Genomic DNA, 53,362 nt, shown 5'->3' with positions numbered 1-53,362 from the left:
CTTCCGCGCCCCCGGAATACGCCCCCATCGCCCCCTGCCCGGCTCCCGCTCCATCCCCCGTTCCCATTCCCGCTCCCGCTCCCGCGCCCGATCCCGTTCTCGCAGGACGTGCCCCGTCCGATCCCCCGAGCACCCCAGACGTCCCAGGCGCCCCCGAACCCCCGCGCCCCCCAGACAACACTCCCTCCGCCCCGAACATCCCGCTCCTCGCGGCGGCCGACTCTCCGTCCGGTTCCCCGCCCAGTTCGTCGCCCACTTCGTCGCCCGGTTCCCCGTCCAGTTCGTCGCCCGCCGGGGCGTCCCCCGGCGTGCGTTCCACCAGGCGCCCCCACGGCACACCGCAGGCGCGGGCCGCGGCGTCGGCCCATTCCTGCTCGGCGAGGTGGCCGACCGCGCCGGCGCCGACCGCTTCGGCGAGGCGGCCGACGAACGTCTCGCGGGCGTGGTCGGTGAGACCGACGGCGCCGGCCCCCACGTAGACCGGGCGCAGCCGGGCCGTGGCGCGGTCGATGTCGGCGGCGACGCGACGGTTGGCGGCGCCGCGTTCGGCGGCGATCTGGCCGATCGCGGCGCGGACGTCGGCGACGCCCTCGCCGGTCAGGGTGGAGGCGCGCAGCACGACGGCGCCGGCCTCTCCGTGTTCGCCGACCGCGAGGCCGTCCTCGTCGAGCAGGCGGCGCAGGTCGTCGAGGACCTGGTCGGCGGCCTCGTAGGAAAGCCGGTCGGCCTGGTTGAGGACGACGAGCGTGACGTCGGCGTGGCTGGCCAGCGGCCGCAGGTAGCGCTCGTGCAGCAGCGCGTCGGCGTACTTCTCCGGGTCGACCACCCACACGACGACGTCGACCAGCGCGAGCATGCGGTCGACCTGGCGGCGGTGTTCGCCGGTCGCGGAATCGTGATCGGGCAGGTCGAGGAGGATGAGACCCTCGAAACCGGCGTCCGACCCGCCCGGCCGGGTGTGGACGCCGTCCAGCAGGCTGCGCCGGGCGAACCGCGCGTGCGGCGCGATGCCGAGCCGGTCCAGCAGACCGACCGATCCGCGCGGATCCCAGGCGCACGCCACCGGCGCCTCGGTCGTCGGGCGCCGCACGCCCACCTCGGACAGTTCGAGGCCGGTCAACACGTTGAACAGCGACGACTTCCCGCTGCCGGTCGGCCCGGCCAGCGCGACGACGGTGTGGTCGAGGGAGAGCCTGCGGCGTTCGGCGATCCGGTCGAGCAGTTCGCCGGCCTCGGCCAGCGCGTCCGGCTCCACCCGGGTGCGGGACAGGCCGAGCAACTCGCCGAGCGCGTCGACCCGCCGCTGCAAGGGGTCACGTCGCGGTCCCGCCACGCCACCGCCCGGTCGCGCGTTCCGCTCGTCCCGGTACCCCTCCGCGTAACCGACGGTCCGATCATCCTCCCGCGCTCCCCACCCCGACACCCGTCCCGCCTCCCGCAGCCGCCCGGCCTCCCGGGGCCGCTCTCCGTCCCGGTCCCGGAAGCGCTCCCCGTCGCGGTCCCGAGGGCGCTCCCCGTCCCACGTCCGCGCGCCGCCCCGGGTGCGCTCCCCGTCCCGCGGTCGTTCCTCGTCCCGCGTCCGCTCCCTCTCCCGCGTGCGCCCGTCCTCCCTTATGGCCCGTTCACCGTCCCGCGTGCGCCCGTCCTCCCTTACGGCCCGCTCCCCGTCCCGAGGGCGCCCGCCCTGCCCCACCACGTCACCCGTTCCGGCCCGTCCCGCGTCCCGCCCGTTCACGCGCCCCGAAACGCGCCCCGGCGCACCGGCCGACGTTCCCACGCCCCCGGAACGCGCCCCCGTACCACCGGCGCGGCCGATCCCCGTACCACCGTCGGAAGCACGCCCCGTACCTCTTTCGGGGCCTGTTCCCGCCCCTCCGCCGAAGGACGTTCCCGCATCTCCGCCCAAGGAGCCCCCCGCGCCCCCACCGGAGAAGGAATCCCCTCCGCCCAAAGAACCCCCCGAGCCCCCACCGGAGAAGGGGTCCCCTCCGCCGAAGGAACCTCCCGCGCCCCCTTCGGGGGACGGTTGCGAACTGCCGCCGGCGAAGCCGGACCTGGTGGTCACCGTCGCTCACCTCACCTTCTGGAGTACCGAAAATGTCGAGATGAGGTCCGCCTGCTGTCCCGGCGCGACCTTCAGCGCGTCCAGCGGCGCCAGCCGCCGTTCGCGTTCGGCGAGCAGCAACCCGCTCACCGCCGCCTTGAGTTCGTCCAGGGCCCGGTCCTGCATGCGGACGGCGACCAGCGCGCCGAGGAGTTCGGCCAGCCGTTCGCCGGCCGGGGCGGCGCGCCGGCCGCCGAGCAGCGACACGCCCAGCAGGACCGCGACGTCCTCGGGGTCGACCGGCGCGCGTTCGCCGTCCCGGGCGAACCGCACCTCCTCGTAGGCGAGGTCGGCCAGCGCCGTGCGCCAGCGCGCGACCCGGGCGCCGATGCGGAACGCGGCCGCCGCGGTGTCGACCCGGTAGGGCGGCGCGACCGCGCCGGCGCGATCCCTGCGCCAGCATGCGCCCGCCTCGTCGTCGGCCGCCGCGACCGCGGTACGCACCAACGCCGCCAGGCCCTCCGCCAGCGCCTCCTGAACCGCCTCGGGCCCGCACCCGGGGTAGCCGCGCCACAGCGCGTACGCCTCGCCGGTCAGCGGTTCGCCGTCCGCGACCGCCGACCCGACCAGGTCGGCGGCGCCGGCGAACGCCTCCACCACGTGCCCGGACAGCCGCACCACCGCCGCGTGCTGCGCCGCCGACGCCCCGGCCAGCGCCGGGATGCGGCTGCGCAACGACTCCAGTACGCCGGTCGCCGTCCGGTGCGCCACGACATGCCGCGCCGCCGGGTCCTGCGCCACGTGCCGCAGCCACTCCCCCAGCTCCGCGACCGCGCTGCGCGGCAACAGCCCGCCGCCGCCCGCCGATTCCGGCAGCTCCGGCACGGTGAACCGCGGAACGTCCCCCAGCCCCGCCCGGTTCAGCATCAGCCCGTAGTCGTGCGCCACTTCGTCGGCGATCTGGTGCGGCACCCGGTCCAGTACGGTCCCCAGCGTCACGTCGAACTCCCGTGCCGACCGCAGCAGATTCCACGGCAGCGCGTCGCTGTACCGCGCGGCGGTGGTCACCAGCACCCACACGTCCGCCGCGCCGATCAGCCGCGCCGCCAGATCGCGGTTGGCCGCCACCAGCGAGTCGATGTCCGGCGCGTCCAGCAGCGCCAGTCCGCGCGGCAACGTGTCGGCGACCTCCAGCCGCAACGCGCCCGGCGAGCCGTCGTCCGCCCTGTCGAAGCCGTCCGGCCCGTCGAACTCACCGGTCCCGTCAAAGCCACCGGTCCCGCCGAAGTCGCCGGTCCCGGCTGAACTCCGCGCGGGATGAACGTCGTACGGTCCGACGATCCGTTCGATCCGGTCACCGCCATAGCCCGCATCGCGGTGAGCCCCCTCACCGTGGAGGGGATCGCGCCGGCTGACGTCCCGGCGGAGGGGATCGCGGTGGGGGGTGTCGTAGGGGGCGGTGTCGCGGTGAACGGTGTCGTAGGGGGCGGCGTCGTGGGAGCCGCCGGGCGGGCCGGGGTCGTAGCCGTCGGGGCGCAGGCGGGCGGTGAACCGGCTTGCGGCGCCGGGCTCGTCGCGCCGAAGGCCGGGCAGGACGTTGCGGGCCGCGAAGTAGGCGCGGTCCTGCGGATGGCAGACGAGGACCGGAGTACGCGTCGTCGGCCGCAGAACGCCCGCCTGCGTCACCCGCCGGCCGACCAGCGAGTTGACCAGTGTGGACTTCCCCGCCCCGGTGGACCCGCCGACGACGACGAGCAACGGCGCGTCCGGCGTGCGCAACCGCGGCAGGAGGTAGTCGTCCAGCTGCGCCAGCACCTCGTCCCGGCTTCTGCGGGCCCGCGACGCCCCCGGCAACTCCAGCGGAAACCGCGCTTCGTCGACCCGCTCCCGCAACACCGACAGCGCACCGATCAGCCCCGGCTGTACGTCAAGGATCGCCACATGCGAAGAATGCCCAATTTTGAGCGTTTTTTGAAGCATGACCGGGCCCGCCCGCCTCATTCGGCCCACCCCTGTCCGCACACCCCTCCCGTCGCACTGGCATCCTGGGGGACCGAGGCGGCAAAAGGGATGCATGGGGCCCGTCAAATAACGACTGCACAACACCCGGCGCCAGATAGGTCAAAAGCCGTGCAGGATTCACCCGCCCCTGCGATTATCAGAGCGCTTCACGGAACCTCCACAACGTGGCACGGAGGTGAAGCAACCGGTCTTACGTCCGAAGCGCTCTATCCTTGTCCCCGGCAAGGTCACGGACCCCCGGCCCCCGGCCGACCCCGACCCCCACCGCGGGCCCGGACACCGCCCTCGGCCGCAACCCGGCCCCCGTAGCTCAGTGGATAGAGCAGGCGCCTTCTAAGCGCTTGGCCGCAGGTTCGAGTCCTGCCGGGGGCACCACCTTCTCCTGCCCAGCAGGAGAATCGTTTTCGCAGGTCAGCAGGCACGTTCCGCCGCCCGGCGCAAGCCGGAACGGACGACCTGGCAGGGGCGGACCACTCCGGCAACCTCCGGCTCCGGCCGGGTGCTGCGGGGGACCACGGACACCACGCGGACGAGACCTCAGGGCACGACGAGGAAGACCACCGCCGACCCCGGACCACCCCGACGTGCACCGCACACAGGCCGACAACAGCACCGGCACGCCGTTCCCGGCCCACCCCGCCACCTGTGCCGGCAGAACGCCATCGTTCAACCCGGTGATCAGACAGACGCACCGCAGGCCGCACGTCCACTTTCCCACCGGCGCGTCGGCTTGGCGAGATGTGAAGACCACCCGCCGGGCCCTGCCTCACGCCCACGGGCTCCCCCCGCAGGCGCGGAGGTAGCCCCCGGCAACACAGGAGCGTGCACGGTCCGGCCGTGTGGTCTCCGCACCCGCGGGGCTGGTCCCGCGACATACACCGCGGTGACGTCCAAGGCCCGGTGATCCCCGTACCAGCGGGGGTGATCCCGAGTCGACGGCCACCGTACCCGCTGTTCGAGTTCGTACTCGATCTTGGTATTGAGTAGGTGAGGCGGACGACCCGCTCGATCGATTCGCAGAGTACGGCGGCAAAGCGGCGGTAGGGACTGCCGGCCTCGGACAGAAGGTCGGCGATGCCGCCGTCCCGGGGGATGGGGACGGCGAACCGCTCGTGTGCCCGGCTTCTGTCCCGGGCTGTGCGGGTGAGGCGAGGGTTGCCGCAAATCCCGGAACCGGGACGATCCGCCGCTGCGGCTGGGTGGGGCAGCAACGTGGGTGTACTCAGTCGAGCTTCGAAGGTTGAGTCGAGATCCCGCCGTTCGGCACCAAGCTCTCGTGGTCGAACCGAATGAAAACATCGTTGATGGCGAGTAAATTGGCAGGTCAGTTAGTGTCGGCCCCGCGCAAGCGGGGGTGTTCCCTCGATCATGGGCCCGATGGGCGGCCACGACCTGTCGGCCCCGCGCAAGCGGGGGTGTTCCGACGCACGGTTGGCCGCCGAGGGCTGCGAGACGGTCGGCCCCGCGCAAGCGGGGGTGTTCCGAGTCGAACTTCGGCCGGCTGATGGCCCAGGACGTCGGCCCCGCGCAAGCGGGGGTGTTCCGCGCCCGAACTTCGGCCAGCAGCCGCGCCAGATGTCGGCCCCGCGCAAGCGGGGGTGTTCCCGCCGACCGGGAGGAGTCCCCGGCCGGGTCGAGGTCGGCCCCGCGCAAGCGGGGGTGTTCCCCAGTACGCCAATCTCCACCCACTCCTCGGCCGGTCGGCCCCGCGCAAGCGGGGGTGTTCCCGCCGACCGGGAGGAGTCCCCGGCCGGGTCGAGGTCGGCCCCGCGCAAGCGGGGGTGTTCCCCCCACGCCGCCGCCCAGCAGGGTGCCGATGGAGTCGGCCCCGCGCAAGCGGGGGTGTTCCCTCGGTACCGGGGTCGACGCCCAGGTATTCGGCGTCGGCCCCGCGCAAGCGGGGGTGTTCCGCGCCGGGGGTGGTGTCGTCGGCCGGTCGGATGGTCGGCCCCGCGCAAGCGGGGGTGTTCCGCTGCTGTGGGTCGGCGTCATGCGGTTCATCAAGTCGGCCCCGCGCAAGCGGGGGTGTTCCCGATGACGGCGGTGTCCGCCTCTGTGTCATCGGGTCGGCCCCGCGCAAGCGGGGGTGTTCCGAGCACGTCGGCGACGTCCAGCGTCAGTGACGAGTCGGCCCCGCGCAAGCGGGGGTGTTCCCGCGACGTGGCCGTCGACTACCGGATGCAGGCCGTCGGCCCCGCGCAAGCGGGGGTGTTCCGCCCCGCCCGGAGATCCCGCGCGAGGCGGACCGGTCGGCCCCGCGCAAGCGGGGGTGTTCCGGTCGAGCACATCGGCTCCGACTTCGAGTCGGTGTCGGCCCCGCGCAAGCGGGGGTGTTCCCCGACCACCCCTACCAAAAAGCCTGGTCAGAACGTCGGCCCCGCGCAAGCGGGGGTGTTCCTCCTCGACCACCACCCCGGAGCGGGGCCCGGGTGTCGGCCCCGCGCAAGCGGGGGTGTTCCGGCATGTCCGACATCTGGCACGTGATCAAGTCTGTCGGCCCCGCGCAAGCGGGGGTGTTCCCAGCGCCCGGCCTGCCCGGCCTGCTCGACCTTCGTCGGCCCCGCGCAAGCGGGGGTGTTCCCCTCGGGCACGTCATCGGTATCCCGGCAGCACGGTCGGCCCCGCGCAAGCGGGGGTGTTCCCCAGGAGGCCAACCTGCCGGAAGGCGAGCGGCTGTCGGCCCGCGCAAGCGGGGGTGTTCCCCACCAGGGGTGGTTCCGGGGTGGTTCCGGGGGGTCGGCCCCGCGCAAGCGGGGGTGTTCCCGCGACCGATCCCGACGCATCGGCGTCGAACTCGTCGGCCCCGCGCAAGCGGGGGTGTTCCACGGGTCGGACTGGACGAGGCGGACGGTGATGCGTCGGCCCCGCGCAAGCGGGGGTATTCCCGGGGCGGCGAAGCGGGCGCTCAAGGGGGCGCGGGGTCGGCCCCGCGCAAGCGGGGGTGTTCCCCGACACCCTGGTCGTCAGCCTGGTCGTCACCGGTCGGCCCCGCGCAAGCGGGGGTGTTCCCCGGTCACGGACCGGCGTCTGTCCCTTGCCGATGTCGGCCCCGCGCAAGCGGGGGTGTTCCCCCACGTCCCTGAGACCGAGCGGGCGCATGCCCGTCGGCCCCGCGCAAGCGGGGGTGTTCCCCGATACCGCCGCATCGCCTACGGCACCTGGCAGTCGGCCCCGCGCAAGCGGGGGTGTTCCCCTCTGCCGCTGGTCAGGTTCCTGCGGCCGGGTGTCGGCCCCGCGCAAGCGGGGGTGTTCCCAGCATGGTCAGCAGGTCAGCGGGAGCCGCAGAGTCGGCCCCGCGCAAGCGGGGGTGTTCCTAGGTCTGGTGCTGCGCTTGCCGGCCGGGGTTGGTCGGCCCCGCGCAAGCGGGGGTGTTCCCCATTCACGATGGACAACCTGCCCTTCCCCGTCGTCGGCCCCGCGCAAGCGGGGGTGTTCCCGCCCATGGGGGTCTTCCTCTCGTCGGTGTGCGGTCGGCCCCGCGCAAGCGGGGGTGTTCCGCGGCGTACCAGCTGGTTGCCGCGCAGCGTCCAGTAGGCCCCGCGCGAGCGGAGGTGTTCCGGGCGCCGTGCTGCTGGCCGATCAAGTCGGCGAGTCGGCCCCGCGTGAGCGGGGATGGTCCTGGCCGTACCAAATGCGGTACGTACCGCAGACCATTGGCCCCGCGCGAGCGGGGATGGCAGCGGGTCACCGGAGGAATCAGACGGGCTTGCGGGCCACGGCCACGTAGCAGGAGACCTCCGCGTCCGTGGCGTCGGCGAACTCGTCGGAGGGAGCGGGGTGCCAGCGGGTCGGGACGGTGATGCCCGGGGCAAGCAGTTCCCAGCCGTCGAAGAAACGGGTGAACTCGGCGTGTGTGCGGGCTTGGCCACGGGTGCCGGCGGCTCGGTATGCCTCCGAGGCCCGGCGCACGGCTTCGGGGGCGAAATCGGGGGTGGAGTGGGTGATGGTCATGGTGCTGCCCGGGACGAGGCGTTCCTTGAAGGTCTCGACGATGGCGTGGGGGTGCAGGTCGTCGGGCAGGAAGTGCAGCACCGCGTTGAGACTGAGCGCGACCGGCGCGTCCAGGTCGATGGTGGCGTTGAGTTCCGTACCGGCCAGCAGCGCTTCCGGTTCGGTGAGGTCGGCCTGCGCGTAGGTGGTGCGCCCCAGCGGGGTGCTGTGCATCAGGGCGGCTGCGTGGGCCAGCACGATCGGGTCGTTGTCGGTGTAGACGATGCGGGCGGTCGGCCTCTGCCGCTGCGCGACCTCGTGCAGGTTGGGCGAGGTGGGGATGCCCGTCCCGATATCGAGGAACTGCGTCATCCCACCGGCCGCCAGGTGACGGGTGGAGCGTCGCATGAACTGGCGGTTGACCCGGGCGGCGATGCGGGCCGTCGGGAACGCCTCCATGGCACGGGCAGCGGCCTCACGGTCGGCGGGGAAGTTGGTGTTACCGCCGAGGAAGTAGTCGTACATCCGGGCGGAGTGCGCCTTGTCGATCTCCAGGTCCAAGATGCCCATACCCATGCTGACCTCGCTTGCCTCGTCCCGCTCCCGACCAGTGGCGCCGGGTGGGTCTGACGGTGGTAACCCAATCATGGTCTCCCTCGCTTCCGTCCGTCACTCCTGGAGTGCCCTACCGTCCTCGCCCATAATCCGGCCGTGCGACCGGGAACCCCGTCACATCGCATCCGGGAACGGTCGTACCAAGTGCGGCACATAGCTATACGTGCGGCTCCGAGAAAGAGTTACTGCGGGCTTGCAGATTCGTGCGGCTTATCCGGTTGGCTGATGAGTAGGCCGCGCTTCGGGGCGTCCTGCCGGACCGCCAGCACGCGCGGCGGCCGGCCGCATTGAAGGATGATCGCAGTGATGGATCTGCCGACCGCCGTACTGTGGGGTGCCACGGCGCGGATGCTGGCCAGGGACGGCCTCACCATGGGCCGGATCCTGCACGCTCGTCTGCGCACCACGGGCCGTCGGCTGCTCGGCTATGCCGTGCGCGCCGGGCTCGAGGAACTGCGGCGGCCCGGTCCGCGCACGACGCACTGGCCGGCAGGACGGTCTCAGCACGACGACGGCCCGCCACTCGCCGATGCGGACTCGCTGGGATGCTTCGGATTCGACGTGACCGGAGGCCGTTGATGGTCACCACCCGTTCCATGGGCCCCGATCCGCACCTGACGCTCACGCTCGACTCCGTCGTCCGCCGGAACGGCCATGCCTGGCTGCGCTACGCCCATCTGCACACCGGGAGCCGCGACGCCGCGATGAACGTGATGCGGGCCACCGCAACGGAACTCGGGCGCACCTGGCCCTCCGTCCTGCGGCAGCCCTCCGTCGCCGCTCACATCCGCAAGGTCTTCACGGCGCAGGTCGAGCGGTGGCTGGTCGAACACGATCGCGGGCCCCGCATGCCGGAGACGGCCGCGTTCCAGGCGGCGGTGCGCAAGATGATGTTGTGGGAGACGCAAGGCTGCTTCGCGCTACTGGAGAGCCGTCTGGGGCTGTACAGCGCCATCTCCGATCTACCGGAACAGCAGTACGACGTCATCGTGCTGCGCTTCGTCCTGCAGGAGTCGATCGAGGACATCGCCGAGTACCTCGGGATCACGACCAACACCGTGTCGACCAACATCCGCGCCGCGAAGGAAAACCTGACCAGAAGGCTGTCCGGCGTTCTGCACACGGAAGAGAGGGTGAAATGACCGACTTGCCGACCATAGACGAATTGCTGGAGGACGCCGCGGTCCTCCAGGACGAGTACAGCGACGCCGACGTCGAGGAGCTCTGCGCGCTCGCGCTGCGCGAGCTGGAGATGCCGCGGGTGCTGCCAGGCCCCGGTCGGGCCGAAGGTCCTCGGGACCCGGCTGAGGGCCAACCGGACATCCTGGTCCAGCCGACCTTGTTCGCCACAGACGAGGAGCAGGCCGGACACGACCTCGACCTGATGGCCAGCCTGTTCGTCAGTGTTCCGCAGGTCACCATTCTGCTGGAAGAACTGCTCTACCAGCGACTGGCGCCGGAGGGCGCGCTGGTATTCGCCTGCATGCTCCATCTGATAGGACATGATGACCATGCCAGGTTTTGGTGGCGATTCGCGGCCGGGGCCGGCGTCTACGGAGGGGCGTTCTGCCTTTTCCTCCACCATCGCGCCCGCTCTGAACACCGCGACGCGCGGCACTGGCGAATACAGGCGAAGCAGATCGCCGCCCTCCCCGGTCCCAGAACCACCCACACGTTCGAGCTGCCGGGCCTGCTGACGGCGAACATCGGCCGGACGCTCCTGCGCGAGTGCAAACAGCAGGACGGCAACCCGCAACTCCCGCAGGACGTCGTCCGCGCGCTGCACCGCCTCGTCGAGGAAACGACGCCGGGACCCGATCCGGTGACGGACCGCACCGCGGCCGAGAACCAGCGGCGCGTTCGCGACCGGGCCATCGACGCCCTGCGCACCCTGGCCGACGCGATCACCGACCGCAGGTCACGCCTGCCGCATCCGTCCACCGGGCATCCGGACGGCGCCACGTCGGCCACGCCGTCGCTGCGCCCTGCGGGCCACACCGCCCGGGAGAGTCCGATGCCCGCGTGACACCGCGACACCGGGGCCGTCCCGCAAGTCGTCACCGGACTCGCGTCGCCGTGCGCAGCTCGTGGCGGCCATTGCCGGTTCCCCCGGCATCGCAGCTCACGGTTCCCGGACGTACCCCCATATCTTGTCCGGCACCGCTGACCGTCCGGCAGGATCAACGGGGTGAAATTTATCGGTGGTTGCGCGCCGACAGGATCAACCCGTCGAAGTCGACGGGTCGCCAGCGGTCGCGGCCGGCGGTGCGGACGGTCCAGCCCTGTTCGTTGGAGGCCGGCTCCACGAGGACGGCCTGGCCGTCGCCGATACGGGCGGACAGCAGTTCCCATATGCGGTCGCGGATTCGGCGGCTTGGGTTTCCGACGAAGACGCCGGCGTTGACTTCGATCATCCAGCGGGTGAGGTGGCCGCGGAGGCCGTCGGGGGCGGCGATGAGGATGATGACGGTCATGAGGCGTCGGCCTGAGGGTCCGGCTCGTCGAATTCCGGGCCGATGACGGCGATGTGCTGTTCGCCCATGTCCGCGCTGCGCAAAGCCTGTTGGGCGTAGTTGGTGCCGCCGGCGACGGAGCCGGTGCGTTCGTCCCACAGTTCGTTGGTGTCGATGTCGCCGAAGTCGGCGTCTTCGGGGTTGAGGAGGTTTTTGACGTCGTTGACGATGCGGCCGAGGAGGCGGTCAGCGGCGATGCGGTCGCGGAGGCCGAGTCGGGCGTCGCGTTCTTCGATGAGGCCCTTCGCGGCCAGGTCGAAGGCGAGGGGGATGGTGTACTCGGCTTTGTAGAGGTCGGCGATGTCCATGACGAACGAGGTGGCGGCGCCGGTGTGGACGAAGCCGAGGCCGGGGCTGGCGCCGAGGCCGGTGATGACGGCGTGACAGATGCCGTAGAGGGCGGCGTTGGCGGCGGACAAAAGGCGGTTGAGGTCGTCGCCGGCGGCGAAGGCGTCGCCGGCTTTGTAGACGCGGCCGTTCCAGGGGACGCCGGCGCGTTTGGCGTGGGCCTGGTAGAGCTTGCGGACGCGGGCTCCTTCGCGTCCACGCAGTTGCTGCATCGTGCAGGTGGAGACGTCCTCACCGGGGAACCGCATGCCGTACATGGCGCGGGCGACGGCGAGGCGTTCCTTGGGGCGGGTGACGAGGTGCGCCTGGCGGTGGAGCAGGCCGGCGCCGCGGCTGGGGCCGAGGCCGGCGGCGTACATGCGTACTCCCTGTTCGCCGACCCAGCAGACGGCGGTGCCGGAGTCGGCCAGCAGGCGGATGGCGCCGTGGGTGACGCGGGTGCCCGGGCCGAGGAGCATGACGGCGATCATGGCGGCGGGGACGCGGACGGTGTCGCGCTTGTTGATGATGACGACGGCGTTCTCGTCGCGGTCGAGGTGGCTGCGTTCGACGTAGACGCTGGAGACGCGGTCGGCCAGGCGGTTCAGGTCGTGGGGGTGGGCCTTCCACCAGATGTCGGCCATCAGGCCGCCTTGGCGGTGAGCGGTGCGAGGGTGAGCAGTCCGCAGCCGTAGGCCTTGGCGGGGCCGATGCCGGTCAGCAGGCGGTCGCGCAGGGCAGCGGGGTCGGTGATGCGCAGACGCCCCTCAAAGGTGGCGGTGTGCAGGGTCACGGGGGCACCGCGGCCGTTCTTGGTGAAGGTGCGGCGGTCCCGGGAGGTGATGCGGACATCGCGGAGTTCGGCCGGGTCGGGTTGGGTGCTGGTGGTGTCGGTGAAGGGCGGCGGGGCGGGGACGTGGAAGCCCCAGCTTTCGGTGCGTTCGAGGAACCAGTTCAGCTGGGCGCTCGCGGTGCGGTGCCCGATGCGGAAGGAGCGGGGTCGGTCCGGGCGGGCCGCCTGCTGAGGCGAGGGCTTGTCCGGTGTCCGGGTGTTCTGGACCGGGTTGGCGGTGAGGCGGAAGGCGAACTCCCGGCCTGCGGCGAGTTGGCCGAGCACGGGGGTGTAGTCGCGGACGGCGGCGTGTTCGCCCTCGGCGCCGGGCCAACCGGCGGATTCGACGACGTGGGTCCAGTCCGGGTGGGACGCGGTGAGGACGAACAGTTCTGGCCGGTGCGGGTTGTCGCTGTCGAGCCGCCACAGGATGCGGTCGTCCGGGTTGTGGTCGGGCAGTCCGCCCATGACGGCGCCGTGGATGGCGCGCGGGCTGGCGAGGAGTTTGCGGCTCGCGGAGCGCAGCGGGTTGATGCGGATGCGGGATAGGTAGCTCATCACTGGTCCGTGGGGTCAGCCCAGAAGGGCGAAGGGGTCATGGGCGGGACCGTCGTCGTCACGGGCGGTGCGGGGCAGGCCGGTGGGCACGGTCAGCCAGGTGTGCCGCACATTGCGGGTGGTGAACCCCCGCCGGAGCGGGTCGAAAGAGGTCGGCACGTCGTCCAGGACGTCGTCGCCGGCCGGGTCTTCGACGGTGGCGGCCAGATCGGTCGTCGTGGGGTCGGTCCGCCGTCGGGCCCACGAGTGGCGCACGTGTTCGGCGGCCTGCCAAGGGAGCGCGGTCAGGACGTCGTCGAGACCGCCGCCGTACAGGCCGAGGCCCACCGGCTGGGTGGGGGCGCAGGAGCGCCGTCCAAGGGCAATGGGGAAGGCGGGGCGGCGGACCGCTGTTTCCAAAGTGGCCATGAGGTCGCGGGGGCCGGCGATCGCGGCCACGAAAACGGCATCCTGGAGGTAGTACCGCGTGGTCAGGTGGGTGTTCTTGGCCGGAGAGGTGAGCTTCTGCACGCCCTTGGCGTTGACAGCGCTTTGGAGCAGTGGCCGTTCCCGGTAGTCGCTGACGGTGTGGTAGTCGCGCAGGAGGGTGCCCGGCTGGTCGACCCGGACGCCCAGGCGCAGCGGCAGCAGATCCTCGATGGGCTGCTCGCGCGTCCGTCCGGCCGCGGCGGCGAGGAGTCCGAGGACACCGGACTTGGTGGGCTCGGCCCGGGTGTCGCGGCGGTTGAAGGCGCTGCGCCCGCCCCAGGACTGCAAGGGTGCCGCGAATCGCAGCACCAGCACGGCTTCGTCCGTCGGGGTGGTGCCGGTCACCGCTGATCCCGTTCGACGGCTGCGGCCAGCTCGGCGCGCAGGCCGGTCAGCAAGTTCGAGAAGGTGACGCCGACGCCGAATGCCTTGGTAAGGCTGGTGGTCTGTTCGCTTTCTCCGAAGGTGTGACAGGCGGCCTTGTACAGCGGGGTGTCGCCCCACGCGCGGACGGCGTCGCCGTACTCACGGGCGAGGCGGTCGGCGGATTCAGTGGCCAGGCCGGCGGTTGGCGGGACGGGGCGTTCGAAGGCGGAGACGAGGTTGACGGGCTGGTCTTCGCGGACGACGACGGCGACCAGGCTGGGGCGGGTGCGGTGGGCGAAGGAGTTGGCGTGGCCGGTGGGCATGGAGCGGGCGAAGGTGTCGACGAACAGCTCGACAGCCGCCAGGGCGGCGTCGGTGTCGCCGCCGAGGTTGTCGGTCAGCTGGTGCAGGCCGACGGCGGCGTAACGGTAGAGGGTGGCGGAGTTGAAGCCGATGGTGCCGATCATGCCGGCGCCTGTCTCCTCCTTCTCGTTCTCGTCGTCGACGGCCGTGTAATAGTCGAACTCGAGTTCCGTGGCGTGGGTGGACAGCGCGTGGGCGACCTGGGTGGCGGCATCGACGTTCAGCGTGGGGATGTCGGCGACCATCCGTCCGAACAGGGCGACGTCCATGGGGTGTCCGGTGCCGAAGGCTCCGGCGACATCGAGATTCTTGATCTGCTCGGCGAGGTCGTCGTCGGTCAGCGCGGTCAGCTCCGCCGCCCGGTCGGCGACGAGGTCGACGACGGTCTCCAGCTGTCGGCGTCCGTAGAACAGCAGGTAGGCGGTGTCGCCGGCCTTGCGGCCGGCCTTGATGCCGAGGGGCGCCAGGAGGGCGCCGGCCAGCCGGGCGGCGGCTTCCTCGTCGAGCCCGGTGCGCTTGCCGATGCCGGTGGCCAGGCGGGAGGCGATCTTCTTGGTGCGGACGGCGAGGTCGGCCTCGGGCACCTGTTCCGCGAACGCCTTGCGGGTGGCGCGCTTCCACGCCTGCGAGGAGACGCGGGACCTGCGGACGCCGCCGAAGTAGGCCTCCTTGGGGTTGCCCTGGTCGTCGCGGTTGAGGTTGGCGGGCGGCACGGTCTGCAGGATGTGGACGTCGATGTAGAGGCGCGGGGCCATGATGGTGCTCCTGTTTCGGGCAGGTCGGATCGTGGTGCCCGCGCCTGGCGAGCACCGGTCGGACGGTGCGATGGTGGTCAGTTGTCGCCGGGCTCGTTGTCCTCGCGGCGGTCCCAGACGTGGTAAGCCATGCCCCAGGCGCGACGGACCCGCGGACGGGCCGACGGCGTGTCCCAGGCGGCGATGTCGGTCATCAACTGGTTGTAGTCGAAGCCCAGGTTGGCGCCGCGCAGCTGCGTGACCAGGCCGCGCAGGCAGCGCAGGAACGCGCTGGTCGATGACGCTTGCAAGGTGGCGCCGACGCGCGCGTCCAGCGCTTCCTCGCTGCATGTACCGCTGCGCCGCAACTGCCGCAGGGCGGCGGCCGGCTGAACGCCGTGGCGGTGCATGGAGTCCTTCTTGCCCTGCTGGTGCAGGCCGTACAGCGTGAGGGCGCCGTGCTCGGCCCGCTGCTCACGGGAGACTTCCCCGAGAAGGGCGAGGCGGTCGTCGACGGGGCAGGTGTAGTGGGGCCACAGCGCCGGAACGGTGACCGGCTCGCGGCCGAGACCGGAGCGCATGGCGGCCAGGTCTTCACCGCGCGGGCGCCGTTCCTGCTGGGTGTGGGGATCGAAGCGCCAGGAGCCGTCCTGGCGGGCGTGCCGGTCCCAGTACCGCTGGACCTCGGTGGTGGTGGACACGTGGTGCTGCCTCTCGTGGTGATACGTCAGACGGCTTCCGGAACGGGCTCGTCCGTCGTTTCGGCGGCTTCGGCGCGTTCCGCCCGTGCGGCTTCCGCCGCTTCGGCGGCCCGGGTCAACGTGCCTTTCAGGCACGACCGGAAGGACTTTTCGGCGCCCGCCTGCCGGAACGTGCGATCCTTGCCGTCCTTACGGATGGTGCGGCCGTTGAACGTGCCGGGGGGCGCGGCCGCGGCGACGGTGTCGGCGGCCATCAGGGCCTGCTCACGGGCGGCGTTCTCCCACAGCAGCATCCGTTCCTCGACCGCTTCGAAGTCGTCGCCGAGCGGACGCAGGTCGCTCAGAAGCCGGCGGACCAGTGGGTCCAGGGCGTGCAGCAGGATCTCGCCCGGTCGCTGCCCCTTGTCCCACGGGATGGGCTCGGCCCCTGCGGCGCGGCGGATGTCGGCGGACAGCGTGTTGACCGCACGGGCCAGCGTGTCGGCCTGGTCGGCGGCCTCTAGGAGCGCGCCGCGCACTTGGCCTGGTTGCAGGGCAGCCACCGGCAGGGGGATCGCGTCGGCCATGACGTCGTCGATCACGGCGGACTGCGTCCCGTAGGCGATGCCCGTCAGTTCGACGCGCAGCGAGTAGCCGTCCGGGAGCTGCTTGTCGGTGCGCAGCTGACGCAGCAAGGTGCTGGGGCGCAACCCGTCCGTCCTCGTGCCCACCGTGCGATCGCGTCGGTCGGTCTCCAACAAGGCTTCCATTCCTCGCCAGGCGGCCACTCCGGGTTGCAGGCGGCGGGGGCGTTCGGTGGTGACGCCCGTGCTCTTCTTCGTCCGTCCGGTGGCCTCGGTGCGCCAGGACGTGTGGGGTTCGAAGTCCGGGGTTCGGTTCATCCGGTCGCCGGCCGCGATCAGCACCCGGGAAACACTCATGCCGGTCCCGGTCTCCTCCGGCACCAGCCGGATGCGTCGCGACTGCCACGTCCACAGGTCCAGATAGCCCCTCGGCGCCCGGGTCCGCCACTCCGGCGTGGCCACGGAAAGCGTTTCGTCAACGCGCCCCGAGATAGCGCGCCGACGCCACTGGGGCAAGTCGTCGGACAGCAGGGTGTGCCCGGTCGGCACGTTCAGCATCAGCGTGTCGAACAGGTTCCGGCCGCCGGGCGTCACCGTGGCGAACTGCCCCAGAGGGCCGGTGGGGTTGCCGGTGGTCTTCCCGGCCTTGGCCTGCGGGTCGCCCACGACACCGGTCTTGATCGCGGCGGTGTCCCAGCAGTGGGTGTGCAGCAGCCAGCGGGCCGCCTGCGCCGGCGACAGGCGAAGGGGATCACCCTCGGTGCGGGTGGCGAACAGCGGCACGTTGTTGCCGGACGAGGCGGTCGCCACGAGCAGTGCGGCACCCTTCGTCTCGTCCTTGGCTGTCCGAAGCCCCGCCACCTGGGCGAACGGGTCCACCGGGTGGAACAGGTCGAACAACTCCCGGTGCTCGTCGAGGTACCGGCCGATCCGGTCGGCGGCATCTCCCTCGAACCTTCCCGCGCTCATGACGCGCGCCCATACCTCAGCGTCCACAACGTCCCGCAGGGCGTCCACGACCACCGGCAGCAGCACCTGGCGCAGCAGCGCGGGCTTCTGCGTCGGCAGCTCCACCACCAGGTCGGCGAACTCGTGGGCTCGGAGAATGGCATCGCGGAGCCCGACCGACAGCGCCGGTCCCCCGTCCACCGGCCGGACGTCCTGCCAGGGCTCGTCAATGAGATTGAACGACAACGCCATTCCTCCAACTGCCTACCGAGTGCTCATGCAGCGTGACACCAAGTATTCACCTGCCGCAGGTATTTCGTGAAATCCGATGAAACTTCATCCGCTTCAGCGGATCATGGGATGTGAGAAGCCTCTGGTGAGGGGCATGATCCGTGCCTGCCGACAGCTCAAGCAGAAGGATGGAGCTCGGCCCCGCGGTGCGGGGATGGTCGCCGATCGGTTCAGCGGCTCATCGGCCGGTCTGCGGGTGCCCAGCGCCGGTGACCAGGCCGAGCCGGTCGTCGTAGCTGACGGGTATGCCGCCCAGCAGCGTCCTGCGCTCGCCATCGAGCACCAGCGCGCGGCTGTACCGCAACCACGGGTGCTGGAGCCAGCCGGGCAACGGCCGCAGCTCCGCCGCAACAGCTGTGAACTTCGCCGGCAACCGCACGGCTCCGGACAGCAGATCGTCCAGGACCTCGTCCGCGACCACTCCGTTCGGCCCCAGCACGCGACCGTTCAGCGTCGTCCACCGCTCCTCGTCCCCCACGACCAGAACGACTTCGACGCCCATCTCGCCGTCGCGCACCAACGCCTCGGCCTGCGTCCCGCTCCGTGTGCCGACAGCTCCGTCGTGCAGTCCGGCCAGCGTCGGACGCTCGTGCTCCCCGCGCCGGGTCAGCAGCAGGCCGGCCGCCTCGTCGGCGCGCGAGAGCTGCTTCCTCGTCCAGAACGAGAGCGCCTTCTCCTCGTCCGCCTCCCACACCGTGCCGGCGAGCGCCGTCGGCACGTCGTAGACAGCGCCGACCAGCTCCGGCACCCGACCGGGGATCTCCCACGTGCCGACAGGCCCAGCCGGTAGAACTCCGGGTGCGGAGGCCGCTTCTGCGGCGGTGGGTGCGGGGGCCGCGCCGGGGGCCGCCGGCGCCGCTCCGAGGACGACGGCGAGTGAACGCAGCAGCAGATAGCGGCTGTAGATGGCCTCTGCCGCAGCGGGGAACTCTGCCGAGCCGCCATCCTGCAGGTCGTAGCCGGTGACCACCACGTGCGGGGACGACACTCGCGCCGGGCGCTCCACGCCCTCGTGCCGGTGCAGCCGGCCGATGCGCTGGAGCAGCAGGTCGACCGGCGCCAGATCCGTGACGAGCAGGTCGGCGTCCACGTCGAAGGACTGCTCGGCCACCTGCGTCGCCACCACGATCAGCTTCTTCGGTCGCTCGTGTCCGCGTTCGCGCGGCTGCGGGCCCAACAGATTCAGGCACTCCGCGGTCGCGTCCGCTCGATGGCCGTCACTGAACCGGGCGTGCAGCAGACGGAGTTCGTCCGGAGGGAACCGCTCCCCAAGCGCCGTCAACAACGACTGCGCGCGGGCCACCGTGTTACGGATGACGAGCGCACACCCGCCCTCCGACAGCCGCTCCGCCAGTAACCCGGCCACGAGCTCGTCGCCGGCTCCGCCCTCGTTGGCCTGTTCCGTAGCGACCGGTTCACGCATCACCTCGACGGTGACCGGCAGGTCGGCCCGCCACGACAGGGCATGACCCGTCCGCGTCGTCGCCACCGGCTCGTTCTCCCGGGGCTCGCACCAGGCCGACGTTACGCACGGATAGCCTTCCGCCCTCAACGGCTCGTCCAGCGCGTACTCTTCACGGGAAGCAGCACCTGACAGATATGCCTCGACGAGGGCCTGCCGCTGACCGGCCGCCAGCGTCGCCGACAACAGCACCACCGGAACGCGCGCCTGCCCCAGCCACCGAAGGCACTCCTTCAGGAACTGCGACATGTAGACGTCCGCCGCATGCACCTCGTCGAGTACCACGACCTTGCCGACCAGCCCCGCCATCCGCAACATCACGTGCTTCGTCCGCGTCGCCGCGAACAGCAGCTGATCGATCGTGCCCACCACGAACGGACACAGCAGCCCCCGCTTCGGCCCCAGAAACCACTGCGCCGGCCCGCGACGCCCGGATCCGATCTCCTCGCAACACTCCTCGTCCATGCCGAACGAGTCGTTGCCGCGCTCCATGCCGTACTCGTCCACGCCGGCGAACGCCGCGTCCGGGTCCATTCCGCCCAGCTCCGTGAGCGCCTGCCACTCCTTGTTGAAGCGCCGCTTGCCATGCAGCAACGCGACCTGACCGGCCAGATCCGGATCGATCCCCTCCAGCCAACGGCGCACCTGCCCGTACATCGGATCGCACGTCGCCTGCGTCGGCATCCCCACGAATACCCCGTCGGCCCCGAACCTCGCGGCCAGCACCTCGGCCGCCGCCAGCGCCGCCTTGGTCTTCCCTTCCCCCATCGGCGCCTCGACCACCAGCAGCCCTGGCGCCGGCATGTCGCGCGCCGCCTTCAAAACCATCTGTTGCGAGAGCCTGGGATCGTCCCCGAAGCGGTCCACGAACACCGCGTCGTCCGGCTCGGCCAGCCGGCCCCAGCCCCCATGCAGACCCAGTGCGTCCCACGCCCGACCGGCACGCTCCCGGGCACCGCCCATACTCACTTTCGCGAGATCACTGATGCCGCCGAAGTGCGGCCCGCTGGCGATCCAGTCCGCCATCACCACCAACCCGCTCGCGTGCAACTGCGCCGCACGGGACGGCAGCGTCCCCTGCGGCTCCACGCTCGTGACACCGTCGAACCCCAGCGCCCGCGAGAACTCATCCACCAGCGCCGTCTGCACCTGCGCCCACAGGCCACCCCCCTCCAACTGCCCCCGCGCCTTCTCCGGCGGCCCGCACTCACCGGCGAACGTGCCGTGGTGCCCCGCCACCAGCGGCCACACCCAGCCGATCTTCTTCGCCCCCCACCCCGCCTCCCGCAACACCCGCGCGAGGATGAACCCGCCCGCCCGGTCATGCCGCCACCATCGCGCCCACTTCGCCACGAACGCCTCGGGCCACGCCAGCCCGGCGGCCCGCACACCCGCCGCCCCCACAGCCCACTGCCACTGGAACGCCGGCGTCGCCTTCCCGCAGTCGTGCACCCCGCACAACCAGGCGAACAGCCCCCGCCCCCTCCCCACGCCGCCGGCCACCTCGTCCCACGACGCCTTCGTCGACGGCGCAAGGAACCGGTCCCACACGACCTCCGCCACCGCCGCCGTGTCCAGCATGTGCGACAGCAACAGATTCATCACCCCGCCCGCCTTCTCGGCGGACTTCCCCCATAACGCCCCCAGAGCGGCCACCACCTCCGGCGAGCACCCCTCGCCCACGCACTGTGCCTGACCGCTCACCAGCTGGTACCTCATCATGTCCCGCACCGTAAACCCCGCCACTGACAATCGCCCTCCCCGAGGGCGGTGACGGGAACTCACGTAAGAAGCTGGACAATCGGCTTCGACAACGAACGCGGGGCGGGACGTGCTCTCCTTCACTGAATCCAACCGAAGGAGAACACCGCTAGCGTCCGGTAACGTTGCTGGTCAGGAAGAGTCGGCCCCGCGCGAGCGGGGGTGTCCCCATTCTGTGTCGGCAACCCTCTGACCTGCGAAGGTCGGCCCCGCGCGAGCGGGGGTGTCCCGGTGTGACGGTGACGACTCTCCTGATTCCCGACGTCGGCCCCGCGCGAGCGGGGGTGTCCCGTGACCGCGGCCGCGTACACGACGGCCCGTTGGCCCCGCGCGAGCGGGGGTGTCCCCCCGGCCTCACCCAGGCCGGGGCCGGCGGAGTTGTCGGCCCCGCGCGAGCGGGGGTGTCCCCTGTCGGGTAGGTCCTACGCCTTGCGGATCGGGGTCGGCCCCGCGCGAGCGGGGGTGTCCCGGTGGCGCGCAGCTCTTCTTTGTCGCCGCGCAGGTCGGCCCCGCGCGAGCGGGGGTGTCCCGCTGTCGAGCAAGCGCCACGGCGTGTACTCGATGTCGGCCCCGCGCGAGCGGGGGTGTCCCCCGTATCTGACCTGCGATGATGACGGACTACTTGTCGGCCCCGCGCGAGCGGGGGTGTCCCGCCGGGGTGGACGTGCGGAAGCTCGCCACGGCGGTCGGCCCCGCGCGAGCGGGGGTGTCCCCCAGTCACTGACGGCCGCCCCGCCCGCCTCTAAGTCGGCCCCGCGCGAGCGGGGGTGTCCCGCACAGGTGGCGCCGATGGCCGAGCCCGTCGTGGTCGGCCCCGCGCGAGCGGGGGTGTCCCTCGAGTCGCCCGAGGCCCGGATGCAGCAGCCTCGTCGGCCCCGCGCGAGCGGGGGTGTCCCGCTGCTGTGATGACGTCTCGACATCCAGCACGGGTCGGCCCCGCGCGAGCGGGGGTGTCCCGCTCCCTCGTCACGGGGGGACTGCAAGTCCCGAGTCGGCCCCGCGCGAGCGGGGGTGTCCCCTGCGCACCGGCACGCTCACCCCGGCGTCAGCGGTCGGCCCCGCGCGAGCGGGGGTGTCCCCACGGCCGGCCCTAACGGCACCCCCAGGGTCGGGTCGGCCCCGCGCGAGCGGGGGTGTCCCCTGACCCCGTGCGCCTCTGCCAGCGCCTTTCGGGTCGGCCCCGCGCGAGCGGGGGTGTCCCGGATCGGCCTAAGGTCGGTCGTCTCGAAAGATCGTCGGCCCCGCGCGAGCGGGGGTGTCCCTGGGCTTTCAGTACCGCGTGGTCCGGTCGTTGGGTCGGCCCCGCGCGAGCGGGGGTGTCCCGCCCAGGTGGGCGCCCACACGGCGCATGTCCGGTCGGCCCCGCGCGAGCGGGGGTGGTCCCCCTGATCACCGCCGCCGTCCTCCTCGCCGGCGGTCGGCCCCGCGCGAGCGGGGGTGGTCCTAGCTGACAACGGGACGATTTTGGCCGGATGGAGTCGGCCCCGCGCGAGCGGGGGTGGTCCGCCGCTGCGACCGGTGTCGACCAGTTCACCATCGTCGGCCCCGCGCGAGCGGGGGTGGTCCGTCGCCTCCGCAGCACCCCTTTCGACGTCCCCGGTCGGCCCCGCGCGAGCGGGGGTGGTCCCCCGTCATGGACCCGGCTGTGCGCGGTGATCCTGTCGGCCCCGCGCGAGCGGGGGTGGTCCCTGGTGCGCCCACGCCTCCAGTTCGACGGGCGCGTCGGCCCCGCGCGAGCGGGGGTGGTCCCACCAGCACGTGGCCCGCGGTCCGGGCGGCGTTGTCGGCCCCGCGCGAGCGGGGGTGGTCCCCCGCCGTCGCCGTTCGCCGACGCCGACCCGACGTCGGCCCCGCGCGAGCGGGGGTGGTCCCCGTCTCTCGTCGGAGCACACGCTCTTCATCTTGTCGGCCCCGCGCGAGCGGGGGTGGTCCCTTGCGGGCGACCTCGCGCATGGCCGCCCTTTCGTCGGCCCCGCGCGAGCGGGGGTGGTCCCACCCGTGCGAGGCAGTGCACCGGTCTTGAAGAGTCGGCCCCGCGCGAGCGGGGGTGGTCCGGTGCCCTTCACCTACCGCGTGCCCGAGGGCGAGTCGGCCCCGCGCGAGCGGGGGTGGTCCCGGGGCCGCGTCGTCCGGATGAGCACCACCGCGGTCGGCCCCGCGCGAGCGGGGGTGGTCCTTCGGTGACCATCTGTGTAAGCGGTGCATCCGAGTCGGCCCCGCGCGAGCGGGGGTGGTCCGCGGGCTCGGCCTGGCGGCCCGGCGTGCGGTGTGTCGGCCCCGCGCGAGCGGGGGTGGTCCGCTGATCGCGGGCGGCGCCACGGTCACCACCGGGTCGGCCCCGCGCGAGCGGGGGTGGTCCATCGCCTCCCCCTTGGAGGTGGCCGGGGGTGTGGTCGGCCCCGCGCGAGCGGGGGTGGTCCGGTGGGCGGCGACGTCGCCGTCAGCGGCCCTCTGTCGGCCCCGCGCGAGCGGGGGTGGTCCGACGTACGGGCGTGGGCGGAGCCCGGAGCAGCCGTCGGCCCCGCGCGAGCGGGGGTGGTCCGGTGCTGGTGGCCACGGACCCGGGCGTGGAGTTGTCGGCCCCGCGCGAGCGGGGGTGGTCCCGTGGTGATGTCGGGGTTGGGGGCGGCGTCGTGGTCGGCCCCGCGCGAGCGGGGGTGGTCCCTCGCGCGGGTCCGCGCCGTACGGGACGGCAGCGTCGGCCCCGCGCGAGCGGGGGTGGTCCTGGGGCAGACAGCACGCGAGTGGGACACACCGTGTCGGCCCCGCGCGAGCGGGGGTGGTCCCTCCCGGCTTACCTTTTCCGGGATGGATGCTGTGTCGGCCCCGCGCGAGCGGGGGTGGTCCCCGCGTGTGGGTGCGGACGAGTACGCGGTCGCCGTCGGCCCCGCGCGAGCGGGGGTGGTCCCTGGCGGGACAGGTCGTCTTTGCCGTCGGCATGGTCGGCCCCGCGCGAGCGGGGGTGGTCCGCACTGGACCTGACGGGTCCCCGTCGTCGCGAAGTCGGCCCCGCGCGAGTGGGGGTGGTCCGTGGTTGGCGGACGTATTGCCCCGCCTGAAGGCGTCGGCCCCGCGCGAGCGGGGGTGGTCCGCCGCCCGGATTGCCGCCGAAGAGAAGGCCGCCGTCGGCCCCGCGCGAGCGGGGGTGGTCCGCGTCACGACGTCGCTGCCACCATCCAGCGCCTGTCGGCCCCGCGCGAGCGGGGGTGGTCCCAACGGACCCGTGCGGGCCATGGACACGTCGACGTCGGCCCCGCGCGAGCGGGGGTGGTCCGAGTGCAGTGATCACGGGTGGTGCCTTTCGGGGGTCGGCCCCGCGCGAGCGGGGGTGGTCCTCCCGCCATGACCACCCCTTCCCCCGCCGCACCGTCGGCCCCGCGCGAGCGGGGGTGGTCCTCCCGCCATGACCACCCCTTCCCCCGCCGCACCGTCGGCCCCGCGCGAGCGGGGGTGGTCCTCGGCGATGCGCGCGCGGTGGAACGCGGGCTGTGTCGGCCCCGCGCGAGCGGGGGTGGTCCCCACCTGGTCGCCGAACCCCTCGGTCACGGCGCGTCGGCCCCGCGCGAGCGGGGGTGGTCCGGGGGATCATCTATGCCTCCTGTAGAGGTAGGAGTCGGCCCCGCGCGAGCGGGGGTGGTCCCCCTTCCGCCATGAGCCAGCTCATGGCGTTGTCGTCGGCCCCGCGCGCGGGGGTGGTCCCAAGACCGCCGACGCGATGGCCGCTATCGAGGAGTCGGCCCCGCGCGCGCGGGGGTGGTCCCGAGGTCTACGCGGAGCTGAGGGCGGTCCGTGAGTCGGTCCCGCGCGAGCGGGGGTGGTCCGGTGGGAGGCGACCGATTCCCGATCCTCCTCGGGTCGGCCCCGCGCGAGCGGGGGTGGTCCCGGTGCATTCGGACGGGGTAGCCACCACTGCCAGTCGGCCCCGCGCGAGCGGGGGTGGTCCCGGCTGGCGGTAGACGTCGGCGGGGTCCGTTCCGTTGCGGAGGAGTCGGCCCCGCGCGAGCGGGGGTGGTCCTGGTCTGAGCAGCGTAAACGCCCTCAGCTAGGGGTCGGCCCCGCGCGAGCGGGGGTGGTCCAGGTGCGGCGCCCCGCGACGCTAGAACTCCAGCGTCGGCCCCGCGCGAGCGGGGGTGGTCCTACGGTCGCCCGGTGCGCCCGAGCGTCCCGCAGGTCGGCCCCGCGCGAGCGGGGATGGTCCGCTATGTGGGTGCCCGCACGGACGAGATCCTCAGTCGGCCCCGCGCGAGCGGGGGTGGTCCCTCCGGCGGTCCCTGCCGACCCAGGCAGTCCGGGTCGGCCCCGCGCGAGCGGGGGTGAGGACGACGAGTCGTTGCCGATCATCACCGCGTCGGCCCCGCGCGACGGGGGTGGTCCCCCAGTTGCAGTTGCCGAGATCGTGCTCCAGCTGTAGGCCCCGCGCGAGCGGGGCTGGTCCCGCAGTGCGCCCCCGGCTCAGTTGTGGGCAGGGGTCGGCCCCGCGCGAACGGAGGTGGTCCCCACGTTCGTGGACGTCATCTCGGCCCTCACAGGTCGGCCCCGCGCGAGCGGGGGTGGTCCCGCACCGCCACCGCAGTACAACCAGTACGTCGGCCCCGCGCGAGCGGGGGTGGTCCCTGTGCACCCGGCTGGGGCTGTCGCGCACGGCCGTCGGCCCCGCGCGAGCGGGGGTGGTCCCCTACAGGAACAGCTAGGAACAGCTAGGACCTGGTGGTCCCCGCACCCGCGGGGGTGGTCCCGTCAGGTCCTGGTGGCGCGGGAAGCGCAAGTGGTGCTCCCCGCACCCAACGGGGTGCCCCCGGTCGACTGCCATCACTCCGCACCCGAAAGCTGGGAGCGAACCTCCGATTCAGCGAACTCCGGCAGGACCTCACATGGCGCGTGTCTTCGGCAGGTGCAGCGTCTGCTCGATACGAAGCGAGTCCCCGCGGGACGGATGGTTCGTCACGCCACCAGCCCGCGTTTCCGGCTCCTGCCGGGGGCACCACCTTCTCCCGCCCAGCAGGAGAATCGTTTTCGCAGGTCAGCAGGCACGTTCCGCGGCCCGGCGCAAGCCGGAACGGACCACCCGGCAGGGGCGGAGCCTTCCAGCCGCCTCCGGCTCAGGCCCGGCTCCCGCGAGTAGCCGCCGACAGCTCGCGAACGAGATCTCAGGAACCCGATGAGGAAGACCACCGCCTCACGCACCCCGCCCAGCCCCCGCCGAGCCCAGGGCCACCCCGACGCGCACCGCACACAGGCCGACAACAGCACCGGCACGCCGTTCCCGGCCCACCCCGCCACCTGCACCGGCGGAACGCCACCGTTCAACCCGGTGATCAGACAGACACACCGCAGGCCGCACCTCCGTCTCCTCACCGGCGAATCGACCCTGGCGAGATGTGAAGACCACCCGCCGCCCCCTGCCCCACACCCCCGAAACACCGCCCCGGCGAGCCAACCGCCCAGCTCCCCCTTTGGCGGCCGGCCGGTTTGAGCCCCCTGACCGCGATGCGCTCCCGGAGGATCGCAGCCAGGACCGGATGACACGGCACGGGCAGCACGTTCGCCTCGGGCCGGCCATTCAGGTCGCGGGCGTCACGGACGTCGCGGGCATCGCGGAGCTCGCCGGAGTCCGCTCAACACTTCCCGACCTCGCGGGCAGCAGCGTGGAACAGCAGCTCGCCCCACCGTTCCCTCCGCCCACCTCTGGCAGCGTGAGGTAGCCGGTGCCCACGGCGACGACGAGCTACCCCCGCAAGCGCGGGGGTAGCCCCCGGCAACACAGGAGCGTGCACGGTCCGGCCGTGTGATCTCCGCAACCGCAGGGGCCCTCCGCCCCGCCGGTAGGCAGTTGGCCCGGGCAGTGGCCCCCGCACCCGCGGGGGGTGGTCCCGACTAGGAGCACAGCGACGCCCCGCTCGCGAGCGTCGCGGATCTCGCCGGAGTCCGTCCAGCGCCTCCCGACCTCGGGGACGGCGGTGTGAGCCCACCACTCGACCCGACGACGGCGACGAACCACCGCTGGAGTACCCGTCCGCTGACGTTGCCGTCAAATACTGCCATCAAGCAGTGCGGAAGCCCCATTGGAGCCGAATCGGCGAGGCTTCTGTCTGTCCATCATCCAGCTACAGCCCGCCATTAATCGGCCCGTTCAAACCGGTCAGTTAAAATACTTCAAAAACGTGCGCATGTGGAATTGCCTCTACACCCAGGGCCGATTTTAGAAAGAGAAAAGAGACTCGGACTTCAAGGAATTACCATTCGCTATCACAGCTCACCATCAGCAATTTGGCGAGCCGCGTCATCCACTACTTCATTCCAGGCCGTCAGCCGTTCCACATCCAATGCTGCCAAAAGGGCCTGGCGAACCTCTCAAAATGCAAACCCGCCATGAGTTCGACGGACTCTTGCAATGGCGCGCTCAAATCCGTCCAGGTTCCTCCGAACCCTTGGCATGGATTTTTCGCACTCGCTCGAATCCGCCATCCCCTGGTCACCACCAACCATGCTCGGTGACGCGGTGGCCAGGTCCGCGGCGAGGACGGCGTCACCGGCGTGCAGGTTCTGGATCGGCTTCGTCCCACCGCCGCCAGTGCCACCGGCGTTCCGCCGACGAAGGTGCGGGCTGCCGCCACTTAATAAATGTCATCACCGCCCAACTCACCCATCTGCGACAGCCAGGCGCGTCGCAAAAAATCCAGGAATATCAAAATCCCGGGTGGACGTTCAAATATTCAGAGTTCAAGAACTCCGTGAAGGAGGCCCAGTGAGCCATCGGAGCACGCTCCCCTTCCATACAGAGGGAAACCGGCGGATCCTGCAGAGTTGACGAATCCATCCAGTAGACTTGATATCCCTGATGCATGGCGAATACTACGGCACCATCAGGAAGATCCATCCCCTCAGGATTATCAGCGAAAAACTCATCAGAAGCTCGCCGCATCTCGAGGATTTCAGGGAAGAATGCATCGGTCCCAAGAAGGATCCGGCCAGCACCACGCCCCATCAGAGAAAGGAATTCCTCATACCGCGCAGGAAATTTCCGAATTCCCCATTGTTCGCGAACGCACTTCATCTCCGCATCAGTCAGTCCTGCAACAGATTCGGGGTTAGCCCTCCGCAGGCCCGCAGCAATATCTGAGATAGAAAGCATCATCCCTATCCCGTCGTAATGTCGATTTGAATGCCAGGAAACACTTGACTGAACTGATTGATTAGGCCCTCACAGCTGTCGCACACGGGACGCTCTGAGTACAGATCTATCGTACCCTGGGACTCGGGACTAAGGCGCTGCGCTACGGTTTCAAAAATATGCGTCTCCGAGTCGTAAGGCCGAGTTCCGGGATCGAACTGCCGCGTGGCGGGCATGCCGGTCTCTCCCGGGTTGGCATGCTTCCCGCTCGTCGCCGTCATGACTTCATCCGACCCATCAATTCGCACTCGCGCAACCGCGATATTTTTATTCGCCTTAACGCCGAGGCCGCCATTTGCGCTGGCTCGATGATTAGCTGCTATTTCGGGAAGATCGCAGTTGTGCACCAAAACCGGCGTCGTCCCGGCCACCACATAGTACGTATGCAGGGCCGCAACCGTCAGGTCGTACGTGACCGCCACGGCGTGGTAGTTCCGGACCGTTTTGACGGTGGCCGTGGTGCCGTTCGGTTCGCGGAGGCGTGTGCCTGGGGTGAGCTGGTTGGCGTTGGTCCAGCGGTGGAGGGTGGCGTTCCAGAAGGGGTGGTGTTTGGTGGTGGTGAGGGTGGCGGGTGGGGCGTGGGCGCCGTGGCCGGTGGTGGCGAGGGTGAGTTGGGTGAAGTCGTGGTCGGTGGTGGTGGTGATGAGGCGGACGATCTTCTCCGGCTCGGTGGTGCCGGTGGCCGGGTCCGTGGCGAGGACGGTGTCGCCGGCGTGCAGGTTCTGGATCGGTTTCGTCCCCCCGCCGGCCAGGGCCACCGGTGTCCCGCCGACGAAGCTGTGGGCTGCCGCGGCGCACCCGGAGGTGTCGTCGGCCGCCGCGTCGGCCTGCGCGGCGTCGGCCTCGGCTCGTGCGGCGTCCTCACCGGCGTCGGCGGCCTTCTCCAGGTCCTCCGCGCCCTTGAGGACTTCTTCGGCGTCCTCGATGGCGTGCCAGACCTTGAAGGCTTCGACGCCCACCTTGACGGCTTTGAAGACCTTGCCCCAGGGGACGAAGTTGAGGGCGGTGGAGATGCAGCCCATCACATCGCCCTTGGTGAAGCAGCTGACGGCGTCGTTCACGCCGATCAGGTCACCGACGAGGCTGAGGATGCGGTGCCCGAGGCCCTCCTGTTCGGCCCTGGCCGCGTTCGCCGCGGCGTGGGCGGCGGCGGCCTGGTGGGCCTCGGCCACGGCTTCGGCGGCGGCTTCCTCCTGGGCGGCCTTGTCGATCGCGGCGGTGGTCTCGACGCTGGGCTTCTGGTAGGTCGGTGAGCCGGTGTCGATACCGCTGCCGCCCGGGTCGCCCTGGTGGACGTCGGCGCCGTTGCCGTTCGGCAGGCAGCCGGGGCTGGAGACGCCGCCGGCGCACATCTGGCCGGTGGGGTCGGACTTGGCGACGGGGCTGTTGTCGGCGTAGGCGTAGGCGTTCCACTGCTGGGGGTCACCCGCGTCGATGAGGGGGTCGGGGGTGAGGAAGCGGCCGGTGGCCGGGTCGTACTCGCGGGCGCCGAGGTTGGTCAGCCCGGTGGTGTCGTCCTGCTGGCCGCCGACGAAGCCGGTGGTGCCGAGCCAGCCGGTCCCGGCCGCGGTGCGCTGCTGGCCGAAGGGGGTGTAGGAGCGCCGGTCGACCTGCGTGGTGTCGGAGGCGTTGATCTCGATCAGGGTGGTGTTCTGCTGGTTGGGGATCGTGTAGTCCACCGTGCCGGAGCCGTCGCGGACGGCGACGGCCATTCCGGCGGCGGTGATGTGGCGGACGGCGGTCGGGGAGGTCGAGCCCTTGGCGAGGGTGACCTCCTCGTCGCCGACGTAGAGCGTGGTGGACTGGTCGTCCTGTCGGATCAGCAGGCTCCCGGACGCGTCGTACTTGTAGTTCGTCGTCCCGGTCGACGAGCCGGTCGTGGCCAGGGAGGACAGATTGCCCTGGACGTCGTAGGTGAGGGTGTCGGTGCTGGCCTGGCTGGTGCGGCTGAGGGTGTTGCCGTCGGCGTCGTAGCCGTAGGTGATGGAGGACCCGGCGATCGGACCGGCGGCGTTGGCGCTGGAGGAGCTCGCCATACCGTGGGCGGGAGATCCTGCTGCCGTGCCGGTGGCGGTGTTGCCGGATCCTCCGACCGGGATGCTGGTGGTGGTGACGTCCTTGGCGGTGGCGCCGGTGGTGTCGTGGTCGGTCTGGGTGAGGCGGTTGCCCTGCTGGTCGTAGGTCCACGACTGCCAGTACGGGTTCGGCCCTCCGACGGTCGCGGAGTCGCCGGCCGCGGGGGTGGCCGCGCAGGCGTCGGTCGCGGTCCACGCCGAGGACAGCCGTTGCAGGTAGTCGTAGGCGAAGCACTGCGTGTCGGTGGCCGCGCCGGTGCCGCCGGGATTCTGCTGGTCGGTGATCGAGGTGATCAGGCCCGAACCGGCGGAGACCTGGCCGTTGGCGTAGCCGTAGCCGGTGTCGTCGATGACCTGGCCGGTGCCGGCCGCCACCCGGGAGTCGGTGAGGCGCTGGGTCTGCTCGTCGTGGCCGAGTGTCTGCCGGACGAAGTTCGTCGACGGCCCGTACGTCAGGCTCTGCGGGTTGCCGAACTCGTCGTAGGCGATGCCGTCGACGTAGTCCCACGAGCCCTTGGCGCTGTTCTGCTGTCCGTATTCGGTGTAGCCGTAGTTCACCGTCTCGGACGGCAGGTTGCCGGCGGCACCGTCGGTGCTGCTGTTGACCAGGCCGGTGTAGGTGTACGAAAGGCCGGTGCCGTAGGTGCCGGCCAGCGCGCCCTCGGAGGCGGGGATGGTCGTGTAGCTGCCTTGCGGCCAGTCGTGCGTGTCGTAGCCGGAGACGGCGGTGGTGTACGGGCTGCCGTTGTAGTAGCTGGTCGAGGAGGTCGGCTCACCCTTCGCGAGGGTGTCGTAGGTCCAGGACGCGACGCGGTTGGCCGCGGTCTTGACCTTCTGCGTCGTGGTGTTGTAGGTGCCGGTCTTGCGGCTCATCGCGTCGTAGGTGTACGAGACCTGCTGGCCGCGTGCGTCGGTGGTGGACAGCACCAGCCCGTCGTTGTCGTACGTCGTGGTGGTGGTACCGGTATCCGGGTCGGTGCTGGACGTCTGCTGCCCGAGCAGGTTGTAGGTCGAGGTCCAGGTGTGGGACGGGATGCCGGCGGTGGCCTGGTCGGTCTGGCCGACCTGGTTGCCGGAGGCGTCGTAGCCGTACGTGACGGTGTCGGGGGTGAGGGAGTTCGGGTTGAAGGTCTGCAGCTCGGTGGTGTGCCCGCGGGCGTCCACCCAGGTCGCCGTCTTCGCGGAGCCGGACGGCGGGGTGACGATCGTCTCGTCGGAGCCGGGATAAGCGGTTTTGGTGTCCCAGGTCTGCGTCGCGTCGTGGTACGCGATCTGGTCGGTCGGCCGGCCGGCGCCGTCGTAGACCGTGCCGTTGGAGGAAGGGACCTGGTTGTCCGCTCCCTGGACGAGGATGTTCGACGGGGCCCCCGTCGTGTAGTAGGCGTCGTCGGTCTTCTGCACCCAGCCGTGCGAGTCGTAGACGGTGTCGGTGACGGTCCGGCCGCCGTCCTCGGTGCCGGTCTGGGTCTCGCGGGAGCGCAGCAGCGCGTCGAAGAGCTGGATCTGCGTCCGGTAGGTGCCGTCGTCGTTGAGGACCTGTGTCGTGACCGTCGAGGGCCCGTTTTTCGACAGGTCGTAGCTGTAGCGGGTGTTGGGCTGGTTCGGGTTGGCCGTCTGGGAGAACCCGGGATCCCACACCGCGGTCAGCCGGCCGAGCGGGTCGTAGGCGGAGGTGGTGGTGTAGCCGGCCGCGTCGACGGTCTTCGTGGCCTCACCGCGGGTCGGGTCGTAGGAGGTGCGGGTGGTGAACCCGGCTGTCTGGCCGAGCAGTTCGGGCTCGACGACGTCGACCTCGGTCGGCGCGGCCCCGGTGGCGGGGACGTAGGCCGTGGTGGTGGTGTGGTTGTCGCCGTCGGTGGAGGTCAGCGGGCGACCGTACTCGTCGTAGGTCTGCTTCTGCGCGGTCACCCAGGTCGGGGTTCCGTCCGTGGCGACGGAGCCGGCCTTGTCGACCTCGGTGACGTTGCCGGAGGTGGGCGCGGCGGCGAAGGTCGTGGAGCCGTCGTAGAACACCCGCTCGTCGCTGACCAGGTCCTTCGGGTAGACCGGGGTGGCCCCGCACGCCACCGACACCGTAGTGACCCGCACCGGGTCCGGCAGCTTCGCGCCGGAGGCGTCCTGCGCGTACTGCGACCGGCTGCACAGCTCGTCGGTGTCGGTCTTGTCGTCGACCTGTGTCGGCAGACCGGTGGCACTGTCGTACGTGGTCGTGGTGACCGAGGTGCGCTTGGTGCCGTCCTGCTTGGTGGTGGTCGTGGTCACCCGTGCGGTGTTGACCTGCCGGGCCGTCAGCGGGTCGAGTCCGACGGCGCTGCGGTCCTGGGTCGCGGTGACCGGTCCCAGCCACGGGTCCGTGACGGTGTCGGCGAGCAGCGCCCCGCCGTCACCGTCGTACGACAGTGTCTCGTAGACCTCGCCGGCCAGGGCGTCGTTGTCCGTCTGGGGGTCGTCGCCCTCGTGGTCGTTGAGGCTGACACTGCGGGTGCCGGTCTTCGTCTTGTCGCCGTCCATGCCGCGGAAGAAGAGGGCCTTGTTCAAGGTGACGGGGTCGCCCGATATGCCGGTGCGGGTGTCGACCCCGGCGAAACCGCGCCACTGGTCCCAAGTGCGGTACTTCGCCTGGGTGCCCGGGCTGTCGTCGAAGTGCCACGCGCCGCCGCCCGCGTAGGAGTAGTCGGTCTCCGTGCCGCGGGAGCCGCCGGTCGGGTCGGACTGGGTGACGCCGGTGACGACGTACTTGTTGAACCAGTCCTCGATGGGGTCGGCCTTCCCCGGCGGGGTCCAGTAGGCCGGGTAGCACAGCCAGGTGTTGCTGTCCTCGCCGGGCGGAAGCACGACACTGGTGCCGGCACGGTTGTCGCACTCCGGAATCGCCGGTGAACTGCCGTACGCGGCCTGGGAGTCGGCGTAGTCGACCTGGATGACGCTGCCGGTCTCGGTGGTGATCCGGTACAGCCGGCCCCGGGTGATGGGCTGGTAGCCGGCCAGGGAGCTGACGCGGTTGGCCAGCATCCTCGGGGTGAACGTCACCGGGTTCGTGCTCGCACTGCCGCCGGCCAGGCCGGTGTGCTTGATCTGGGCCAGCCACAGCGACTTCGGGGTCGCGTCATTGGTCGGCGGGAAGGAATAGGTCAGATCCCAGGAGTCGACGGGCTTCTGCGCGGTGCCGACCAGGACCGTGGTGGCGATCCTGGTCAGTTCCTTGGTGGTCCAGAACGACGGCCCGTGGTTGTCGCAGCTTCCGGTCGACCCGCAGTTCTGGTCGTACGGCACGTCGGGGAAGTCGGAGGCGGGGCTCGTTTCCAGGGTGGCGGTAGCGCAGTCGGCCGGGGCGTCGGGGTCGCAGCGGTCGGCGACCGTGTAGTTCACCACGGCGGCCGCGGGCTCGGTGGTGTCGTAGACGTGGCCGGCGCGCTGGCCGTAGTCGACGTGGTCCAGCCAGGTGTCGCGGGTGTACTTGACCGGTGTCGTGCCGTTGTCGGCCCCGTAGTAGTTCGCCGCCTGCTGATACCAGTAGCTGATCGCGTCCTGGTGGGAGTCGACGACGTAGTCGAGGTTCCACCGGTACGCCTGCTGGCAGGACGAGGCGGCGAACGTGGAAGCGTGGCACGGGTCGTTGACGTCGTTGCCGTACACCGGGACGGTGGCCACCGAGTTCGTGGTCGCGTCTCCCGTCGCCCAACCCGGAAGCCGGTTCAGGCCGAAGTAGTAGGAGGTGCCGCCGGCGGTGACGACCCAGTACTCGTTGTCGTTGTCCCCGTTGACGGTGTCGGTCTCGACCTGGACGGTCTCACCGTTGTCGTTCTGCGGGTGCCACGTGCCGTTCGAGCCTTGCACCAGGGTGGTGGACGAGCCGTTGAGCGACAAGGTGATCGAGTCGGCCGCGTCCGACCAGCACAGGTCGCCGGTCTTGGGGGTGTTGTTGGCGTCCGTGGAGTCCTGGGAGCAGGGGACGAAGTCCCGCTCCACGAAGGACTGGGTGTCCGACCAGCCGTCGCCGGCCCAGCCCGCCTGCGGTGAGGTGGCGGAGGTGCGTCCGTCGACCGACTGGGAGTCGTAGCTGAGGTCCACCGTCGGCTGAAGTCCGCCGGGCACGGTCGGCACCTGGATGGGATAGGACCAGGAGAAGCTGCCGGAGCCGGAGCCGCCCGACCACTGTCCGTCGGGCGTCAGCTGACTCGCCCCGGTGAACGTGCCGCCGTCGCCCGAGGCGTCGGCCTGCGCCAGGATCACCGTCGGCCCGACCGCCGATGCGGCCGGCAGCGTCACGAGTGCCGAAGCCCGGCCGGACACCGAGGAGTTGGTGGTGGGCAGCGGAGTCTGCTTGCGGCACGCTGCCGCCTTCGGCGTCGTCAGCGCGCAGGCGGGGAGGGCGTACAGCTTGAGCCGGGAGCCCCAGCCGGCGCCGTAGACGTCGGCGAAGGCACGGTAGTCCAGGGCGAGGTCCGCCGATCGGGCGCCGGTCGCCGTGTCGGTCCGGGACAGCGACAGCACCACGCCGCGCACTCCCAGGCGGGAGCTCGTCGTCCGGGACGCCACTTGGACCCGGGCGGTCGCCGGTGCCGCGGGGACGGCCTGCGGCACCATACCGTGCGGCTGAACCGTCGCGGCGGCCGCGACGGGAGTCAGGGACACCGGCAGGGAGCCGGCCTTGACCGCCTTGGCGCCCGGTCCGGCCGACATCACGGCTGACGACCGAGCGGCCGTCGGGCCGACCGGTGGTTGCGGGGACGCGAGGGTGACTTCGGCGGTGCCGGCCTTCGGCCATGCCGTGTGCAGCGGAGTGGCCGGCTCGTGGACCGATGGCCTCGCCTTGAGATGTTGCGGCACCGGCGTCACGGCGACCGGTTTCGTGGCCGGAGCGGTCGTCCGGTACGCGAGGCGGGACGACGGTGCCGCGGCCATGACGGGCCCGGCCACCGCGATGGGCACCAGCACCGCGGCGGCCGCGACAAAGGCTGTGGCATGCCGTATACGGCGATGGAGAAATCTGCGGCGGAAAGAGCTCGGACGGAACGGACCGCCACTCATCAATTATTCCCCATCGACGTGAAAATGCCATTGGAAGCTCGGCGACAGAGCGTAAAGCTGGCGTGAAGAGAAGTCAACTTTTTTATGGAACCATCCACATGGCCTTTTCTGATGTCGGATCAGTTCACGCACGTCAAGTGGCCTATAGCCCGGCCAGACGGTACTGAAGCGCACCCTCGGGGAGGCCCTCAATCCGGAATTATCCCCTCCGGAAGTGTTCAGCAATTCTCTCAACGCTCAAGAGGAATCATCTGTTCCGGACTTTTCAGGTACGTAAAAATTAATTGGCCGGATTCTCAAGGCGCTGATACTTTCGAGTGTTTCTGCGTCGCCATCCGGGCGGCCTGCCTTCTCACGAACCAGGGAACCGTTATGCGCCAGCGCCTTCGAATACGTTCTCGGGGCTCCGACCCCCGGCGCAGACGGAAGGCAGCCGTCCTCGTCACCGCGGCCCTGCTGATCGGACCGGCACTCCCGGCGCTGAGCCTGGGGGCCGCGAGCGCGGCTGCCGCCGACACCGACCCGGGGGCCGGACCGACCCCCACGCACAACACCGTCAACGACGTTGCTCCGCCGGGCACTTCCACCCTGCCGGACCCGGCTGCCGAGCAGATGTCCGCCGCCGACCGGGCCGCGATCGACTCCGCACGCTCGAAGGCCGCCAGGACGGGCAAGACCGTCGCCGTCACCGCCCTGACGACGGATACCTCCACCGTCAGCGTCGCACCCTCCGGCCACGTGACGTACGAGTCCTCCGTACTACCGGTACGGGTCAGGCGCGGCAAGGACTGGGTACCGGTCGACACCACCCTCACCTCGTCGCCCGGCGGCGGTTACACCCCGGCGGCCACGCCCACGCCCGTGGTGTTCTCCGGCGGCGGCCGCATGCCCCTGGCCACGATGGCCGGCCCGAAACGCACGTCGCTCGCGCTGACCTGGCCGACGGCGCTGCCCAAACCCTTCCGTTCCGGGGCCACGCTGACCTATCCCTCCGTCCTGCCGTCCGTGGACCTGGTGGTCTCCGCGACGGACGAGGGAGGCTTCCACGAGACGCTGGTCGTCAAAACGGCGGCAGCCGCCAGGAACGCGGCGCTGGCGACGTTGAAGCTGGGCGTCCGCGCCCATGGGATCAAGGTCTCCGACGACGGCCACGGCAACCTGAACGCGACGACTCCCGACGGAGACCTCGTCTTCCACGCACCCGCCCCCGAGATGTGGGACAGCAGCACGAAGCCCGCGACGGCGGCAGCCGATGCCCCGGGCACCCGGAAGCCGGCCGACCTGCGTGCTGCCGCACCGGCGACCGCCTCGACGGCAACGGCACCGGGCAGCGCGGCCCGGGTGGCCGCGATACGCGTCCGCGCGGCCAAGGGCGAGATCTCCCTGGCCCCGGACAGGACGCTGCTCACCTCGAAGTCGGAGGTCTTCCCGCTCTACGCGGGCCCGACGTGGACGGCGTTGTGGAAGACCGGCTACAAGCAGCACTTCGACGAGGTGCAGCAGGGCTGCCCGTCCGCCCAGAACTTCGACTCCACCGCCTATGGCGACCCGGGTGTCGGCGACAACGCCTACAGCGGCTGCCTCGGCGTCGAGCGGGCCTTCTACCAGCTCGGCATCCCCTCCACCATTTACGGCGGCGCCGTCGAGAAGGCCACCTTCAACCTCAGGGAGAGCTACAGCGCCAGTTGCTCGATCAGCTCGACCGTGGACCTCTACCTGTCAGCGGTGATCCACTCCTCCACCGACTGGTCCCCCAACCAACCCGGTCACAGCCACAGCCCGGTGAAGTCGCAGAGCATCGGCCCGGCGTGTACCTCGCAGCCGTCCACCGGCTTCGACCTCACCACGACCGTGCGGCAGGCGGCCACCGATCGCTGGTCCAACCTCACCCTCGGAGTGTTCAACTCCTCCGAGTCCAACAGCCTCGACTTCAAACGCTTCGCGACCAACCCCACCTTGAGCATCGAGTACGACCACGCCCCCGACCAGCCGTCGAACCGCGACGCGAAAGTGAGCGGCACCGATCTCGGCTGCGCCACCGGCAGCAGCGGATACCCGCTGGTGGGCAAGACGGACTCGGTGTCACCGGTCACCCTCTCCGACCGTGCCGACGACCCGGACGGCGACAGCACCCAGACCACCTACCAGTACTGGATCAGCGGCTCCTCCACCAGGACAACCGTCCTGTCCGCCAACGGGGTGGCGAGTCCGGGCACCGCGCAGGGCACCATCCCGGGGAGTTTCATCAGCGGTCTCACCGACGGCACCACCGTCGACTGGCAGCCCACCAGCGTCACCGACGGCGAGGAGACAACCACCGCCCCCACCGGCACCGTCTGCCACTTCACCGTCTATCCCGACACCCCCACCATCAAGCTGACTCCGCAGAGCGCCACCGCCAGTCCCGAGAACACTCCGGTCAGGATCACGGCCTCCAGCACTGACCCGAACGACGTCGCCGTCAAGTACGTCTACCAGCTCGACACCCCGCCGCCGACCTCGAACGCCCCGGCCAGCGAGACGGTCAGCGGGTCGAACGTCGTCAACGGAACCGCCACCATCACCGTCACCCCGCCGGGACCGGGCATCCACACCCTCAACGTGATCGGCTATGACAGCGCCGGCAACGCCAGCCACGCCAACAGCGTCACGCTCGACGTCGCCGGCGCCACCGGTACGTCCTACCCGGACTTCACCACCGCGCTGAACGCCACCGGCGCGACGAGCACCGGTAATACCGCCATCTCGAGCGACGCCGCGACCAGTCTCGCCGATGCCGACGGCGGCGGGCACTCCCTGTCCGCCCAGGACCTCGAAGCCGCTGGCTGGAACCCCGGCGGGAAGGTCACCCTCGACGGCGCCACCTTCTCGCTCCCCGACTTCGGCACAAGCACCCCCACGCAGGAGGTGCACGACAACATCCTTGCCGACAACCAGACCATCGGCCTCGGCGACGCCTCGGGTGACTCCCTGGTGATGCTGGCGTTCGGCACGTGGGCCGACTACCAGGCCGCCAAGGACGTCACCGGTGACTCGACGCTGCCCCACGTGGCACCGGGCACCGACATCGTCGGCTCGGACTGCACGATGAACAACAGCACGACCGCGGTGAACACCGACGACTGCCAGCCTGCCTCCGGCACTGTCAACTACGCCGACAGCAGCGTGGGGACCAACGGCTCCGAGCCGTACTACCTGTCCACGCCGGACTGGAACGCGGTGACCAACTCGACCGCGGTCCTGGCGCTGCCCCACCGCAACGTCTCCGGCAGCACGCAGCAGACCCAGGCGATGTACCTGTACGCCTTCGCCGTTCACCTCGAACCGGGCAAAGCGGTCAGTTCCATCACGCTGCCCGACATCTCCGGAGCCGCCAAGGGGGCGAGCAACGCCGCCGGAGCGCCGGTGCTGGGCATACCCGCGCTGCACGTCGTGGGCATCGCCGTTCGCGACACCACCTCCGCCGGGTCCGGTCGAACCTGGACCGGCGCGTGGTCGGGCGACCCGGACGACACGTACTCCTACGTCGGCGGCGCCCACTGGACCAACATGACCATGCGGGACGCCATCGTGCCCAGCGTCAGCGGTTCCAGTGTCCGCATCCACCTGTCCAACCAGCAGTCGAACATCCCGGTGACCATCACCCACGTCACCGTCGCCGACCAGAAGCCCGTCGCCGCCAGTGCCACGACGACCGCCGGTGGGCAGACCATCACCACGTCCGGCCTCAGCCCGATTCCCCAAGGCACGCCAGTGGATGCGACCTTCGGCAGCGGCGACAGCACGTCGGTGACGATTCCGGCCGGCGGGGACCTCTACTCCAATCCGATCAGCGCGGGGATCACGGTCACCGCGGGCAGCCCGCTGCTGGTCAGCACCGCGGTCACGGACGCGGCCGTGCTCTCCGGACACAGCTGGGGTACCGACGAACGCCAGTGGATCACCGCCGCCGGCGCCGGTGACACCACTACGGACACCACCGGCACCCCGTACACCGCGAGCGGGAGCATCACCGGCGAAGGCATCGACATCGTCTCCGGGGTCGACGTCACCACCACGACGGAGGCCAGGACCGTCGCCGTCCTCGGCGACGGCATCTACCACCCGGACGGCAGCACCGCCGACACACCCGTGTACTCCTCGGCCGGTCCCCGCCTGTCCGACACCCTGACGGCGGCCCTGGCCGGCCAGACCGCCGTACCCGACTACGGTGTCGTCAACGCCGGAATCGAGGACAACAGCCTCATCGCCGACTCCAACTACGTCCACGGCAAGTCCGTCCTCTCCCGGCTCGACCGCGACATCGTCAGCGAACCCGGGCTTCAGACCGTGGTGATCGAGGAAGGACTCACGGACGTCCTGTCCATGGGACAGCAAAAACCGGATACAGTTGAGGACTCGCTGGTCAGCGCCTACGTGACCCTGGCCGGTGAACTCAACGCATGGGGCATCAAGGTCGTCTTCACCACCATGACCCCGTGCGGCGGCAACGCCGACTGCACCACCGGCGCTGAGACCGTACGCGCCGACCTCAACGGCATGATGCGTGGTTCCTGGCCGACCACGACACCCGGGCTCCTGCAGACCGTGGACACCGAGGACGCCGACCACGCGGTCAGCGCCGATCCCACCGCTTCCCCGGAGGTCCTCGCGACCGCGTACGACACGGGGGACCATGTGAACATCAACCCCACCGGCGGCGCGACCATCGGTCTGCCGCCGGCCTTCCAGACCGCCAGCCTCACGTTGAGCACCATCCCCTTGCCCCTGCCGCCGGTGACCCCTCAATACCGGTGGCTCCTGGACGAAGGCACCGGGAACATATCGGTCGACAGCAGCGGGAACGCCATGCCCTTGAGCCTCAACGGCACCACCTGGGGCAAGGATCCCGCCCTGCCCACAGCCGACGCGTCCCAGAAGACAGCCAACCCCGACGGCATCCGACCGGCCTTCAACGGCTCGACGTCCTACGGCCAGGTGGACGCTCCGCTCATCGACCCCACACAGAGTTACATCGTCGACGTATGGGTCAAGCTCGACAGCACCGGGTCGGCCGATCAATGGGCCGTGACCGAGAACTCCGACACCCAACAGGCCCTCACCCTCGGATACAGCGGCACCACGAAGAAGTGGACCTTCGCCGCTCTGGACTCCAACGGCTCGGTGACCGCCATCAGCGGCCCGACTGCCACCGCCGGCACGTGGGTGCACCTCACCGCCTCCTACGACCAATCCGTCAGCACCGCCTACCTGGACGTCAACGGCGTCCAGGCCGGAACCGCCGCGCTCACTCCGGCTGCCTTTGCTCCCGACGACTCCAACGACCCCGGCAGCTTGAACGACGATGTCACCATCGGCGCCGCCGCGACCGACGGAACCACGCTCACCGGTCAACTGACCGGAGCGATCTCGGATCTGAACCTCTCCTACTGATCCGGACCGTTCCTCAGCAGACCTGCGGCGGGGCATCGAGCAAACCCCTTGCTCGATGCCCCCGCCGCATCTGTCCGCCGCGCACAGTTGGGACAAGCGGACAGAGAGTTCGCAGATGCCAGCAGGGGCTCGCCGAACCAGTAGGCGGGGGTGGTCCCCGCACCCACGGGGGTGGTCCCGCGTCCACGATCGCCTGGACCGACCCCCACCGCACCCACGGGGGTAGCCCCTCCTGGGCCTCCTCCAGGTCGAGACGGCCGTCGTGGTCCCCGCGCCCGCGGGGGTGGTCCCTCCCAGGGCTTGTTGTCCGCGGACAACAAACAGCGGTCCCCGCACCCGCGGGGGTTGCGTCCTTGGAAGTGGTGTAGCGGGTTGGACCTGATCCGGGGGTTTGTCCCGGCGTTCGGGTTGGTGCCCGCATAGACGAACGGCCACCGGCTGATCTTCGAAGTGTCGAAGCCTCGAAGGAGATCAGCACGATGACCGCACCAGACAGTCTGCCCCTGCACGCCCTGACCGAGGACGCCCTGGCCTCGGCGAGTCCTGATCTGCTGCGCGCGATGGTCAAGACGTTCACCGACGCGTTGATGTCGGCCGAGGCCGACGCGATGTGCAATGCCGAGTACGGGCAGGTCAGCGAAGGACGCGTCAACCACCGCAACGGCTACCGCCCGCGGGAGTGGGACACCCGCGCCGGAACCGTCGAACTCGCGATCCCTAGCTGCGGCAGGGAAGCTACTTCCCGACGTGGCTGCTGGAACGCCGCCGCCGGGCCGAGCAGGCGCTCATCCCGGTGGTCGCCACCGCCCACCTGCTGGGCGTCTCCACCCGCCGGGTGGAAAAGCTCGCGCAGTCCCTCGGCGTCACCCAGCTGTCCAAGTCGCAGGTCAGCGCGATGGCCAAGCACCTGGACGAGCAGGTGACAGCGTTCCGCAACCGGCCGCTGGACGCAGGCCCTTATGCATTCGTCCGGGTCGACGCCCTCACCCAGAAGGTCCGCGAGGAGGGCCGGATCATCAACGTCCACGCGCTGGTCGCGGTCGGCGTCAACGCCGACGGCCACCGCGAGATCCTCGGTATCGACGTCGCCACCGCCGAGGACGGCGCCGGCCGGCCGGCCTTCCTGCGCTCGCTGACCGCCCGAGGCCTCGGCGGCGTCCAGCTCGTCGTCTCCGACGCCCACACCGGCCTGGTCAACGCGATCGCCGCGGTCCTGCCCGGCGCGTCCTGGCAGAGGTCTCGCACCCACTACGCGAGGAATCTGCTCAGCCAGGTCCCGAAATCCGCCCAGCCGTGGGTGGCGACCCTGCTGCGGACGGTCTTCGAGCAGCCCGACACCGACGCTGTTCACGCCCGGATGCGGCACGTCCTGGACGCCCTGGAGGCGAAGTTCCCCAAGGCTGCCGGCCACCTCGACACCGCCCAGGCAGACCTGCCGGCCTTCGCCGCCTTCCCCCGAGAGATCTGGCGGCAGATCTGGTCGAACAACCCGCAGGAGCGGTTGAACAAGGAGATCCGCCGCAGCACCGACGTCGTCGGGATCTTCCCTGACCGCACCGCCCTGATCCGCCTGGTCGGCGCGGTCCTGGCCGAGCAGAACGACGAATGGACCGAAGCCCGCCGCTACATGAGCCGCGAACTGCTGGCCAGGGCCAGCCACCCGATCGAGTCAGAAGACAACGAAACCACCCTGCCCACCGAACTCACCGCACAGCCTCCCAACAAGATCACCGAGTGGCCGTCGTTACACCACTCCAGCGGACGTGACCGAGTCGGCCCCGCGCGAGCGGGGGTGGTCCCTGGCGACCCAGACATCTGCTCACTGATTTGCTGTCGGCCCCGCGCGCACGGGGAGCACTCGTTCCCGGCCCTGGCCCAGGCCGCCACCCGGGGACCACCCCCGCGGGTGCGGGGAGCACGCCCCCAGGTTCTGTGCTTGCCTCCTGGTGCCGGGACCACCCCCGCGGGTGCGGGGAGCACCTGCGCCCCCATCGGTACGCCGACGAACCCCCGGGACCACCCCCGCGGGTGCGGGGACCACCGGCGGGCCCGGTCCGACTTGTCGAGCACCGGGGGACCACCCCCGCGGGTGCGGGGACCACGCGAGCGGGTACAGGCCCGTCATCTTGGCCATGGGACCACCCCCGCGGGTGCGGGGACCACGTTGCTGCCCTGCTTCACGTCCTGCCGGGTGAGGGACCGCCCCCGCGGGTGCGGGGACCACATTCCTCGCACGTGCCGGAGGATCGCCTCGGCGGGACCACCCCCGCGGGTGCGGGGACCACAGGGGGAGGCGACCTCGAAACCGGTGTTCGCCGGGACCACCCCCGCGGGTGCGGGGACCACAATGACCGGCGAATTGGAGAATGCCTAGTACTCCAGTGCGACTTCGTGACCTATTGGACGAGCGGACAAGAAACTGCTTGCGATGGCGAGGTTCCCGCTTGAAGCTGGCCTCATCGGCAGCGGTTAAACAAGCGACACTCGCCGAGCACGTAGACACCGCCCCACCATCTGTTGGAGGTTCCGGTTCGGCCGGGCGATGCTTGTTACTCCGGAAGAGACTTGAGCCAAGCAGCGATCTCCAGCGAGCTGTGCAGATCCGCGTCGAACCGCTCCGGGTTCGCCTCGGCGAGGGTGCGGTAGTGGCGTGCGGCTTCCTCGGACGCGGTCAGTCCCTCCGTCCGCCGCCCTACCTCCCCCAACCGGAGGGACAGGTTGTTCAGGGACATGGCGAGGTCGGGCAGGTAGGCGTCCGGGTTCGCCTCGGCGAGTGTGCGGTAGTGGCGTGCGGCTTCCTCGATCGCGGTCAGCCCCTCCGCCCGCCGCCCCACCTCCCCCAACCGGAGGGACAGGTTGTTCAGGGACGTGGCGAGGTCGGGCAGGTAGGCGTCCGGGTTCGCCTCGGCGAGGGTGCGGCGGATGGCCACGGCTTCCTCGATCGCGGTCAGCCCCTCCGCCCGCCGCCCCACCTCCCCCAACCGGACGGACAGGTTGTTCAGGGACGTGGCGAGGTTGGGCAGGTAGGCGTCCGGGTTCGCCTCGGCGAGGGTGCGGCGGATGGCCACGGCTTCCTCGATCGCGGTCAGCCCCTCCGCCCGCCGCCCCACCTCCCCCAACCGGAGGGACAGGTTGTTCAGGGACATGGCGAGGTCGGGCAGGTAGGCGTCCGGGTTCGCCTCGGCGAGGGTGCGGTAGTGGCGTGCGGCTTCCTCGATCGCGGTCAGTCCCTCCGCCCGCCGCCCCACCTCCCCGAGATCGACGGACAGGTTGTTCAGGGACATGGCGAGGTTAGGCAGGTAGGCGTCCGGGTTCGCCTCGGCGAGGGTGCGGTAGTGGCGTGCGGCTTCCTCGATCGCGGTCAGTCCCTCCGCCCGCCGCCCTACCTCCCCCAACCGGACGGACAGGTTGTTCAGGGACATGGCGAGGGCGGGCAGGTGGGCGTCCGGATTTGACTTCGCGAGGGTGCGGTAGCGGTTGGTGAGGGCCTGGGCGAGGTGGACGGCGGTGCGCGCGAGGCGCCTGCTGGAGTGCGGAAACTGACCGTGCAGGGTGGCGAGAGTACCGAGTGCGGTGGCGGGGTCGGCGATGAGGGTATCGAGGGCGGTGACGAGGGGTTGAGGGTGGTCGGCCTGGACAGCGGTGGCGATGACGTGGAAGCCGAGTCGGTCATGGCGCCCTACGCACAGGCTGGTGAGGTGGCTGTCGAGGCGGCCGGCGAAGACGGAGTGGGCGGCGGCGCGGCTGTAGACCGTCAGGAGTTGTGCGGCCTGCGCATCGTCTGCGCCGTCGACCAGGCGTTCGGCCAGGGTGTGTTCAGCGACCAGGACGCGTCCGATGTGGCGTTCGGCGAGCCGGTCGGGCTGCAGCGCACCCCAGAGCCGGCTCGAGTCTGCGGGGGGGTAGAGGGCGGTGATCCAGGCGGTGACCGCATCGCGCCGGTCGCGGGGCTGGTCGGCCAGCGCCGGGATTGCCGACCACACCCGGTCGGCCTGTTCGCGGTCGGCCGCGCCCACCAGGTGGGCGGCGGCCAAAGCCGTCTCCAGGGTGCCGCGGCTCGGCGACCGGGTGAGACCGTGGGCCGCCGCGCCGTGCTTCCAGTAGCGGCGCTCGTGCCAGAGCAATCTGTCCTCCACCTCCTGCACCTGATCGGCAGGCAGGGGCACCGTCCCCGTGCTGCCGGAGGTGCCGGGGGTGGCGGTGTCGAGGAGGTCGGCGAGCGCGGTCATCTGCAGGGTCAGCGCGTTGGCGAACCCGTCGTGGTCCAGTAAGCCCGGGGTGGGCAGGGCGTCGGCGGCGGCGCGCCAGTCGTGTCCGGCCAGGCCTTCCACGTTCGGCAGGGCGCCGGCCAGGGCGCGGGCGGCGGTGCGGTAGGCCTCCGGGCGCGGGCCCGGGTCCTGCTCCAGCGGCTCCAGCAACATCGAGGGGGCACGGTCGAGGTAGTCCTCGGCCAGGCGGGTGGCGCTCTTGGCGTAGGTCCACCAGTCACCACCGGTACGGGCCAGCAGCAAGACCTTGAACGGCGTGCTGCCGGGGTGGTGGGCGGCGGCCTCGACGAGCGCCGTCAGCTGCCCGGTGCGGGCCTCGGCGTAGTCGAGGAGGACCAGCAGCGGCTTGACCACATCACGCAGCTCCCGCAGGTCGGCCGCGGTGGCGTCCGCACCCGGCCACAGCACGGCCCACTTCTTGGCGGCCAGCAGTGCGGCCAGGTGGTGGGCGAGGCGGGTCTTGCCCTGCCCGCCCGGTCCGTGCAGCAGCCACGCCCCGAACCCGTCCCGGCCGCACCAGGCGAGCAGGTCCGCGAGCAGGTTTTCGCGGCCGTGGAAGGGAACCACCTGCCGGCCGGCCTGCAGCAGCGCGGCCGGTGAACCGATTGCCGCCCGGCCCCCGGCGGGCTCGAAGTCGGCCAGGTGCTGGAGCTCCACAGCCTCCAGACCGCTCACGGAGCAACCGTGCTCGGCCAGCGCGGCACGGAAGCAGGGGTCGTGGTGCAGGACGTAGGCGGGGACGACGTTCAGCTGCCCGTGCCCGGAGTTCGCGCGGTCGGAGGCCACCACCCCGACCAGCAGCCGGTCGCAGAACACAGCCGCCCCCGACAGCCCGCCCCACGGCGAGGTGTCTTCCCGCGACCACTGCGGGGGGTGCTGGAGCATGTCCATCACGTACTGGTTGCCGACGAATCCGGTGCCCGGGTTGATCGTCCCCGTCAGCTGAGCCGCCTCGACCGGTTGCCCGAACCGCTGGGCCACGTCCGGCACCCCCCACGTCCGGCACACCGTGCCGGGCCGGTCAGTCGCCATCCACCCCCACCGCACCACCGCTTCCGGCACCTGCCACACGAGGGCGTCGTCAAGCAGGACCAGCGCGGCGTCATCCCCCCCACCCGGGGTACCGCACCACACCACCCGCCCGCCCAACGTGCCCGCGCAACCGGGGCGGAACACCTGGACCCGCTCACCGGCCCGGGCCACGACGTGGGCGGACGTCAGCACCAGGCGCTCGCCCACCCCATACCCCGCCCCCGGCCCGCCCGGCCCGGTCACACCCACCACCCGCGCCCGCTCCACCCCAGCCCCTCCCATCCCACCGATTCGTCGGTTCGCCCCGCGGCATACCGCGGCATGCCGCCGTCCGGCCCCCCTCCGGGGCCGGACGGCCGGCGACACCCGACCCTGGTCAGTCCGGGATACGACCCGACACGTCACCGGGACCGTCAGGCCGTGGCGTCGAACCGCTGACCAGCAGGTCGCCGCCCCGCACATTCTTCGGCGTGAGCGTGAACGACACCCGGTGCGTGCGGCCGCGCGAGAGCCCGGCCTCCGCCTCCGCGCCCACCGCCCACAGCTTGAACCCGGCCTTCGCCTTCGCGTCCGCCCGAAGCTCGACCTCGAACTCCATCGCCACCGGCCCCACCGCGAACACCACCTCCGGATGGTCCCCACCCCGGGCCGCCGCCTCGATCAGCTCGTCCCGCACCGCCGCCACCGCATCCACCAGAGGAATATCCACCGAACCCGCCCCCATCCGACGACCCGTCAACACCCCTACTGTAGAACCCCGCAACCACCCCTGAAGGTGAACACCCGAGCCCGCCACAGGCATTCCGGCCAGCCGGAGCAGTCAGCGCCCGCCCACCGCAGGCGAGCCAGCCCACGCTCCGCCCGCGGCGCAAGGGGCGTAACAGCAGGCCTCGCCAGTCCGCCGCACGGGCAAGAATCCGAACGCGGGTTCCTCGGCCGGAGCGGCACCGGGCCGGGGTGGCGAGCCCGCGCCCGGACCGGGTGCCCATCTCCAGGGGGTCGAGGTGATCATCGATGGTCGTGAGGACTCTTGAAGATCACGCAACAGCCGTCAGCCAGGGCGTGGACGCCGCCCACTGGCAAGCGATGTTCGACCAGGCCATGGCCCGGATCGCCGGACGGCTCACGCGGGTGGAGCCGCGGGCAACGGCCCGCGCTTTCGTTCTCGCCCTGCTGTCCGGCATCGAGCGCAAGAACTGCCGGCGGCTGGCCGAGCAGGCCGGACACCCCCGGCCCGGGCCGATGCAGCGGCTGCTGCGAAGCGCCCGCTGGGACACCGACGCCGTCCGCGACGACATCCGCTCCTACGTCCTCGAACACCTCGGCACCGACAACGGCGTCTTGATCGTGGACGACACCGGCTTCCTGAAGAAGGGCACCGCCTCGGCAGGCGTGCAACGCCAGTACACCGGCACCGCAGAACGCATCGAGAACACCCAGGTCGGCGTCTTCCTCGCCTAAGACATCGTCTCATTTGGCGTGTTCGGTAGTCTGTTGGTGTGGGAATCGTTGAGCGGCTTGTGCCGGATGAGCTGTGGGAGTTGTTCGAGCGGGTGGTGCCGCCGGCGCCGTCGAGGCCGCAAGGTGGTGGTCGTCGTCGGTATGGAGACCGCGAAGTTCTGGCAGCCATCGTCTTCGTGGCCACGTCGGGCTGCACGTGGCGGCAGTTGCCGCCGTCCTTCGGGCCGTCGGGACCGACTGCCCACCGTCGGTTCTCCGAGTGGACGCGGGCGCGGGTGTGGGCAAAGCTCCACCGCCTGGTCCTGGACGAGCTGGGCTCGCGCGGCGGGCTGGACTGGAGCCGCTGCGCGGTCGACTCGGTGAACATGCGAGCCCTGAAAGGGGGGATCTGACAGGTCCGAATCCTGTGGATCGGGGCAAGAAGGGCTCGAAGACCCATCTGATCACCGAGCGGACCGGTCTGCCCCTGTCCGTCGGCATCTCCGGCGCGAACCTCCACGACAGCCAGGCCCTCGAACCACTCGTCCGCGGCATCCCGCCCATCCGCTACCGCCGAGGACCGCGCCGACGCAGACCGGCCAAGCTCCACGCCGACAAGGGCTACGACTACGACAACCTGCGGCGATGGCTGCGCGGCCGGGGCATCACCCACCGCATTGCCCGCCGGGGCATCGAGTCCTCTACACGGCTTGGCCGACACCGTTGGACCATCGAACGCACCATGTCCTGGCTCGCCGGCTGTCGCCGCCTCCACCGCCGCTACGAACGCAAGGCCGACCACTTCCTCGCCTTCGCCAGCATCGCCTGCACCCTCATCTGCTACCGCCGATAACCCAAATGAGACGACGTCTTAGCCGGACCCCACTCCGGTCCTCCGGGTGGGAATCGCGGTGGACGTTTCCTGCTCTATGGGGGCCGCGACCGGACCGATCGCCTCGGCGGCGTGGATTCTGGCAAGGGCCTGCGCACTCACCGACCCCGAGGCGCGCAGCGCGACCGTTGCCTACGGCCGCTCGCTGAACCCCATCACGGCCCCGGGCCGAGTGCCGAAGAAGGTGACAGAGTTCGACGCCACCGCGACGGGCCACGACATCGGCGGCGCCATCGACGCCCTCGCCGCTGGAGTCGGACTTGCTCGCCCCGGAGCCGCCCGCCTTCTCGTCATCGCCTCGGACGGCTACTACCGGAACGAGGAACGGGCTGCCGGAACCGCGCGGGTGGCACGGCTGCGCGCGGCCGGATGCGCCATGCTGTGGTTGGCGTTTGCTCCGGATCCCACACCGTTTCCCGGCATCACTGTCCTCGAACTGACCGACCCGGCCCAGGCAGCGACGGCGATTGGTCAGGCTGCCACGAGGGCATTGGCTGCGACCTGACGCGAACGGGGGTATCGGGTCGCTCTTGAGACGCTGTCACGGCCGATGTTCGGACTCGTCTGGGCTCACTACCTCCGATTGCGTTGAGTAGCAAGTGGCTGAATTCTTCCGGCGGTCGGAGTTGAGGGCGCTACTTTTCGTGCCATGAAGGTCGTCTACAAGATCACGTATCCGAACGGCAAGGTCTACGTCGGGTCGGACCTCACGGACACCCGGCTTGGTTATTTCGGCAGCGCTTCACGGGAACTGCTTGAACGGGATACCGACCGCGAAGCACTCCGGGACTTCACCATCCGCAAGCAAATCCTCTGGGAGTCCGAGAGCGCCTCCGACAACGAGGTGCGTCGGCAAGAGACGCAATACATCATCAAACACCGCGCCAATGACCCTGCTGTCGGCTACAACCGACGCCCCATTTTCCGCCCGGATACTCCCTGAACCCGCCTCCCGGGCGAACCAGCGGGTCGCCCGTCGGGGCAGTGTCCGATCGACAACGTGAGAGTTCAAGACACTCAATGGACCGTCTGGCAGCTGTGGTTGGCGGTGAAGGCGAAAACAAAACTGGGGTTCACTTTGAGCACTCACGACCACAATGCTACTTCCGACTGCGAAGGCCTCCCCTTCCTTCAATTTGCCCCCTCGGCAGGGATGGAGCGAGGCTGCCAACTGACGGCCTTCGGCAAGTAGCACCCACCAGGGATGCTTTGTCCGAGAAGTCGCTCTTTGGCAAAGTGGGTAAAATTTGCTGCCGACTCGCCTGAAGTCGCAGGTCGACGCCTGTGCTCCCCGCACCCGCAGGGGTGGTCCCTCGCCCGGATCAACGCCCGCAGCCACGAGTACGTGCTCCCCGCACCCGCGGGGGTGGTCCCGTCAACGCCGTCGGCGCCTCCCGCTCCGGCAAGTGGTCCCCGCACCCGCGGGGGTGGTCCCGCATCCTCGCTAGTGATGTCAAGGGATCGCTAGTGGTCCCCGCACCCGCGGGGGTGGTCCCAAGATCAACGTCGCCGTGCTCGCGCTGCTGGTGTGGTCCCCGCACCCGCGGGGGTGGTCCCAAGGGCTTCACGGCAACGCGTTGGGCGCGTGGGTGGTCCCCGCGCCCGCGGGGGTGGTCCCGTCCGATCAGGGAGTCGTAGGCCGGGTCGCACGTGGTCCCCGCACCCGCGGGGGTGGTCCCTTGCTGGTGACCAGGTCCGCACCGTGATCGTGGTGGTCCCCGCACCCGCGGGGGTGGTCCCGCGAGCTTCGCGGTGGCCGTTCCGCCCGTGCTGTGGTCCCCGCGCCCGCGGGGGTGGTCCCGAATCCGGTGGCGAATTCACGCAGGGCGCCGTGTTCTTCGCGCCGGCGGCCCGGCAAGTCCCCCACCAGGTCGTCGGCTAGTGGCCTTGTACGTCGGCGTGGGCCACACGTCGCGTTCCTGGCGCGTGTCCCCCTCACCGAGGTTCACCGGTTCTACGGGCGATCGCTCGCAACGCTCCTGTTGCTGCCTGAGCGGTACGCCGCAGCCGAGCAGATGACGCAGTGGCTCTTCGAGGCGGTCCTGGCCGGCTGCGGCCGCTGGCCCGGGAACAGAGCGGTGAGATCCTTCCTGCCCAGGCCGCCCATCCCCTCCAAAGTGAAGCGCAATGCGGAAAGTGACCATCGTCGGCTGTGGCGGCAGCGGCAAGTCTCACCTGGCCCGTCAGCTCGGGGCCGCGCTGGATGCCCCGGTGACGCACCTGGACGCGGTCTACTTCGACGACGAGTGGAACGCGCTGCCGATGGAGAAGTTCGCCGCAGCCCAGCGCGCCCTCGTGGCCGAGCCGCGATGGGTGATCGACGGGAACTACAACTCCACCCTGCCGATCCGGCTCGAAGCCTGCGACACCGTCGTGCTCATGGACGTGTCCACCCCCGCCGCCCTGTGGGGGATCATCTCGCGGCAGCTCCGGCACGGCGCCGGCCACCAGGGCAACGGCATCCACAACCGGATCACCTGGGGCGTCATCAAGTACGTGGCCACCTACCGGCACAAGATGCGACCCCGCGTGCTGGCGAAGATCGAGGAATTCGCCTCCGGGCACGCCGACGTCGTGCTGCTCAGCAGCCGCCGTCAGACGCGCCGATGGCTGCGCGAGGCCACCGCCCACCACGCGGGCCAACGCTTCTCTTGCCAACGCTTCCCGGAGGGGGAGGCCAAGCCGGTGAACCGCCCGGCAACCCCTTCCTGACTCCGTCCCTCGAGCCGCTGTACGGCGGCCCTGACCGACTGGCCGCGCGCACCGATGGTGTACGCCCACGTCCGACTCCGCCTCCAGCGAGACGTCATCGACCTTCTCGGCAACGCCCTTCGCATCCCACCAGCCCATCGCCCGACCCGACGGCGGCGATGAATCACCGCTTTGTGCAGCACCCGTCCGTTGACATTGTCGTCAACTACTCCCTTCAGACACCGCAGAGGCCCCACCGGCAAGCAGATCCCAGTGGGACACTGTGAGGCTTCCCCTCTGCGGAGTGTTATTCGGGACCGGCATTGGGGCCCCTTTTGGGGGAGGAGCCAAATCCTATACATCCGACCACTTTGAGCGGTTGTGGATCGAGATAGAGAGGAAATAGGTATCCGGCTCGTTCGCGATCGTCCACGTAGGCCACAAGAAGTCCCCGTTCGCCCTTTTCGGCAAGACTTGCAAGGCATTCAGCAACCCCGATAATCGGCTTACCACGCCGCTGCAAGCTTTTCCCTCTCCCGCGAAGGATGCCCCGAAGCCTTGACCCCAGCAGGGGATCGAGCCAGATCTCGAAAGGCGCTCCAGAAATCACTGCATCCTTGGCCCGACTGCCGGCCTCGGAGTCAGAATCGAATGCGGCGATCAGCGCACTCGCGGAAACTTCGTTCATCCCATTTCCTTCTGACGGGCAACCAGGTCTCCCCGAAGTCGGAGCCGCCATCTCGAGCGACGCCGCGACCAATCTCGCCGACGCCGACGGCGGCGGCCACTCCCTGTCCGCCCAGGACCTCGAAGCCGCTGGCTGGAACCCCGGCGGGAAGGTCACCCTCGACGGCGCCACCTTCACACTCCCCGACTTCGGCACGTGCACCCCCACACAGGAGGTGCACGACAACATCCTTGCCGACCACCAGACCATCGGCGCACCCCCGGCACCTCGACGATCGATGTCGGGGGATTCCTCGGACCCCTCGAATTCCTCGGACCCCTCGCATTCCTCGGATTCCCGGAGTGCCCTGTGAGGCGGCCCGGGAACATGGCAAGGCAGGCGATAACACCCAGTCGAGCGAGAATTCCAGGTCAGGCGATGACGTCGATGACGACCTTGCCCTGCGCGGTGCCGTTCTCCACGGCCTGGTAGGCGTCCACGACCGACTCGAGCGTGAAGTGCCCGGGGTCGACCCGCGGGGACAGTCGGCCCGATTCGGCGAGCGCGGCGGCCTGTTCCAGGATCTCGCCGTGGTGGGCCCGCCCGCGGCCGGTGAGCATTGGCAGCAGGGTGAAGACGCCCGAGTAGGTGGCTCCGCGGAACGACAGCGGCGCGATGCTGTGGGTGCCCCATCCCAAAGCGCTGACCACGTGTCCGGTGTAGTAGCGCGCGGCCGTGAAGGACGCGTCGAGGGTCGCACCGCCCACGGTGTCGAAGACGATGTCGAACCCCTCGCCGCCGGTGTGCTCGGCGACGTAGGCGGGCGGGTCCGTGGCGGTGTAGTCGATCGGGACCGCTCCCATGTCCTTGATGGTCCGCAGGCTCCGCGGGCCTCCGGTGGCGAACACCTCGGCGCCGTGGGCCAGGGCGATCTGGACCGCCACGTGCCCGATGCCTCCGGCGCCGCCGTGGACCAGCACCTTGTGCCCCGCGCGAACGCCCGCCCGGTCCACCAGTCCTTCCCAGGCGGTGATCGTCACCAGGGGCAGGGCGGCCGCCTCACGCATCGTCAGCACCCGGGGCTTGTGGGCGAGGAGGTCCGCGTCGACAGCCGCGTACTCGGCCAGTGAACCTTGCAGGTCGCCGACGCCACCGGTCAGGCCGAACACCTCGTCGCCCGGCACGAAGCGCTCCACGCCCGCCCCGACCGCCTCGACGGTACCGGCCAGGTCGAGCCCCGGCACGGCGGGCAGGACCCGTTCGGCGTGCGCGGCCTTGCCGACACGGATCTTCGTGTCCAGCGGATTCACCCCGCTGGCATGGATCCGCACCAGAGCCTGGCCCGGACCGGCCTCGGGCATGGCGATCTCGGCCGGCTCCAGGGCAGCGCCGAACTCGCGCAGCATCAGTGCGTGCATGGACTTCCTCGCATATTCATAATGATACTTGGTCAATAATCATTACACATGGACATACAGGTCGCATTCCGCGGCACCGCATGGCTCGGGGCACGTTTCAACGGCACCGAACGGTCGGCGGCCGGTTTCCGCGGTGCCGCATGGTCCCGTGACACGGTTCAGCGGCGCCGCACGGTCCGCCGCCAGTTTCCGCGGCGCCGCATGGTCCGCCGCAAGCGGCCTCAGGAGCTACCGGGCACGCCCGCTCGACGAGTCCGCGTGCAGCCACCCGTCGAACAGTCCGCGTGCAGCGACCTTCGCGGCCGACGACATCCGCGGAGCCCGCTCCAGCCGGCCGGCCGTCGGCATTCCGTTGCCCAGCAGCGGCCCACCCCGCGCAGCGCTCCCGGCAGTGGGCGACGCACCACCGGCGACACGCGACACGCGTCACGCGCCCCGCGGCGGAGCGGAAGAAGACGGACCCCACCGGACCCACCACCAAATCCCCCAACCGCTGACCGCCAACCGCCGACCGCCGACCGCCGACCGCCGACCGAAGAGATTCCCCTCCGCCCCTTGCGCAATTTCACTGGAGAGCATGAGTATTACCCCGGCGAGCCCGGGACAGCGACCCCTCCGTGGTCCGGTCCTGTGCTCAAGGGGCGGTCCGTCCGTTCCCGCGGCCCACTCTCCGGCTTGGAGTACTCATGTCGACCCCACCCCCACACCCCGGTTCCGATCCCCTCCCCACCCGCGGACGGGCGGTC

26 protein-coding genes, 1 tRNA gene, 2 pseudogenes and 5 CRISPR repeat arrays (1 of these 34 running past the window's edge) are annotated in these 53,362 nt (G+C 70.6%); of the genes and pseudogenes, 12 read left to right on the top strand and 17 right to left on the bottom strand.

The features are described 5' to 3' along the window. On the bottom strand, positions 1-1,309 hold a 1,309-nt coding region (locus tag POF43_RS19760), incomplete at its 3' end, for a GTPase (RefSeq protein WP_282704678.1). Between the two features lie 762 nt (positions 1,310-2,071). Then, on the bottom strand, positions 2,072-3,985 hold the full coding sequence (locus tag POF43_RS19755; protein ID WP_282704677.1) for a dynamin family protein: 1,914 nt from the start codon (positions 3,983-3,985) through the stop codon (positions 2,072-2,074). Between the two features lie 380 nt (positions 3,986-4,365). On the opposite strand from POF43_RS19755, the gene POF43_RS19750 reads away from it, so the two are divergent. Continuing rightward, positions 4,366-4,441 (top strand) — tRNA-Arg (locus POF43_RS19750). A 958-nt stretch (positions 4,442-5,399) separates the two neighbouring features. Next, positions 5,400-7,685: direct repeats of the CRISPR family, unit length 28 nt; unit sequence GTCGGCCCCGCGCAAGCGGGGGTGTTCC. Positions 7,686-7,762: 77 nt separating this feature from the next. Here the strand turns inward: POF43_RS19750 and POF43_RS19745 are convergent. Next, complete coding sequence (locus POF43_RS19745; RefSeq protein ID WP_271322675.1) at positions 7,763-8,566, bottom strand: SAM-dependent methyltransferase; 804 nt, start codon at positions 8,564-8,566, stop codon at positions 7,763-7,765. A 351-nt stretch (positions 8,567-8,917) separates the two neighbouring features. Here POF43_RS19745 and POF43_RS19740 point away from each other — a divergent pair, with 351 nt between their 5' ends. Genes POF43_RS19740 through POF43_RS19730 form a run of 3 tightly spaced genes read left to right on the top strand, consistent with a single transcriptional unit; the run spans position 8,918 to position 10,637 of the window. Then, positions 8,918-9,190 carry a hypothetical protein gene (locus POF43_RS19740; RefSeq protein WP_271322674.1) on the top strand — a complete coding sequence of 91 codons (273 nt, stop codon included), beginning with the start codon at positions 8,918-8,920 and terminating at the stop codon, positions 9,188-9,190. Next, a complete protein-coding gene (locus POF43_RS19735; protein WP_271322673.1) occupies positions 9,190-9,753 on the top strand; it encodes an RNA polymerase sigma factor in 564 nt (187 codons plus the stop codon). The genes POF43_RS19740 and POF43_RS19735 overlap by 1 nt, the downstream gene beginning before the upstream one ends. Beyond that, positions 9,750-10,637: a hypothetical protein gene (locus tag POF43_RS19730; protein ID WP_271322672.1), complete on the top strand. Its 888-nt coding sequence runs from the start codon at positions 9,750-9,752 to the stop codon at positions 10,635-10,637. The genes POF43_RS19735 and POF43_RS19730 overlap by 4 nt, the downstream gene beginning before the upstream one ends. Before the next feature lie 169 nt (positions 10,638-10,806). On the opposite strand, the gene cas2e is transcribed toward POF43_RS19730, so the two are convergent. The 10 genes from cas2e to POF43_RS19680 form a co-directional block, all read right to left on the bottom strand. Beyond that, positions 10,807-11,085 carry a type I-E CRISPR-associated endoribonuclease Cas2e gene (cas2e, locus tag POF43_RS19725; protein WP_271322671.1) on the bottom strand — a complete coding sequence of 93 codons (279 nt, stop codon included), beginning with the start codon at positions 11,083-11,085 and terminating at the stop codon, positions 10,807-10,809. Then, positions 11,082-12,095 carry a type I-E CRISPR-associated endonuclease Cas1e gene (gene cas1e / locus POF43_RS19720; protein ID WP_271322670.1) on the bottom strand — a complete coding sequence of 338 codons (1,014 nt, stop codon included), beginning with the start codon at positions 12,093-12,095 and terminating at the stop codon, positions 11,082-11,084. The genes cas2e and cas1e overlap by 4 nt, the downstream gene beginning before the upstream one ends. Further along, positions 12,095-12,841, bottom strand: coding sequence for a type I-E CRISPR-associated protein Cas6/Cse3/CasE (gene cas6e, locus POF43_RS19715; RefSeq protein ID WP_271322669.1), 747 nt, complete (start codon positions 12,839-12,841; stop codon positions 12,095-12,097). Before cas6e ends, cas1e begins: the two co-directional genes overlap by 1 nt. A 15-nt stretch (positions 12,842-12,856) precedes the next feature. Next, entirely contained in the window at positions 12,857-13,654 is a 798-nt protein-coding gene (gene cas5e / locus POF43_RS19710; protein ID WP_271322668.1) for a type I-E CRISPR-associated protein Cas5/CasD, read from the bottom strand. Further along, the gene (cas7e, locus tag POF43_RS19705; protein ID WP_271322667.1) at positions 13,651-14,793 is read right to left on the bottom strand and encodes a type I-E CRISPR-associated protein Cas7/Cse4/CasC; all 1,143 of its coding nucleotides are present in this window, start codon (positions 14,791-14,793) and stop codon (positions 13,651-13,653) included. The genes cas5e and cas7e overlap by 4 nt, the downstream gene beginning before the upstream one ends. A 77-nt stretch (positions 14,794-14,870) precedes the next feature. Beyond that, positions 14,871-15,473: a type I-E CRISPR-associated protein Cse2/CasB gene (gene casB / locus POF43_RS19700; protein ID WP_271322666.1), complete on the bottom strand. Its 603-nt coding sequence runs from the start codon at positions 15,471-15,473 to the stop codon at positions 14,871-14,873. A 26-nt stretch (positions 15,474-15,499) separates the two neighbouring features. Beyond that, a complete protein-coding gene (gene casA, locus POF43_RS19695) occupies positions 15,500-17,236 on the bottom strand; it encodes a type I-E CRISPR-associated protein Cse1/CasA (protein WP_372516072.1) in 1,737 nt (578 codons plus the stop codon). A 217-nt stretch (positions 17,237-17,453) separates the two neighbouring features. Further along, the gene (gene cas3 / locus POF43_RS19690) at positions 17,454-20,459 is read right to left on the bottom strand and encodes a CRISPR-associated helicase Cas3' (protein WP_282704676.1); all 3,006 of its coding nucleotides are present in this window, start codon (positions 20,457-20,459) and stop codon (positions 17,454-17,456) included. A 180-nt stretch (positions 20,460-20,639) separates the two neighbouring features. Beyond that, positions 20,640-24,138: a CRISPR direct-repeat array (repeat unit 28 nt; unit sequence GTCGGCCCCGCGCGAGCGGGGGTGGTCC). A 91-nt stretch (positions 24,139-24,229) separates the two neighbouring features. Beyond that, positions 24,230-24,818: direct repeats of the CRISPR family, unit length 28 nt; unit sequence GTCGGCCCCGCGCGAGCGGGGGTGGTCC. 2,365 nt (positions 24,819-27,183) lie between these two features. Then, positions 27,184-27,633 carry an SMI1/KNR4 family protein gene (locus POF43_RS19685; protein ID WP_271325733.1) on the bottom strand — a complete coding sequence of 150 codons (450 nt, stop codon included), beginning with the start codon at positions 27,631-27,633 and terminating at the stop codon, positions 27,184-27,186. A 2-nt stretch (positions 27,634-27,635) separates the two neighbouring features. Beyond that, on the bottom strand, positions 27,636-34,427 hold the full coding sequence (locus POF43_RS19680) for an RHS repeat-associated core domain-containing protein (RefSeq protein ID WP_282704675.1): 6,792 nt from the start codon (positions 34,425-34,427) through the stop codon (positions 27,636-27,638). A 720-nt stretch (positions 34,428-35,147) separates the two neighbouring features. Between POF43_RS19680 and POF43_RS19675 the strand changes: the two genes are divergently transcribed. Further along, complete coding sequence (locus tag POF43_RS19675; protein ID WP_271322993.1) at positions 35,148-40,208, top strand: LamG-like jellyroll fold domain-containing protein; 5,061 nt, start codon at positions 35,148-35,150, stop codon at positions 40,206-40,208. A gap of 479 nt (positions 40,209-40,687) precedes the next feature. Then, positions 40,688-41,919, top strand: a pseudogene (locus tag POF43_RS19670) (IS256 family transposase); the annotation flags it as partial. A gap of 179 nt (positions 41,920-42,098) precedes the next feature. Next, positions 42,099-42,554: a CRISPR direct-repeat array (repeat unit 29 nt; unit sequence GGGACCACCCCCGCGGGTGCGGGGACCAC). 203 nt (positions 42,555-42,757) lie between these two features. Here the strand turns inward: POF43_RS19670 and POF43_RS19665 are convergent. Continuing rightward, on the bottom strand, positions 42,758-45,715 hold the full coding sequence (locus tag POF43_RS19665; protein ID WP_282704674.1) for a tetratricopeptide repeat protein: 2,958 nt from the start codon (positions 45,713-45,715) through the stop codon (positions 42,758-42,760). Between the two features lie 169 nt (positions 45,716-45,884). After that, entirely contained in the window at positions 45,885-46,217 is a 333-nt protein-coding gene (locus tag POF43_RS19660) for a trypco2 family protein (RefSeq protein ID WP_271324511.1), read from the bottom strand. Between the two features lie 392 nt (positions 46,218-46,609). Between POF43_RS19660 and POF43_RS19655 the strand changes: the two are divergent. From POF43_RS19655 to POF43_RS19635, 5 genes and pseudogenes are all read left to right on the top strand, one after another. Beyond that, positions 46,610-46,966: pseudogene (locus tag POF43_RS19655) on the top strand (transposase); the annotation flags it as partial. A 47-nt stretch (positions 46,967-47,013) separates the two neighbouring features. Next, positions 47,014-47,801 (top strand): IS5 family transposase gene (locus tag POF43_RS19650; RefSeq protein ID WP_271324512.1). Its coding sequence is split into 2 segments (ribosomal slippage): positions 47,014-47,347 and positions 47,347-47,801, totalling 789 coding nucleotides; the frame shifts between segments, so codons are not numbered across the junction. A 46-nt stretch (positions 47,802-47,847) separates the two neighbouring features. Further along, positions 47,848-48,345: a vWA domain-containing protein gene (locus POF43_RS19645; protein ID WP_271324510.1), complete on the top strand. Its 498-nt coding sequence runs from the start codon at positions 47,848-47,850 to the stop codon at positions 48,343-48,345. 144 nt (positions 48,346-48,489) lie between these two features. Continuing rightward, the gene (locus tag POF43_RS19640) at positions 48,490-48,783 is read left to right on the top strand and encodes a GIY-YIG nuclease family protein (RefSeq protein ID WP_271324509.1); all 294 of its coding nucleotides are present in this window, start codon (positions 48,490-48,492) and stop codon (positions 48,781-48,783) included. A 341-nt stretch (positions 48,784-49,124) separates the two neighbouring features. Further along, a CRISPR array of direct repeats spans positions 49,125-49,641; the repeat unit is 29 nt; unit sequence GTGGTCCCCGCACCCGCGGGGGTGGTCCC. Positions 49,642-49,967: 326 nt separating this feature from the next. Continuing rightward, the gene (locus POF43_RS19635; protein ID WP_271324508.1) at positions 49,968-50,552 is read left to right on the top strand and encodes a P-loop NTPase family protein; all 585 of its coding nucleotides are present in this window, start codon (positions 49,968-49,970) and stop codon (positions 50,550-50,552) included. A gap of 286 nt (positions 50,553-50,838) precedes the next feature. Here POF43_RS19635 and POF43_RS19630 read toward each other — a convergent pair whose 3' ends face one another. Together POF43_RS19630 and POF43_RS19625 are read right to left on the bottom strand one after the other, a co-directional pair. Further along, positions 50,839-51,219, bottom strand: a complete 381-nt coding sequence (locus POF43_RS19630; RefSeq protein ID WP_271324507.1) for a hypothetical protein — start codon at positions 51,217-51,219, stop codon at positions 50,839-50,841. A gap of 410 nt (positions 51,220-51,629) precedes the next feature. Next, entirely contained in the window at positions 51,630-52,616 is a 987-nt protein-coding gene (locus tag POF43_RS19625; RefSeq protein WP_271324506.1) for a zinc-dependent alcohol dehydrogenase family protein, read from the bottom strand. Between the two features lie 686 nt (positions 52,617-53,302). Here POF43_RS19625 and POF43_RS19620 point away from each other — a divergent pair. Next, positions 53,303-53,362 carry the start of a glycoside hydrolase family 6 protein gene (locus tag POF43_RS19620; RefSeq protein ID WP_282704673.1) on the top strand. The gene runs 1,047 nt beyond the window's last position, so 60 of the gene's 1,107 nt are visible here — the first part of the coding sequence; its start codon is at positions 53,303-53,305; its stop codon lies off the right edge, out of view.

Origin of the sequence: Streptantibioticus silvisoli (assembly GCF_027947535.2) — a bacterium.
In the GTDB taxonomy this organism is placed as follows: domain Bacteria; phylum Actinomycetota; class Actinomycetes; order Streptomycetales; family Streptomycetaceae; genus Streptantibioticus_C; species Streptantibioticus_C silvisoli.
Note: the sequence above shows the minus strand (reverse complement) of the source record. Positions and strands in the feature narration are given on the sequence as shown.

Excerpts from the sequence above, each read along its gene's own strand:
- POF43_RS19625 (WP_271324506.1), bottom strand. The coding sequence starts at position 52,616 with ATGCACGCACTGATGCTGCGCGAGTTCGGCGCTGCCCTGGAGCCGGCC.
- cas7e (WP_271322667.1), bottom strand. The coding sequence starts at position 14,793 with ATGGCCCCGCGCCTCTACATCGACGTCCACATCCTGCAGACCGTGCCG.
- cas6e (WP_271322669.1), bottom strand. The coding sequence starts at position 12,841 with ATGAGCTACCTATCCCGCATCCGCATCAACCCGCTGCGCTCCGCGAGC.
- POF43_RS19635 (WP_271324508.1), top strand. The coding sequence starts at position 49,968 with ATGCGGAAAGTGACCATCGTCGGCTGTGGCGGCAGCGGCAAGTCTCAC.
- POF43_RS19735 (WP_271322673.1), top strand. The coding sequence starts at position 9,190 with ATGGTCACCACCCGTTCCATGGGCCCCGATCCGCACCTGACGCTCACG.
- cas3 (WP_282704676.1), bottom strand. The coding sequence starts at position 20,459 with ATGATGAGGTACCAGCTGGTGAGCGGTCAGGCACAGTGCGTGGGCGAG.
- cas2e (WP_271322671.1), bottom strand. The coding sequence starts at position 11,085 with ATGACCGTCATCATCCTCATCGCCGCCCCCGACGGCCTCCGCGGCCAC.
- POF43_RS19630 (WP_271324507.1), bottom strand. The coding sequence starts at position 51,219 with ATGAACGAAGTTTCCGCGAGTGCGCTGATCGCCGCATTCGATTCTGAC.
- POF43_RS19745 (WP_271322675.1), bottom strand. The coding sequence starts at position 8,566 with ATGGGCATCTTGGACCTGGAGATCGACAAGGCGCACTCCGCCCGGATG.
- POF43_RS19680 (WP_282704675.1), bottom strand. The coding sequence starts at position 34,427 with ATGTCGGCCGGACCGGGCGCCAAGGCGGTCAAGGCCGGCTCCCTGCCG.
- POF43_RS19675 (WP_271322993.1), top strand. The coding sequence starts at position 35,148 with ATGCGCCAGCGCCTTCGAATACGTTCTCGGGGCTCCGACCCCCGGCGC.
- POF43_RS19685 (WP_271325733.1), bottom strand. The coding sequence starts at position 27,633 with ATGATGCTTTCTATCTCAGATATTGCTGCGGGCCTGCGGAGGGCTAAC.
- POF43_RS19730 (WP_271322672.1), top strand. The coding sequence starts at position 9,750 with ATGACCGACTTGCCGACCATAGACGAATTGCTGGAGGACGCCGCGGTC.
- cas1e (WP_271322670.1), bottom strand. The coding sequence starts at position 12,095 with ATGGCCGACATCTGGTGGAAGGCCCACCCCCACGACCTGAACCGCCTG.
- POF43_RS19740 (WP_271322674.1), top strand. The coding sequence starts at position 8,918 with ATGGATCTGCCGACCGCCGTACTGTGGGGTGCCACGGCGCGGATGCTG.
- casA (WP_372516072.1), bottom strand. The coding sequence starts at position 17,236 with ATGGCGTTGTCGTTCAATCTCATTGACGAGCCCTGGCAGGACGTCCGG.
- POF43_RS19640 (WP_271324509.1), top strand. The coding sequence starts at position 48,490 with ATGAAGGTCGTCTACAAGATCACGTATCCGAACGGCAAGGTCTACGTC.